The 54,804-nt window shown below is 49.7% G+C and carries 66 protein-coding genes and 1 pseudogene (1 of these 67 cut by a window edge); 20 read left to right on the top strand and 47 right to left on the bottom strand.

Going from position 1 to position 54,804, the window contains the following annotated elements; translation table 11 throughout:
• The 4 genes from htpX to msrC all read right to left on the bottom strand — a co-directional run.
• Positions 1-391: the 5' end (the start) of a protease HtpX gene (htpX, locus tag LVQ79_RS10875; protein ID WP_034457026.1), read on the bottom strand. 491 nt of this gene lie to the left of the window's left edge; the window shows 391 of its 882 coding nt (coding positions 1-391); the start codon lies at positions 389-391; the stop codon falls past the left edge of the window.
• A 194-nt stretch (positions 392-585) separates the two neighbouring features.
• Positions 586-2,634, bottom strand: coding sequence for a carboxy terminal-processing peptidase (gene prc / locus LVQ79_RS10870; protein WP_064511869.1), 2,049 nt, complete (start codon positions 2,632-2,634; stop codon positions 586-588).
• 20 nt (positions 2,635-2,654) lie between these two features.
• Positions 2,655-3,335 (bottom strand): RNA chaperone ProQ, encoded by a 681-nt coding sequence (gene proQ / locus LVQ79_RS10865; protein ID WP_232864949.1) that lies wholly within the window; start codon positions 3,333-3,335, stop codon positions 2,655-2,657.
• Between the two features lie 104 nt (positions 3,336-3,439).
• Positions 3,440-3,928 (bottom strand): free L-methionine (R)-S-oxide reductase MsrC, encoded by a 489-nt coding sequence (gene msrC, locus LVQ79_RS10860; RefSeq protein ID WP_151994565.1) that lies wholly within the window; start codon positions 3,926-3,928, stop codon positions 3,440-3,442.
• Positions 3,929-4,099: 171 nt separating this feature from the next.
• Between msrC and yebS the strand changes: the two genes are divergently transcribed.
• The 5 genes from yebS (at position 4,100) to LVQ79_RS10835 (ending at position 10,093) form a co-directional block, all read left to right on the top strand.
• Positions 4,100-5,344, top strand: coding sequence for a membrane integrity lipid transport subunit YebS (gene yebS, locus LVQ79_RS10855; RefSeq protein ID WP_232864948.1), 1,245 nt, complete (start codon positions 4,100-4,102; stop codon positions 5,342-5,344).
• Positions 5,313-7,946 carry a PqiB family protein gene (locus LVQ79_RS10850; RefSeq protein WP_232864947.1) on the top strand — a complete coding sequence of 878 codons (2,634 nt, stop codon included), beginning with the start codon at positions 5,313-5,315 and terminating at the stop codon, positions 7,944-7,946. Before yebS ends, LVQ79_RS10850 begins: the two co-directional genes overlap by 32 nt.
• A 258-nt stretch (positions 7,947-8,204) precedes the next feature.
• On the top strand, positions 8,205-8,444 hold the full coding sequence (locus LVQ79_RS10845) for a DinI-like family protein (protein WP_064511873.1): 240 nt from the start codon (positions 8,205-8,207) through the stop codon (positions 8,442-8,444).
• Positions 8,445-8,840: 396 nt separating this feature from the next.
• Positions 8,841-9,557, top strand: a complete 717-nt coding sequence (locus tag LVQ79_RS10840; protein ID WP_232864946.1) for a hypothetical protein — start codon at positions 8,841-8,843, stop codon at positions 9,555-9,557.
• A complete protein-coding gene (locus LVQ79_RS10835) occupies positions 9,548-10,093 on the top strand; it encodes a type II toxin-antitoxin system VapC family toxin (RefSeq protein WP_232864945.1) in 546 nt (181 codons plus the stop codon). The genes LVQ79_RS10840 and LVQ79_RS10835 overlap by 10 nt, the downstream gene beginning before the upstream one ends.
• Before the next feature lie 238 nt (positions 10,094-10,331).
• Here the strand turns inward: LVQ79_RS10835 and LVQ79_RS10830 are convergent, their stop codons facing one another.
• From LVQ79_RS10830 to LVQ79_RS10675, 32 genes and pseudogenes are all read right to left on the bottom strand, one after another.
• Positions 10,332-11,639, bottom strand: a complete 1,308-nt coding sequence (locus LVQ79_RS10830; protein WP_232864944.1) for a phage tail fiber protein — start codon at positions 11,637-11,639, stop codon at positions 10,332-10,334.
• Positions 11,640-11,737: 98 nt separating this feature from the next.
• The gene (locus LVQ79_RS10825) at positions 11,738-12,406 is read right to left on the bottom strand and encodes a hypothetical protein (RefSeq protein WP_232864943.1); all 669 of its coding nucleotides are present in this window, start codon (positions 12,404-12,406) and stop codon (positions 11,738-11,740) included.
• Entirely contained in the window at positions 12,406-12,708 is a 303-nt protein-coding gene (locus LVQ79_RS10820; protein ID WP_232864942.1) for a hypothetical protein, read from the bottom strand. Before LVQ79_RS10820 ends, LVQ79_RS10825 begins: the two co-directional genes overlap by 1 nt.
• Positions 12,708-16,448, bottom strand: coding sequence for a TipJ family phage tail tip protein (locus tag LVQ79_RS10815; protein ID WP_232864941.1), 3,741 nt, complete (start codon positions 16,446-16,448; stop codon positions 12,708-12,710). The genes LVQ79_RS10820 and LVQ79_RS10815 overlap by 1 nt, the downstream gene beginning before the upstream one ends.
• A gap of 53 nt (positions 16,449-16,501) precedes the next feature.
• Positions 16,502-17,098 carry a tail assembly protein gene (locus tag LVQ79_RS10810; protein ID WP_232864940.1) on the bottom strand — a complete coding sequence of 199 codons (597 nt, stop codon included), beginning with the start codon at positions 17,096-17,098 and terminating at the stop codon, positions 16,502-16,504.
• A complete protein-coding gene (locus tag LVQ79_RS10805) occupies positions 17,095-17,802 on the bottom strand; it encodes a C40 family peptidase (RefSeq protein ID WP_232864939.1) in 708 nt (235 codons plus the stop codon). Before LVQ79_RS10805 ends, LVQ79_RS10810 begins: the two co-directional genes overlap by 4 nt.
• A 2-nt stretch (positions 17,803-17,804) precedes the next feature.
• The gene (locus tag LVQ79_RS10800; RefSeq protein WP_232864938.1) at positions 17,805-18,554 is read right to left on the bottom strand and encodes a phage minor tail protein L; all 750 of its coding nucleotides are present in this window, start codon (positions 18,552-18,554) and stop codon (positions 17,805-17,807) included.
• Complete coding sequence (locus LVQ79_RS10795; RefSeq protein WP_232864937.1) at positions 18,551-18,898, bottom strand: phage tail protein; 348 nt, start codon at positions 18,896-18,898, stop codon at positions 18,551-18,553. Before LVQ79_RS10795 ends, LVQ79_RS10800 begins: the two co-directional genes overlap by 4 nt.
• Before the next feature lie 44 nt (positions 18,899-18,942).
• Positions 18,943-19,365, bottom strand: coding sequence for a hypothetical protein (locus LVQ79_RS10790; RefSeq protein WP_232864936.1), 423 nt, complete (start codon positions 19,363-19,365; stop codon positions 18,943-18,945).
• A 59-nt stretch (positions 19,366-19,424) separates the two neighbouring features.
• Positions 19,425-22,364 (bottom strand): phage tail tape measure protein, encoded by a 2,940-nt coding sequence (locus tag LVQ79_RS10785; protein ID WP_232864935.1) that lies wholly within the window; start codon positions 22,362-22,364, stop codon positions 19,425-19,427.
• Positions 22,345-22,653, bottom strand: a complete 309-nt coding sequence (locus tag LVQ79_RS10780) for a phage tail assembly protein T (RefSeq protein ID WP_232864934.1) — start codon at positions 22,651-22,653, stop codon at positions 22,345-22,347. The genes LVQ79_RS10785 and LVQ79_RS10780 overlap by 20 nt, the downstream gene beginning before the upstream one ends.
• 20 nt (positions 22,654-22,673) lie before the next feature.
• On the bottom strand, positions 22,674-23,078 hold the full coding sequence (gene gpG / locus LVQ79_RS10775) for a phage tail assembly chaperone G (protein ID WP_232864933.1): 405 nt from the start codon (positions 23,076-23,078) through the stop codon (positions 22,674-22,676).
• Positions 23,079-23,115: 37 nt separating this feature from the next.
• Entirely contained in the window at positions 23,116-23,856 is a 741-nt protein-coding gene (locus LVQ79_RS10770; RefSeq protein WP_232864932.1) for a phage tail protein, read from the bottom strand.
• A gap of 7 nt (positions 23,857-23,863) precedes the next feature.
• The gene (locus LVQ79_RS10765; RefSeq protein WP_232864931.1) at positions 23,864-24,262 is read right to left on the bottom strand and encodes a phage minor tail U family protein; all 399 of its coding nucleotides are present in this window, start codon (positions 24,260-24,262) and stop codon (positions 23,864-23,866) included.
• Positions 24,259-24,813 (bottom strand): phage tail protein, encoded by a 555-nt coding sequence (locus tag LVQ79_RS10760; protein ID WP_232864930.1) that lies wholly within the window; start codon positions 24,811-24,813, stop codon positions 24,259-24,261. The genes LVQ79_RS10765 and LVQ79_RS10760 overlap by 4 nt, the downstream gene beginning before the upstream one ends.
• A gap of 8 nt (positions 24,814-24,821) precedes the next feature.
• Complete coding sequence (locus LVQ79_RS10755; RefSeq protein ID WP_232864929.1) at positions 24,822-25,097, bottom strand: ATP-binding protein; 276 nt, start codon at positions 25,095-25,097, stop codon at positions 24,822-24,824.
• The gene (locus LVQ79_RS10750) at positions 25,090-25,413 is read right to left on the bottom strand and encodes a DUF2190 family protein (RefSeq protein ID WP_232864928.1); all 324 of its coding nucleotides are present in this window, start codon (positions 25,411-25,413) and stop codon (positions 25,090-25,092) included. Before LVQ79_RS10750 ends, LVQ79_RS10755 begins: the two co-directional genes overlap by 8 nt.
• A gap of 81 nt (positions 25,414-25,494) precedes the next feature.
• Positions 25,495-27,513, bottom strand: a complete 2,019-nt coding sequence (locus LVQ79_RS10745; protein WP_255668932.1) for a ClpP-like prohead protease/major capsid protein fusion protein — start codon at positions 27,511-27,513, stop codon at positions 25,495-25,497.
• Positions 27,482-28,984, bottom strand: coding sequence for a phage portal protein (locus LVQ79_RS10740; RefSeq protein WP_232864926.1), 1,503 nt, complete (start codon positions 28,982-28,984; stop codon positions 27,482-27,484). Before LVQ79_RS10740 ends, LVQ79_RS10745 begins: the two co-directional genes overlap by 32 nt.
• Positions 28,981-29,205, bottom strand: coding sequence for a DUF6148 family protein (locus LVQ79_RS10735; RefSeq protein WP_232864925.1), 225 nt, complete (start codon positions 29,203-29,205; stop codon positions 28,981-28,983). Before LVQ79_RS10735 ends, LVQ79_RS10740 begins: the two co-directional genes overlap by 4 nt.
• Positions 29,202-31,307 carry a phage terminase large subunit family protein gene (locus tag LVQ79_RS10730; protein ID WP_232864924.1) on the bottom strand — a complete coding sequence of 702 codons (2,106 nt, stop codon included), beginning with the start codon at positions 31,305-31,307 and terminating at the stop codon, positions 29,202-29,204. The genes LVQ79_RS10735 and LVQ79_RS10730 overlap by 4 nt, the downstream gene beginning before the upstream one ends.
• Positions 31,307-31,795, bottom strand: a complete 489-nt coding sequence (locus tag LVQ79_RS10725; protein ID WP_232864923.1) for a DUF1441 family protein — start codon at positions 31,793-31,795, stop codon at positions 31,307-31,309. Before LVQ79_RS10725 ends, LVQ79_RS10730 begins: the two co-directional genes overlap by 1 nt.
• Positions 31,796-32,004: 209 nt before the next feature.
• Complete coding sequence (locus LVQ79_RS10720; protein ID WP_232864922.1) at positions 32,005-32,346, bottom strand: DUF2190 family protein; 342 nt, start codon at positions 32,344-32,346, stop codon at positions 32,005-32,007.
• Positions 32,347-32,379: 33 nt separating this feature from the next.
• A complete protein-coding gene (locus LVQ79_RS10715) occupies positions 32,380-32,688 on the bottom strand; it encodes a hypothetical protein (RefSeq protein WP_232864921.1) in 309 nt (102 codons plus the stop codon).
• A gap of 21 nt (positions 32,689-32,709) precedes the next feature.
• Entirely contained in the window at positions 32,710-33,393 is a 684-nt protein-coding gene (locus tag LVQ79_RS10710) for a hypothetical protein (protein ID WP_232864920.1), read from the bottom strand.
• Positions 33,394-33,609 carry a hypothetical protein gene (locus tag LVQ79_RS10705; protein ID WP_232864919.1) on the bottom strand — a complete coding sequence of 72 codons (216 nt, stop codon included), beginning with the start codon at positions 33,607-33,609 and terminating at the stop codon, positions 33,394-33,396.
• 30 nt (positions 33,610-33,639) lie between these two features.
• A complete protein-coding gene (gene lysC / locus LVQ79_RS10700) occupies positions 33,640-33,963 on the bottom strand; it encodes an Rz1-like lysis system protein LysC (RefSeq protein WP_502258312.1) in 324 nt (107 codons plus the stop codon).
• A pseudogene (locus LVQ79_RS10695) lies at positions 33,902-34,183 on the bottom strand (hypothetical protein); the annotation flags it as partial. The pseudogene LVQ79_RS10695 and the gene lysC, both read right to left, overlap by 62 nt.
• Positions 34,180-34,389 carry a hypothetical protein gene (locus tag LVQ79_RS10690; RefSeq protein WP_232864916.1) on the bottom strand — a complete coding sequence of 70 codons (210 nt, stop codon included), beginning with the start codon at positions 34,387-34,389 and terminating at the stop codon, positions 34,180-34,182. The gene LVQ79_RS10690 and the pseudogene LVQ79_RS10695, both read right to left, overlap by 4 nt.
• 4 nt (positions 34,390-34,393) lie before the next feature.
• On the bottom strand, positions 34,394-34,873 hold the full coding sequence (locus tag LVQ79_RS10685) for a TIGR02594 family protein (protein WP_232864915.1): 480 nt from the start codon (positions 34,871-34,873) through the stop codon (positions 34,394-34,396).
• A 2-nt stretch (positions 34,874-34,875) separates the two neighbouring features.
• Positions 34,876-35,151, bottom strand: a complete 276-nt coding sequence (locus LVQ79_RS10680) for a phage holin family protein (protein ID WP_232864914.1) — start codon at positions 35,149-35,151, stop codon at positions 34,876-34,878.
• The gene (locus LVQ79_RS10675; protein ID WP_232864913.1) at positions 35,148-35,543 is read right to left on the bottom strand and encodes a putative holin; all 396 of its coding nucleotides are present in this window, start codon (positions 35,541-35,543) and stop codon (positions 35,148-35,150) included. Before LVQ79_RS10675 ends, LVQ79_RS10680 begins: the two co-directional genes overlap by 4 nt.
• A gap of 142 nt (positions 35,544-35,685) precedes the next feature.
• Between LVQ79_RS10675 and LVQ79_RS10670 the strand changes: the two genes are divergently transcribed.
• Both LVQ79_RS10670 and LVQ79_RS10665 read left to right on the top strand, forming a co-directional pair.
• Entirely contained in the window at positions 35,686-36,066 is a 381-nt protein-coding gene (locus LVQ79_RS10670; RefSeq protein WP_232864912.1) for a hypothetical protein, read from the top strand.
• Positions 36,067-36,588: 522 nt separating this feature from the next.
• Positions 36,589-37,503 (top strand): ion channel, encoded by a 915-nt coding sequence (locus LVQ79_RS10665; protein WP_232864911.1) that lies wholly within the window; start codon positions 36,589-36,591, stop codon positions 37,501-37,503.
• Positions 37,504-37,535: 32 nt separating this feature from the next.
• Here the strand turns inward: LVQ79_RS10665 and LVQ79_RS10660 are convergent, their stop codons facing one another.
• The 8 genes from LVQ79_RS10660 to LVQ79_RS10625 form a co-directional block, all read right to left on the bottom strand.
• Positions 37,536-37,880, bottom strand: a complete 345-nt coding sequence (locus LVQ79_RS10660; RefSeq protein ID WP_232864910.1) for an antiterminator Q family protein — start codon at positions 37,878-37,880, stop codon at positions 37,536-37,538.
• Between the two features lie 17 nt (positions 37,881-37,897).
• Entirely contained in the window at positions 37,898-38,947 is a 1,050-nt protein-coding gene (locus LVQ79_RS10655; protein WP_232864909.1) for a DUF968 domain-containing protein, read from the bottom strand.
• Positions 38,944-39,828, bottom strand: a complete 885-nt coding sequence (locus LVQ79_RS10650; protein ID WP_232864908.1) for a phage N-6-adenine-methyltransferase — start codon at positions 39,826-39,828, stop codon at positions 38,944-38,946. The genes LVQ79_RS10655 and LVQ79_RS10650 overlap by 4 nt, the downstream gene beginning before the upstream one ends.
• Entirely contained in the window at positions 39,825-40,313 is a 489-nt protein-coding gene (locus LVQ79_RS10645) for a helix-turn-helix domain-containing protein (RefSeq protein ID WP_232864907.1), read from the bottom strand. The genes LVQ79_RS10650 and LVQ79_RS10645 overlap by 4 nt, the downstream gene beginning before the upstream one ends.
• Entirely contained in the window at positions 40,310-41,329 is a 1,020-nt protein-coding gene (locus tag LVQ79_RS10640) for a conserved phage C-terminal domain-containing protein (protein ID WP_232864906.1), read from the bottom strand. Before LVQ79_RS10640 ends, LVQ79_RS10645 begins: the two co-directional genes overlap by 4 nt.
• Positions 41,330-41,331: 2 nt before the next feature.
• Positions 41,332-42,033 carry a phage antirepressor KilAC domain-containing protein gene (locus LVQ79_RS10635; RefSeq protein WP_232864905.1) on the bottom strand — a complete coding sequence of 234 codons (702 nt, stop codon included), beginning with the start codon at positions 42,031-42,033 and terminating at the stop codon, positions 41,332-41,334.
• A gap of 181 nt (positions 42,034-42,214) precedes the next feature.
• On the bottom strand, positions 42,215-42,793 hold the full coding sequence (locus tag LVQ79_RS10630) for a YmfL family putative regulatory protein (protein ID WP_232864904.1): 579 nt from the start codon (positions 42,791-42,793) through the stop codon (positions 42,215-42,217).
• A gap of 28 nt (positions 42,794-42,821) precedes the next feature.
• Positions 42,822-43,046 carry a helix-turn-helix transcriptional regulator gene (locus LVQ79_RS10625; protein WP_232864903.1) on the bottom strand — a complete coding sequence of 75 codons (225 nt, stop codon included), beginning with the start codon at positions 43,044-43,046 and terminating at the stop codon, positions 42,822-42,824.
• Between the two features lie 107 nt (positions 43,047-43,153).
• On the opposite strand from LVQ79_RS10625, the gene LVQ79_RS10620 reads away from it, so the two are divergent.
• The 10 genes from LVQ79_RS10620 to LVQ79_RS10575 all read left to right on the top strand — a co-directional run bounded on the left by LVQ79_RS10620 (position 43,154) and on the right by LVQ79_RS10575 (position 49,991).
• The gene (locus tag LVQ79_RS10620) at positions 43,154-43,813 is read left to right on the top strand and encodes a LexA family protein (protein ID WP_232864902.1); all 660 of its coding nucleotides are present in this window, start codon (positions 43,154-43,156) and stop codon (positions 43,811-43,813) included.
• Positions 43,814-43,965: 152 nt separating this feature from the next.
• Complete coding sequence (locus LVQ79_RS10615) at positions 43,966-44,145, top strand: hypothetical protein (RefSeq protein WP_232864901.1); 180 nt, start codon at positions 43,966-43,968, stop codon at positions 44,143-44,145.
• Complete coding sequence (locus tag LVQ79_RS10610) at positions 44,108-44,944, top strand: hypothetical protein (RefSeq protein ID WP_232864900.1); 837 nt, start codon at positions 44,108-44,110, stop codon at positions 44,942-44,944. The genes LVQ79_RS10615 and LVQ79_RS10610 overlap by 38 nt, the downstream gene beginning before the upstream one ends.
• Positions 44,945-45,800: 856 nt before the next feature.
• Positions 45,801-46,172, top strand: a complete 372-nt coding sequence (locus LVQ79_RS10605; RefSeq protein WP_064511909.1) for a YfdP family phage-associated protein — start codon at positions 45,801-45,803, stop codon at positions 46,170-46,172.
• Between the two features lie 59 nt (positions 46,173-46,231).
• On the top strand, positions 46,232-47,059 hold the full coding sequence (locus tag LVQ79_RS10600) for a YfdQ family protein (RefSeq protein WP_232864899.1): 828 nt from the start codon (positions 46,232-46,234) through the stop codon (positions 47,057-47,059).
• Between the two features lie 134 nt (positions 47,060-47,193).
• Entirely contained in the window at positions 47,194-47,736 is a 543-nt protein-coding gene (locus LVQ79_RS10595) for an HD family hydrolase (RefSeq protein ID WP_232864898.1), read from the top strand.
• Positions 47,721-48,257 (top strand): hypothetical protein, encoded by a 537-nt coding sequence (locus tag LVQ79_RS10590; RefSeq protein ID WP_232864978.1) that lies wholly within the window; start codon positions 47,721-47,723, stop codon positions 48,255-48,257. Before LVQ79_RS10595 ends, LVQ79_RS10590 begins: the two co-directional genes overlap by 16 nt.
• Before the next feature lies 1 nt (position 48,258).
• Positions 48,259-48,999 (top strand): hypothetical protein, encoded by a 741-nt coding sequence (locus LVQ79_RS10585; protein WP_232864897.1) that lies wholly within the window; start codon positions 48,259-48,261, stop codon positions 48,997-48,999.
• 118 nt (positions 49,000-49,117) lie between these two features.
• Positions 49,118-49,690 (top strand): 3'-5' exonuclease, encoded by a 573-nt coding sequence (locus LVQ79_RS10580; RefSeq protein WP_232864896.1) that lies wholly within the window; start codon positions 49,118-49,120, stop codon positions 49,688-49,690.
• Positions 49,691-49,733: 43 nt separating this feature from the next.
• The gene (locus tag LVQ79_RS10575) at positions 49,734-49,991 is read left to right on the top strand and encodes a pyocin activator PrtN family protein (RefSeq protein WP_232864895.1); all 258 of its coding nucleotides are present in this window, start codon (positions 49,734-49,736) and stop codon (positions 49,989-49,991) included.
• Here the strand turns inward: LVQ79_RS10575 and LVQ79_RS10570 are convergent.
• On the bottom strand, positions 49,988-51,097 hold the full coding sequence (locus LVQ79_RS10570; protein ID WP_232864894.1) for a tyrosine-type recombinase/integrase: 1,110 nt from the start codon (positions 51,095-51,097) through the stop codon (positions 49,988-49,990). The genes LVQ79_RS10575 and LVQ79_RS10570 overlap by 4 nt on opposite strands.
• 221 nt (positions 51,098-51,318) lie before the next feature.
• Between LVQ79_RS10570 and rsmF the strand changes: the two genes are divergently transcribed.
• The 3 genes from rsmF to LVQ79_RS10555 all read left to right on the top strand — a co-directional run bounded on the left by rsmF (position 51,319) and on the right by LVQ79_RS10555 (position 53,410).
• On the top strand, positions 51,319-52,761 hold the full coding sequence (gene rsmF, locus LVQ79_RS10565) for a 16S rRNA (cytosine(1407)-C(5))-methyltransferase RsmF (protein WP_232864893.1): 1,443 nt from the start codon (positions 51,319-51,321) through the stop codon (positions 52,759-52,761).
• Positions 52,762-52,873: 112 nt separating this feature from the next.
• Complete coding sequence (locus tag LVQ79_RS10560) at positions 52,874-53,113, top strand: YebV family protein (protein WP_034455162.1); 240 nt, start codon at positions 52,874-52,876, stop codon at positions 53,111-53,113.
• A gap of 105 nt (positions 53,114-53,218) precedes the next feature.
• Positions 53,219-53,410, top strand: a complete 192-nt coding sequence (locus LVQ79_RS10555; protein WP_064511919.1) for a YdfD/YebW family protein — start codon at positions 53,219-53,221, stop codon at positions 53,408-53,410.
• Positions 53,411-53,412: 2 nt separating this feature from the next.
• On the opposite strand, the gene LVQ79_RS10550 is transcribed toward LVQ79_RS10555, so the two are convergent.
• Together LVQ79_RS10550 and LVQ79_RS10545 are read right to left on the bottom strand one after the other, a co-directional pair.
• The gene (locus LVQ79_RS10550; RefSeq protein ID WP_232864892.1) at positions 53,413-54,057 is read right to left on the bottom strand and encodes a metallophosphoesterase; all 645 of its coding nucleotides are present in this window, start codon (positions 54,055-54,057) and stop codon (positions 53,413-53,415) included.
• A gap of 54 nt (positions 54,058-54,111) precedes the next feature.
• Entirely contained in the window at positions 54,112-54,639 is a 528-nt protein-coding gene (locus LVQ79_RS10545) for a GNAT family N-acetyltransferase (protein ID WP_232864891.1), read from the bottom strand.
• Positions 54,640-54,804 lie beyond the last annotated feature (165 nt).

The following is a 54,804-nucleotide window of genomic DNA, read 5'->3' as shown; positions in this document are numbered from 1 at the left end:
CACGACTCATGTTCTGCAGAAGGCCGGTGCTAACCGCAACAAGCGATGCATTACGACGAGCGCCTGTGGCAAACGCATTAATATCTGGCGCATGGTAAATAGCCACCTGCGGCATGGCGATACCCGCTTGCTGAGACTGTTGGCGCACTGTTTCCATCAGCCAGCGCTCTGTTTCATTGCGCGGTTGCTCAATCACTTCCCCGCCCACTGAACGCAATGCCATCCATTTGGACATCAGTAATGAGATGATTGAACCACCAAAGCCAAACAACACCGCCATGATCATCAGACCCTGTACGCTGCTCGACTGGATCCCCGTCAGGCTTAGCACTAGCCCGAAAACGACCATGACTGCAAGGTTGGTCAACAGGAAAAGCCCGATACGCATCATAATTTTCTTTTTACCTCGGTTAAAAATACGCATTCTGCGTTACCCCACATCGTAGGGGCAAGCTTGCTATTTTCAAGCATTCATCGTTGCCAAGTAGTTAATAATACATAACTTTACATTAAAGGAGAGGTTGATTTACGCGGCTTGATAGAGGTAAAAAAAACGGGCACAAAATTTTGTGCCCGTTGGAGGAATTACTTAGCAGGAGCTGGTTGCTCAGCTGGTTTATCTTGCTGCATTTTTGCAAAATCCAGCGCGATATGAACCGTTTCATCGAGATAAGGATCAGGTTCCTGATAATCCTTCGGCAGGTCGTCGAGTTTCTTCAACGGTGCTTTTCCTTCTCGTTTATAGCGGTCATTAATCCGCTCCAGACGCGTAGCATCATCTTCCTGATTCTCTTTCTCACGCTGAGCAAGATTCAGGGAAACAATATTACGTTTATCTTTCAGGGCATTGAAGCGAGCAATATCCTTCATGATGTACTGGAACTCAGGATCGGCTGCTATTCTATCCTGGTGCAGTTTAAGCAATTGCGGCTCAAACTGAGTCAGATCGCCTGACTTAACGTAAGTAGCGGCGTTAATGCTATCCCAAGGGAGCGCATTATCTTCAAACTTCTCGCCAGTCTCAGTCTCTTCAGTACCGGTAGGCATCATGATGTCAGGCGTTACACCTTTACGCTGAGTACTTCCGCCATTAATACGGTAGAACTTCTGGATAGTGTATTGCACAGAACCAAGCGCAGGCCATTCCGGACGCAGCATCTGATCATAGATTCGATTCAAAGAACGGTACTGTTGAACAGTGCCTTTACCGAAGGTAGGCTCACCCACAATCAGCGCACGACCATAGTCTTGCATTGCTGCTGCAAAGATTTCAGAAGCCGAAGCACTGAAACGGTCAACCATCACCACCAGTGGACCTTTGTAGTAGACAACGCCGTCAGTATCGCTATCTTCACGCACTTTACCGTTGTTATCACGTACCTGAACAACTGGGCCACTTGGGATAAACAGGCCAGAAAGTGAGACAGCCTCGGTCAATGCACCGCCACCGTTAGAGCGTAAATCGATGATCACGCCCTTCACGTTCTGTTTTTCCATCTTCTGAAGCTGGACTTTGACATCATCTGTCAGACCAACGTAGAAGCCTGGGATATCCAGGACACCCACTTTGTCTTTACCGACCGTTTTAATCGTCAATTTGACGGCGCGATCTTCAAGACGAATGCGTTCACGGGTTAACGTAACCACACGTGTTTTGGTACCCTTACCTGCCGGTAAGATTTCCAGGCGAACCTTGCTACCTTTTGGCCCTTTGATCAGCGCAACGACATCGTCAAGACGCCAGCCAATCACATCAACCATAGGTTTCCCTGTCTGGCCGACACCAACAATACGGTCACCAACGGTAATCGTTTTGCTTTTCGCAGCAGGACCACCCGCTACCATCGAGTTGATAACCGTGTAGTCATCGTCCATTTGCAGCACAGCACCAATACCTTCCAGAGATAAACTCATTTCGGTATTGAATTGTTCAGTGTTACGTGGCGATAAGTAATTGGTATGCGGGTCGATTTCGTGGGCAAAGGCGGTCATCGCAAGCGAGAAAACATCTTCGCTATTGGATTGAGCCAGACGGCGAATGGCAAACTGATAACGCTTGGTCAGCGTTTCACGAATTTCCTGATCGGTTTTGCCGGTCAGTTTCAGACTCAGTTCGTCAAACTTAACTTTGCTATCCCACAGGGAATTCAACTCTGTAACGTTTGCAGGCCACGGCGATTTGCTGCGGTCAACGTTAAAGGTATCGTTACCCGTGAAATTCATTGGTTTTTCCAGCACCTTCAACGCGTATTGATAACGTTCAAAACGACGTTGTTGGGCCAGATTGTAGAGATCGTAAAATACGTCCAGTTTACCGGTGCGCAATTCATCGCCAATCTGTTTTTTCCGCGACACAAACTGCTCTACGTCACTGGCTAGCAGCACGTTGTGGCTATAGTCGAGGAGGTTTAGATAGCGATCGAAAATTTTTGCGGAAAAATTTTCATCCAGGTCAAACTGACGATAATGCGAGCGAGTGAAGCGTGAAGTTACACGCTCACTCACCGTTGCATGCTGTGTCTCTTCCTTTAACTGCGGGATTTGAGAAGCTTGCGTGATGTTTTCGACGGCCAGTGCGCTACCTGCAAGAAACAACAGACTAGCGACAGCCGTACGCTTAAAGAATTTGTTCATGCCCGGGTCTGGCCTCCGTTTCAGAACTGCAAGTGTTCTGCGCGTACGATCATTGCCATACCAGAAGTCAGCTGTACACGGACGCCATCTTTGGTAATTTCCAGTACTGTGGCATCCATCGCGTTGTTACCCGCTTTGACTTTGATTGCCTGACCCACCTGCAAAGCAGAAATGTCTGTAACCGGAGTGCGTTTTTCTTCACGCGGAGCTTGCGGCGCCGGTTTTTCTACACGAGGTTTACGTTCTGTAGCTTCTGGACGACGCGGAGCAGGACGAGGCTTGCGTTCGCGACGAGGTTTATCGATAACGGTTTCGCCGTTAGCAATAGCCGCTTCACGCTTTTTCGCTGCCTGTTCTGCACGCTGTGCCTGAACACGAGCTTTTGCTTCTTCAAGCTGCTTGCGAGCATGCTCTACGTGCTGCTCATCGAGTTCACCACAAGGGTTACCGTCGAGATCAACACGGGTTGCGCCGACTTTAATACCGTATAGGTAACGCCAGCTTGAAGTGTAAAGACGTAACGCGGAACGAAGTTGAGTTTTACTGAGACTCATCTCCCCTTCAACGCGCGCGACCAAATCCTGGAAGATACCAATCTTCAGGGGGCGGGCTTCACCTTCAGCGCTAAAGCACTGTGGGAAACGCTCTGCCAAAAAGGCGATGACTTCTTTGCTACTATTCAACTTAGGTTGATTTTCCATGAAATTTCCTGATTACAACGGAGTTGCCAACAATCCGCAGGCATGAACAGGCGACATTATAATGACGCTATCAGCAAATGCCACGTTATCCGTTGTTTATCATGCTAACGAGTGAAGAATTTTTTAAAATCCGTGTCGGCAAGCATCAGCGAAAGCTGCGTCACCAGTTGAGATAAGCCGAGTTGGTCTTCAGGTGTGAAGCGCCCAAACTCCGTGCTATCAATGTCCAGAACACCTATTAGCTCGCCATTTACCGTAAGCGGCAGGACAATTTCGGAGTTGCTGGCAGCGTCACAAGCGATGTGACCATCAAAAGCATGCACATCTTCGACGCGCTGGATGCTTTTAGTGGAAGCCGCTGTACCACAAACACCTTTTCCTACCGGGATACGAACGCAAGCAATCTTGCCCTGGAAAGGTCCCAGAACCAGAGTCTCGCCTTCTAATAGGTAAAAGCCTGCCCAGTTAACGCCTTCGAGACGTTCAAACAACAACGCGCTGGTATTTGCCAACGTCGCCAAAAAGCTTGTTTCACCTGCCATTAACGCACTGAAATCGCGGTTCAAGTCCGCGTAAAATTGTTCTTTGTTCATTGATTAACCATAGTATGTTGTCTTACTCAACTGCATAGCATAGTAAAATAAGCATTAAATGCCTTATGCCACAAGGTGTATCATTCAATGAATTACTATACGCTTAACGAATATTTCATAACCCATTGAGATACCCCATGCGCCAGCGGTTTTCCCTGTTTACGATGACACATGAAAATACACGCCATTAGCCATGCTGTACCGCAGGCACGTTATCAGCGTTGCCCCCAATGCGATACACTTTTCTCGTTACCGTCGGTTAAATCCTCGCAGAGCGCGTATTGCCCGCGCTGCGATGCCAAAGTTTACCATGGGCGCGACTGGTCACTTACTCGTCTGGCGGCGATGGCAATTGCCATGCTACTGCTTATGCCTGTCGCTTTTTCCGAGCCTCTGGTGCGCATCTATTTATTGGGTACGCGAATAGATGCCAACTTGTTCCAGGGCATATGGCAGATGACTAGCCAGGGTGATCCCCTGACAGCCGCAATGGTGTTGTTCTGTGCTGTGGGTGCGCCAGCAACATTAGTTGCCGCAATTGCCTACCTCTACTTTGGTAATATTCTTGGGATGAATTTACGCCCGGTCTTACTCATGCTTGATAAGCTCAAAGAATGGGTAATGTTAGATATTTACCTGGTCGCTATCGGTGTGGCCTGCATCAAAGTCAGAGAGTTTGCATTTATCCAACCGGGCGTAGGTCTCGTGGCGTTTATTGCATTAGTGGTGCTGAGCTTGTTAACCCTAATTCACCTAAATGTAGAACAGCTATGGGCTCGTTTTTATCCCCAGCGACCTTCTCGAGCGTGGGGTCCCCAGTTACGCGTTTGCCTGGGCTGCCATTTCACAGGAGTGCCTGACAACCGTGGGCGTTGTCCTCGTTGCCATGTGCCATTAAGAGCTCGTCGTCGCCACAGCTTACAAAAATCCTGGGCAGCATTAATCGGTTCGTTAATTTTCCTCCTGCCGGCCAACCTGTTGCCAATTTCGATTCTTTACGTCAATGGTTCGCGTCAGGAAGATACTATTCTTTCCGGTATTCTTTCCCTCGCCAGCAGTAATGTTGCCGTCGCTGCTGTGGTTTTCATTGCCAGCATTCTGGTGCCTTTTATCAAAGTTATCGTTTTGATTTCATTGCTGGTCAGCATTCATTTTAAATGTGAGAAAGGGCTTAAGACGCGGATAACACTGCTACGCTTTATTACCTGGATTGGGCGCTGGTCCATTCTCGATCTCTTCGTAATCTCGCTTACGATGTCGCTGGTTAATCGTGACCAGCTATTGGCATTTACTATGGGACCGGCTGCGTTTTATTTTGGCGCGGCGGTTATTTTAACTATTCTTGCAGTCGAATGGCTTGATAGCCGACTACTTTGGGACGCACATGAGTCAGGAAATGCCCGCTTCACCGACTGAAGCGCGAATTAAAACTAAACGCCGTATTTCGCCCTTCTGGTTACTGCCAATTATCGCACTGATGATTGCCGGCTGGCTGATGTGGACGACCTGGGAAGAACGCGGCACGACTGCGACCATTGATTTTATTTCGGCTGACGGCATCGTTGCCGGGCGCACGCCTGTACGTTACCAGGGTGTTGAAGTCGGTACGGTACAAAGCGTCAGCCTCAGTAAAAACCTGAGCAAAATCGAAGTAAAAATCAGCGTAAAAAGCGATATGAAAGACGCGCTGCGTGAAGATACCCAGTTTTGGCTGGTCACACCCAAGGCGTCTCTTGCGGGTGTTTCCGGGCTGGATGCGCTGGTTGGCGGCAACTATATCGGCATGATGCCGGGCAAAGGCGAGCCGAAAGATCACTTCTCAGCGCTCGATACCCAGCCGAAATATCGCCTTAACAATGGCGAGCTGATGATTCACTTGCATGCGCCAGATTTAGGTTCGCTTAACAGTGGATCGCTAGTTTATTACCGCAAAATTCCGGTAGGCCGAGTGTATGACTACACCATCAATAAGAACCAGCAGGGCGTGACGATTGACGTGCTGGTTGACCGCCGCTTTACCAAACTGGTGAAAAAAGGCAGCCGCTTCTGGAACGTATCCGGCGTAAAAGCCAACGTCAGTCTTTCCGGTGCGCAAGTTCAGCTCGAAAGCCTGGCGGCATTGGTCAATGGCGCTATCGCCTTTGACTCGCCGGAAAACTCAGCCGAAGCCAAAGCTGATGATGAGTTTGGCCTGTATGAAGATCTGGCGCATAGCCAGCGTGGCGTAATCATCGATCTTGATTTGCCGAGCGGACAAGGTTTAAACGCCGGTTCAACTGCGCTGATGTATCAAGGGCTTGAAGTCGGAACACTGACCAAACTAAACCTCAATCCGGGCAGCACGGTAACCGGCCAAATGACGGTGGACCCAAGCGTGGTCAATCTGATGCGGAGCGGGACGCGCATTGAGTTGCGCAGCCCTAAGATTTCCCTCAGCAACCCGAATATCAGCAGCCTGTTAACGGGAAGTACTTTTGAATTGGTACCCGGTGAAGGTGAACCGCAAAACCATTTTGTGGTCTTCCCGAGCGATAAAACTCTCTTGCAGCAGCCTGATGTTCTGACCCTGAACCTGACGGCACCGGAAAGTTATGGCATTGATGCAGGCCAGCCGATTATTTTGCATGGTGTGCAGGTGGGGCAGATTCTTGAGCGCAAATTGTCGGCCAAAGGCGTCAGCTTCTCCGCAGCCATTGATCCTGAATATCGGCATTTGATTCAGGGCGACAGCAAATTCGTCGTCAACAGCCGTATTGATGTAAAGCTGGGTATTGATGGCGTTGAATTCCTGGGTGCCAGCGCCAGCGAATGGGTCAACGGCGGTGTCAGAGTCATTCCAGGTATCAAAGGTGCTATGAAAGATAGCTATCCACTCTATGCCAACCTTGAAAAGGCGGTGGAAAACAGCCTGAGCGACCTACCAACAACCACGTTGACGTTAACCGCGGCCAGCCTGCCAGATATTCAGACCGGCTCCGTGGTGCTTTATCGTAAATTCCAGGTCGGGGAAATCATCAGCGTACGTCCTCGTGCTAACAGTTTTGACATTGATGTAAATATCAAACCGGAATACCGTAACCTGCTGACCTCCAATAGCGTGTTCTGGGCCGAAGGTGGCGCTCGTGTGCAACTCAATGGCAGTGGCCTTACCGTTCAGGCTTCCCCTCTTTCGCGTGCCTTAAAAGGTGCTATCAGTTTCGACAACTTAAGCGGTGCCAGCGTCGGTCTGAAAAAAGGCGACAAGCGAATGCTCTACGCCTCTGAAACTGCCGCTCGTGCGGTAGGCAGTCAGATAACGCTGCACACTTTCGATGCTGGTAAACTTTCTGCCGGTATGCCAATCCGTTATCTGGGCATCGACATTGGGCAACTTGAGTCGCTGAATCTGACAGCCTCACGCAGTGAAGTAGAAGCCAAAGCAGTACTCTACCCTGAGTTTGTTGAGACATTTGCCCGCAGCGGCACGCGCTTCTCTGTCGTCACCCCGAAAATTTCGGCCTCCGGCGTGGATAATCTCGATACTATTCTCCAGCCTTATATCAACGTTGAACCTGGCCGCGGCGCAGCACGTCGTGACTTCGAATTGCAGGAAGCCTCTATTACTGACTCCCGCTACTCAGACGGTCTGAACATCGTAGTAGAAGTGACTGAAGCGGGCGCATTAAACATCGGTACGCCAGTGCTATTCCGCGGTATCGAAGTAGGTACGGTGACCGGATTAACCCTCGGCAACCTCTCTGACCGCGTGATGGTTGGACTGCGTATCAGCAAGCGCTTCCAGCACCTGGTGCGTGATAGCTCAGTATTCTGGCTGGCCTCTGGTTATAGTCTCGATTTCGGTCTGACGGGTGGTGTAGTGAAAACCGGCACCTTCAACCAGTTCATCCGCGGTGGTATCGCCTTCGCCACGCCGCCTGGTACACCACTGGCGCCGAAAGCAGAAACGGGTAAACATTTCCTGCTAGAGCAAAGTGAGCCTAAAGAGTGGCGTCAATGGGGCACCGCACTGCCTCGCTAATACCTTCGCCCCGGTGTCTCACCGGGGCGAAATTGTTATATATCAACAAGATAACAATACAAGGGGTGCTATTGGGGTGCTGTAATTTGCAATAAAATTCCCCAAAAAAGCCATAATATCTCTGCTTGGTAAGAGTCGCACCTGGGCTTTTTCCATGAAAAACTTGCCCATAAAAAATTTTCACTCCTACTACTTGCCCAATATCAAAAGAATCATTACTGTATATTTATACAGTTAAACAATGAGAAGGTATAAGTAATGTACGTTGAACTCGTTTATGACAAACGCAATGTGGAAGGTTTACCGGGTGCCAAAGACCTCATACTTGCCGAACTGACAAAACGTGTGCATGGGATTTTCCCTGCTGCTGATGTTCGCGTTAAACCGATGCAAGCCAATGCCGTTAACAGCGACTGCACGAAGACAGAGAAAGAAAAGATAAATCGTTTGGTCGAGGAAATGTTTGAAGAAGCCGAGTTCTGGCTCGTCAGCGAGTAGCATCTATGGACAACATGATCATTGGCGGGGTGAGGATTTACTTCCCCCTCCCAGGTGAAAAACTCCCGACACCTTCATCTGACATGCAAAGCTTCGCGATAAAAAGTACAACTGGCGGTCGCTGTTGTGTTCTTGGATTCTTTGATGGGGAGTGGCGAGTTTTGTCGCTACCGGAGTACGAAAGTTCGGGTAAAGCTATTATGGCAGTAGTGAGGCAAGGGAAAAGAAGCTGGCAATAACGCGAAGGATTAACACTGACTATAATTCCAGGTTAACTACATAATTTTTATGGGTTAACATCTGTCAAGTTTTTGCTAGCCATTCTGCAATCAGCTATTTGTTAAGTGATTGAAGCTATACTTAGGTCAGCAACCCCGAATAGTGGATTTTATTAAAATGCGCAAGCCAAATAGCCTCATTCTAAAATTAGATGGGACAAGCCCTGACAAGCTGCCAATGGCTCGACTGGTGAAGTATTTGTCTGCTCTGTCAGATTTGTACGGATCGGCCGATGCTGTGCATTTTGATAAAGTTAGCGAAGGATCAGCATGCCTGAATACATGGGTTGATAACGAAGCTACCTATAAAGACGTGATTTCCCGATCTCTGGCTACAGCTCAAAGCAATGGCAGACCATATCTTAAGCTTGTCGATCTGCTTTATGAAGACGGCTTCAATGGAAAAATCCTTAACGAAAATAATGATGTCGTCGTCCTCTTCCCTACAGTTAGCAAAGAAATCCCTTTATATCTCCGTAAGAAAACGACATTGCAAGGTCGCCTCTACAGCGTTGGAGGAAAGGACGATTCAATACCTGTAAAGATTGAAGGCGCTAATGGTGAAACCTACCCTTGTGAAGCAACGCCAGCATTGGCATCAGAGCTAGGTGCAATTCTATTCCAGAATATAAGGGTACACGGGGAAGGCGATTGGGAACGTAAGGATGACATCTGGAAGCTGAAAAAATTGAAAATCTCTTCATATGAAAAGATTAAGAAAGTCAGCTTAAAAGAAGCGGTTAAAACTATCCGTTCCGCTTCAGGAAACCAATGGGCTGAAGAGGAAGATCCTCACTCCATCCTGAAGGCATTGAGGAAACTAAATTGCGAGTAATTTTTGATACCAACGTTTTGGTTCAAGCTCTTACTGGAACCAAGGATGGAGTTTCGCTCACAGATCCGTGTACTGGCGAAATTATTTCTGATCCGCAGAAACGTGCAGAAGCGCTAATCGAACATGTTGATAGCCTAGGTGGTGCTGTGCTTATACCCACCCCTGTCTTGGCAGAGTTTCTGGTAGGAATAGATAAAAATCAGCACCAAGCGTATATCAATCTGATTAAATCGCAATCGTGCTTCGAAATAGTATCTTTTGATGAAATCGCGGCAATTGAATGCGCCCAGATGCCTAGCTTGAAAGAACTTAAACAAATGATGAACTCTGACACCACCACCAAGGTGAAGTTTGATAGGCAAATTATTTCAATCGCCAAATCAACAGGTGTCAAAGAAGTTTGGACTCATGATAAAGGTGTCTACAATCGTTGCCAGTCTTTGGGGATAACAGCAAAATCTTTAGCGGATATAACCCCAATACCAGAACAGTTTGGGATAGATTTCCCGCAAGAAAGTGCATCAGGCTTACATTGAAAATCACCCGGCCACCGTGCCGGGTTTCCTCTCGAGCATCTTCTCAATAGTCCCTAGTCTGATTGCCGAGCACGGCGCTAATCCTATAGAATATCCACAGTTACCTCTGGCATGAACACCGGGGTTATCCAGCCACATCCCGCTCTTGCATACGGCGGCGCTGTGGCGCATCTCTTTGCTATAAGCTAACGGGATTAAAGGGCTTTAAGGATGAAGGGATTACGCGCTGTGTAAATTTTCAGATATGGGGTTGCTCCGGGTCAGTTTGTGCTTCCTCTGCCGCTTTGCGGGCTGCTTCCTCCGCAGCAAGTCGCTGGGCTTCTTCCATAGCTTTCTCAGCAGCAAGTTGCTTCTGGTTATAAATGCTGTCATGTGGCATCTCGACACGGACAGAAACGAACTGGTCTGCGGGGATATCAATCGGATCGCCGCCAGCAAATCCCTCTCGTTCATTGCGCGCAAACTCAGGTGCATCGGGGTGAGTACGGTGGTAGGTTTTTACCAACACTGAGCCATCTTCATTCACTTCATAGTCCAGCCAGATGAGTGGCTGCTTGTTGCGGTCGGTAGGGATATCAAAACCACCATCGATGCCTCCCCATGCTGCGTCGGCATTCAGGCCCATGCAACCTTCAATCAGGTATACGCCAACACCCTGGCGCGTAACAGTCACACCCTCTGATTCACCATTGGTTTCTACATGTCCATCTGCAAAGATTTTAATGACAGGGGATGCTGCTTTTAGCGTACCGTCTGAGGCTTTTGTGGTGTTGTGATTACCAAAAAGGAAGTACACCCCGGGTACTGGTATCTTCACGCCTTCAAATAAAGAAAAACTTCTCTGATCAACATAATCCACCCCATTACGGAACATAAAGCTCAGGTTTCCGCCCGCCGCACTCTGTATAAGAATTTGCCTACCGACTTCGGATGTTGCTTTGCTACTGCTGACCAAAGTTAAGCTGGGATAAAGTGCTGTGGTGCTTCCATCTGTACCTAATTTCAGATTTGCGAACATGGGTCCAGATGCTACACCGAGTTGAAGATTATCCCGCGCCCCCTCCGGATTATTTGCACCCAGTCCACCTTGTTTCAGGCTTAGCGGTGTGGTTAGTCCACTCAAACTGGTGATGTCGCTATTCGCACCTTTTTTCGCTAACGACTTTTGCCCGGGCACTGTCACCTGTGCGCCGTTGATAGTAATGGTGACATTACCTGCACCATTCATCACATCTGCGAAACCAGACATGTACCGCTGATACATGCCAAACGTCTCGGCAATGTCCTGCGCCAGGCCGTCAACACTCAGGCTGTCGCTGAGCAGGATGGCGTATTTGGTACCGGCTGCAATTGCAGGGCTGATGGCTGGAGTGACGGATAACGCATTAGCACTGGTAACCGCAGTGAGCTGTAAAACCTGAACGGGGTTAGTGAAAGCAATCAGCGTGCAGCCAACACGTATGAGACTGCCTGCTGCAGTGAAGTTTGTGCCTGCGCCTGTAATTGTGCTGCCGTTGCCTGCGATAGTGCCTGTTGTGTAAATCATATTTTCTCCGGACGAAAAAAAACCGCCGAAGCGGTTACTTAAATTGATGATTATTATTTATAAATCGATGTTGTGAAGCAGCTACTCGGAGCGATCGATTAATCATATGCAGCGGTATTAATTGCCGTGATTGCCATTCCTGTATTCGTCCCGCCAACTGCGCTTCCCTGGCCGGTCTGACTACCCTGAGCGTTAATTCTGGTGGTAGTGCCGTTGAATAGCGCACCAGCATATGCGGTCACGTTAACAATGACCGGTTGCCCCTGAACCATCACCTGGAACAATGAAGATCCAAGAAGTGCCGGGACGATTGCATACGACCCTGATAATGTCTGGTCAATGTTAATGCCCCCGCCGTTCCCTGGCGTTCCGACAGTGACCAGATCGCTTAAAACACGGCTTTCATTCGTGAGCACAAGCTTTCCGTTTTCATCCCATATCGCCATACCCCATGCAGGCAGAGTCTGAGGGAATATAGCGAAAACGTAGGCTGTCAGGGTATGGCTGTCACCTCTGGGACTGCTCGACCCGACACTGATCATATTCCCCACGCGTGTGGCCCCCACCGTTGCTGCATTAGATGTTTTACAGAACACTATCGCCGGGTAGCTTGCGTCAATAGGTATATCCATGCTGGCGCCTTGATAGCTACCGCCCACATTGGCCGAGTTTACTGTTACCTTCCGGTACAGGCAGAACGGTGTGGACTGAGGAGTAATGAAGGGATTACCGTTCTCAAGCGCAATTAGCGCACCGTATCCCGCCATTATGCTTTCTCCAGGAAGACTATCAGCTCGCATTCGGATGCCGGATAGTTCCCCACTCCGGTACTGCTTGCGGCACTGAGGGTTATGGTATTACCGCTCGCAACGATGCGGCGACCGACAGAGACAGCCCCCTTATCCAGAGAAATGGCAAATCCAACCTTCATACCTTGAGGGATGCTGAACGACCAGCTACCGGAATTCTGCCCTGCTGAGAGCTGAATGCGGCCCACTACCGAGACAGGCTTTATTCCATAGTTGTTCGGCTTGCCATTCGCATCCCATGTCTGAAATCCCCATGCCATTAGAATACCCCCGTCAGTTTTCCCCATTGGCAGCGCAACACGCCATTCTCATCTCTTACGCTGTCGGTAACATTTGTCGATTTTCTTGCCCCTGCACCATCACTGCCAAAATTAAACCAGGCGCCATCCTTATCCAGCCGCCAGCCTGATGTGTTAGCCACATAGTTATTGGACTGAATAAAACTACCGATTTTGGCATTACTGATTGTGGCATCGCCGATGACCGTATCGCGGATGATGGCCTGCCCGTTTACGATGACAAAAGGCAGCGTTACCGCACCGCCAGCCTGAGCCATTACTGCGAAACGGTCCGCGAGGAACAGTATCTGCGACTGCATTCCTTCAGGGGTATTTTCAACACCAATGCCCATTCCTGCCGCGTATTTTCGACCATTTTTGTCAATGCCCACTTTAATCGAATACATCGCGTTCAGTGCGCCATCGATGTTGGCCAGCGCCGACGCATTTGTTGTAACAGCGGCGCTCACTCCATTGATTGAGGCGTTAATTGCAGTAACCTGGCTGGCTGTTGCCTGCTGATAATTGGCAACGGTCTGGCTGAGGTTAGTGATGCTCGCACCATTGCCATTGACCTTACTTTCCAGCTGCAACAGTGACCGCGCATTTGCCTCACGATCATTAGCCGTCGTTTCATCAATACGCTGAATTTGAGCAATGCTACTGCCGTACTGTGCTGTAATGGTTTGTCGTAGACTCACCTGGGCCAGTGTGTTCTGAATCAGTGCAATCGAGGTGTTCTGAATGCCGCCACTGGCGTTATCAGTTTTACCCGACAACTCTTCGAAGCGTGAAGTGGTAGACGAATCAAGCGTAGTGACCGCCTGTGTCAGAAGCGAAACCCCAGCAGCGTTATCCCCGGTTTTTGCTGTGAGCTCATCAACGGCTGTTGCACGCGCTTCCGTTTCTGTGGCCAGCGCCTGGCGAACTTCCGTGATACCCGCTTCATTACCAGTGACCTTCGCCTCAAGCCGGGTAACGTCAGTAACGCGGGCCTCAGTTTCCGTCGCGAGCACTTCACGCAGTTGCTCAAACTTCGCAGAGTTCGCGCCGTTCTGCGCGGACTGACTGACAACAACATTCGCAATCGCCAGCGCGTTGTGAATGATGGATTCAGCAGTCTGTTTGTTTGCTCCAGCAGCTGCAGCAAGCTTGTCTGCGTTATCTATAATGGCGCTGGCCATGTCAGCTATTTTCAAATTACTGTCGACTGCGTTCTCAACCAAGTCTTTGAAAATGTCGGTGTCTTTAATCTGATTCAGCACGGCTTCAGTGATGTCCGAGACATCGATACTCGCCTGACCGCCTACAAATTCAGTCCATTCACCTTGGTTGCCGATACGGTCGATAAGTCGCGCGCGGTACCAGAAGTTTTGACCTGCTTTCAGGCCCATCTGTTGGTAAAGCTTTTGAGGATATGGCACATCAGCAAGCAGCATTGGACTGGTTCCATCAGCCGTAGCGCTGTACTGGATTTCAGTATTCAGCGTATCGCCCGCATCTGCCGGGAACCCCCAGGAAATGTTGATGCCAAAGACCACATCATCGGTTGCTGATAATCCCAGAGGTTTTGGTGGAGAACCGATTTTCCCCGTCAGGTTGGCTTCCTGGCTGACGGTCCAGACAGAGCTAATGTCGCTCGAGTTAATTGCACGTACGCGCGCGGTGTACCGACCGGAATAGATGCCCGTGACCTCAAACCCTAACGAGCTGGTACGCGGTGCATTCACCCAGTCGCCATTATCTTTTCGCCACTCGCATTCGTACGCAATGGCGTTCGGTACCGCCTCCCAGTTCACACGCAGCGTTTCGACGCTGATGTTCTGCACTACCCGACTATAACTGCTGATGGTGACTGCCGCTGGCGGTGCCTGCACACCAGGAGGAATAGCCGAAATTGGGCGATCGTCTAAACGTGCCCCGGTATCGATGGCCGCATATTTATCAGGATTGTGGTTAATGGCCGCAATGGTAAATGTGCCATCGTCATTATCAGTGACGCCAGTAACCCGGTACTGCTGGATAAACAGATCATCAGCATCCACAACCCACACCGACTGCACTTCCGGCGTTTCACTGTAAGCCGTGGTGACCGTGACCTGCTTATCAGTGACCGACTGAATCGTACGAGCCTGAGAGACGCCAGATGGTAAGTTGATTATCAGGCGGTTACCTGCTTTTGCATCGCCGACTCGGTCAAGAGTAATAACCCGACCGTTAACCGCGCTGATACGTCCACCCATCACCTTGCCTGACAGGTTCTGGTCAGCCACGCCGATAATATACCCGGGCAGTGGGATCATCCCTTCCATCCCGGTGGAAAATGTCACAAGGCGGTCTTTGGCGTTCGTCAGTAGTGTCCAGCGACCACGACGATTTGCTTCGGTTCTACGGGTGCAGCCAATCGCGGTAATTTCAGTCTGACGCACCTTGTAACGACGAATCAGGTCCTGTTCAAACACGCCTTCCACTTCATCGGCATAATGATTGTCGGGATTGGACCAGGACACCATTGCTGTCGAATAGCGGTTACGCTCGCTGCCACCGGCATAAACAAACTTCCCGCCGATGACATTTGCCCGGGTGAAAACATAAGTCATATCCCGTGGCTGGTCAGCAAGTGCAAATAGCTGGTTATTGGCCCAGTAGGTCATACCGCGAAAGATACTCGCCAGGTCGCGTAGCACGTTGAAGGCTTCGTTCTGGCTCTGAATATACACATCACAGAGGAAACGCGGTTCGGTACCACTCCCGCCCAGTCCATCCGGTACCAGCTGATCGCAATACTGCGCAATGCGGTAGAGCTCCCACTTATCGACCTGACTTGCATCAAGACGGTCACCCAGGCCAAAGCGGGGATTGAGGACCATGTCGTAAAACACCCAGGCCGGATTGTTGGAATAGGCCCACTTGAATGAGCCATCCCATGTACCACTATAGGTTCGTGAATCAGCATCATATGCCGTCGGCACGCGGATGAGTCGGCCTGGTGCTTTAACACTGATTTGTGGAATATTGCTGAACTGCTTCGCATCAAAGGTGACAAACAGTAGCTCGGTATTCGGGTACCGAAGTTTGGCATCGATAACTTCAGCGTACGCTTCAATATTCGTGGCATCAGCAATTCGGTTGGAAACAGAATCAGCAGTAATGCGGGTAACGCGAACCTGCCAGCCAGTGGTGGCTTTTGGCAGGTCAATACGGTGCGAGCGCTCATAAAGCGAGGTTGTCTTGCCATCGAACGCGCCATTCACAACGGCCTGATATGCACCGCCATCAGTGGCCAGTTCAATTTTGTACTCAACCCGGGAGCCAACAACGTCACCGTTATCTTTCTGCTTTTGCAGCGCGGGAAGGCCAAGACGAATACGCAGCGCAGAAAGCTGCGTATTGCTGATGGCGCGGGTCCACGGTTGGGTTTGTTTTAACGGCGTATTGATCGAGATTTCATTCTCAACCGAGGGAATACCTTGAATGTACTCCTGCGCCTGAGTACCGGGGCGGTACTCCCATGTCACGCCAGGGAAGTTTAATGTCCCGTCCTGCGCCCGAACAGGCGTGCCGTCGAGATAGATATCTTTATCAGTCAGCCCACCAGCGCATTCCCCTTCGCCCAGCGCCAACAGGATTTTGGCGGTAGCAACAGAATGCAGTGAATCGGGTGATTCTTTTGGTGACTGCGCATTACCGCCACCACCTTTGCGCCCCTGAATATTTACCATATTGCGCCCACAAAAAAGGGCCGCCTGAGCGACCCTGTAGAGGATGAAGTTTGTTACTTGTAATCGTCGGTATAAATACCTGCAGAGATAATGGCCCCGCCACGCTCACGTAGACCGTAAGCCACACCAACCGGGTTACCCATGGCGACAGTGTTAACCGGGCCGCCGAACGCATATGACGGCATGTTGTCTGGGTCTTGCCGTGACGCCAGCCCCTTGGCTTGCGGGGAAAGCATCTGAACGACACCGCCAATCATCATTGCAGCGCCAAACTTCGCCATTCCGTAACCAAATGCAGACATTGTGCCAGCAGAGAAATATCCAATAAGTACGCCAGCAACTACCAGCACCGCCCCCAGAACGGTTTGCAAAACTCCAGCCCGCTTGCTCCCGGCTATCACCGGTACAATGCGGATCACTTCATCGCCGCTGTTATGCTTCAGCTCTTCTTTGGTGATGTTATGCCTACCTTTGAAGACGGCAAAGCGAAGCCCTTTTAGATGAGCGTTTTGCATAAACGCTTCAAATCCGGGAATCGTGATGGACAGAGCGCGGCACGCTTCCGCTGGCGTATCGATAACCAGCCGGTGCGCACGACCAAACAGTGCCGCCAGGCTTCCACTCAGCAAAACAGTTTTATACTGATTCATGGTAAATCCTTATGTCTGACAATGAGGGCCGTTCGTTCACGCCAGTAACCGCCATAGGGTGTTTTGCAGGAGAGTTGCCCGTAGAGGTGATGCAGAAGCTGGTTATCTTCAAGCAGAATGCCGGCATGATTCACCACCGGCGCGGATACCTGCATCAGCACCATATCGCCCGGGCGGGGTGTGTTCACTTCGCGGAAGCCTTCGGCATACCAGTTATCGAGATAGAGATTTTCAGCGCCAGACTCCCACCACGGACGATCCACGCTGTAGTTTTTAAGCTCGACGCCCTGTCGTTTGTGCCAGTCCATAATCAGTGACCAGCAATCAGCATGGCCAAGAACGAAGCCACGACCTTCCAGCTCGCGATCACCGCGAGGATAAATGGTGCGAATGTCTCCTTCTGGCCACGACGCAATGACCCACGGAAGGCCATGCGCATCACACTGTAGCATATCTAACTCACTCGGCTGCGTTGTCGCGCCATCGCCCGGATGGCTGTGCACAATGGCAGTGATAGTTCCCCGATCTTCTGCCGCGGCAAAGTCCTCCGGACAAAGCTCAAACTGTTCGGTGGGTACCGCAGTGATGTTCTTACACGGAACGTAGTGTTCAACCCGCCCTTTCTGAATAACCAGACCACAGCATTCATTCGGAAATTCGGCAGCAGCGTGCGCAAGAATAGCTTCTGTGATTTTTTCAAGCATGACTATCTCCTCAGGAGGCTTGCGCCGGGGAAGCCTCCAAAATCCAGTGGGTTGTCGGCGCCCTGGCGTTTCTTGCAATCCACCATCAGTCCAGAGCATTTATCCTGAGAGGGATCGGTAACCGGGTTACCCTTCAGATCAAACATGAGAGGACCGTTGTAAGAGCAACCATCACCCGAACGATACTGATTGCGGCAAGCCCAGGTGCAGATTGCCGTTATTTGTCGTGTGGGGATAAGTAGCCCCTGCAAATCCATCGGGCTGGATAGCTTAAACTCAACCCCCTCATCGTCTTCGCTGCTCCTGCTGTCGATATACCAGACCTGCTTTTTCACCTGCAGGGGATCAGCTGTCGGATTGCCATCAGGAAAATTACTGGCATCGAGATAGTGCGTGAAGGTATCGAGTACAGAGACTTTGGCCTGAGCCATATCATCAAAACGCAGACATAGCGCGGTCACCACACCATCGAGGTTGGCCACTTTCAGTGAGGGCTCAGCTGTCTGACCGTCACTGGAGGTATCCATACCGGTTATTTCGAACGGCCACGCGCTGTATTCCTGCCCGCCGAACCAGACAGGCTTGGCCGGTAGCTTGCTTTCATCACCACCAGCAGCGTCGATTTCTTCCGGCGTATGAGGAATGGTATTAGCGTGAAAATAAAGATGGCCCGCACCAAAGGCCGAGCCATCAATTTCAACCAGGCGTATTTTGTTGCCCGGTTCGAGTTTCTGAACGTCATTATTAATCATGGTGCAAATGCCTGCTCAAAGGTTGCGGTAACGATTAACAGTGTTTTGCCTTTTACCATTCGCTTTAAAGAATCTGCTGCCACCCTGTAAAGCCCCTTCTCTCCGTATGGAGGAGTGAAAATAAAAGCCTTCGTTTTATGGCGCGACAGAAAGTTGTAGATTTCCATCGATCGAGCTGCTTTCCCCGTAAAAGAATAAGGAAAGGAGAATTGCGATGGGTTCAGCCCGTCACCCACCACCTGCTCGTAACCATCACCAAACTGAGCTTTACGTATTCTGTCTTTTACATCGAGAGTCGGTTGATTGGAGGTCTGAATAGGCCAGGCGAATGTTTCTATTGCCATATTTTTCCCATAAAAAAACCACCCGAAGGTGGTTAGATAATTGTTTAATTGAGAGTTGTGGGTCGAATATCCATATCACCATCAGCACTGGTAAACACTCTGAGGTATTTGCGCTCTTCGGGTCTTAAGCTAATGTAGCGTTCCTGTCGTTCTCCGCTGGCACCACAGAGTCCTCGCCCCTCAAGACCCGCACCAACTACACTTTCGCCAGTTTTAACATAGAAGGTTGCCTTCTCACCTGGATCAAGTTTCGCGGCTACCTCGCCATCAATATAAACAGATGCGAAACAACCCGCCCCACCAAATCCGCGGTCACGAATGATTGTCAGGCTAGCCTTCTCTTTGGTGGGATCCTGAAATTTAAATAACCTTTCAGAAGGTGCTAATTTAGCTTGGCTGGGCGGAGTTACTGTAGAAGAACATCCAGCTAAACCAATCAAAGTAAGTGCCAGAATTAAAACTCTCATCGTTATCCCTTTGATTAATATGTTTTGTACATACTAACCAGGGACTGATAAAAAAGTAACTATCGCTTCTGTTGAGCACTCCAGATCATGCCGCCAGGACGTAACTCCCGACGAATACCCTCCTGAATACTGGAATCAACAGTCTGCTGATATGCCCTGCCAACAGCATCATTACTTCCTGATGTTTGAGAGGTCGATTTATCAGTCTGGACATACACATTACTCTCGATATGAATCCCACCACCAGCAGAACCCGCAACAACCCCAAGCTTGCCGTTTGCACCACGACGCAGAGGTAAGATCGCTTCAGGCCCCGCCTCGCCCATCACACCAGCACCTTTAGCAAAAGCAAACAAAGTGGGTCGATTTACTACCGTTCCGCTGAATGCGCTAAGACTGGCTGAACTATAAACACCACCATTCGCATTAGCTTCGGCACCAAAAACAGCACTGACACCACTCACCAGAGATTGCTTAATCAGGATTTGAGCCAGCATACCGAGTATTGATTTGGTGAAGTTGGCAAAGTTTGCCTTGCCGGTCATCAGCATATCGGTCAAGCCCTGACTCAGTCCGTCAAATGTCGCACTCGCCACACTCTGAACCTGCGCGTAAGTATCCGTTGCCGCATCAGCATAATTAGCCCACGAAGATTTCGCGGCATTTTCCCAGTCACCACGTTGCTTATCTTCATTCGTAAATTGCTGACTTTGCGCGGCGATTGCAGCCTGTCGATCATCGGGTGAAGCATCTTTAAACTGGCGCTCCAAATCTTTTCGTTCCAGTATGCGCTGAGCCTCACGCGATGATTTCCCACGACTGTCTAAATAGGCCTGCTGCTTTGCGCCCGCCTTCTCAATGTATTTCACTGAGTCATCATGCAACCGATTAAGACGCTCCTGCTTAACCACTTCATCGCCGATAATGGCATTTTTCTCTGCCATTGCTTTAATTTCAGCTTCGTGGGCCAGCATGGACTTATCAGCGGCAGTTAGCAGCCGGCTATTATGGGCATCTTCAAGCACGTTGAATTTAGCCTGAATGGTCCACAAATCTTTCCGCTGTTGACTAATGGTGTCGTTGATATCACGGTGTTTACGCAGGGTTTCAAGCTGTGACTGAAGCGCAATATTCTGCTCATTAAAGGTTTCCAGCGTCTTGTCGCCGGCAGATTCAGTAATAGCTTTTGGCTTTTTATCCGGCTTTTTGGCGTTATCAACGACATCAGCAACTGCATCTTTCTGGCCGGCACCCTGGGCAACCTGGCGACCTTTCCATATTGCATCCCGATACCCCTGCATGCCTGCAGCAAGACGCTTCAGGCGTTCAGCATTGTCTTTCTCAGCATCAGTCCAGATTTGTCGCTGTTCGTTTGCGGATTCACGTGCGCTTTTGGCCATCGGTTCAAAAACCGATCCCAGTCCAGGTAATTTCGCCGCGCGTTCAGCAATACCCGCGGTAACATTAGAAATGATCTCATCGCCGTGAGCCAGCAGGCCACGGATTTGATCAATCAGTGCACCAACAACATCAATAACCATGGAGGCCATGGCATTAAAATCAATACCGACAGCTATAGCTGTGTCTGATGCCCATTTTTTAACATCTTCCCAGGCTTTTTCCAGGGGAGACATATTGTCGATAATGTCCTGACTGCGCTTATCAATGGTGTCGGCAAGAAGATTGGTCAGCTCAGTTACTGCCTGAGTGTGCTGCCCAGCCTTATCAAGGGTGGCAATATGCTCAGCCTGCGCCTTGCTCAGAAAGTCGAACTGGTTGTTCAGCGCCTTCATGGACTGAACCGGATCGTCTGCTATCTGAGAAAAGAACCCCTCAACCTTATCTTTTGTCTCCCCGGTCGCACGCCCCCAGTCAAGGGTCGCCTTAGTGATGACCTCGATTTGCTCACCCGTATATTTTCCCTTCTGTACCAGCTCAGCCATCAGGCTGGATGTCGCTGCAAAACTGGTATTTGTGGCGTTTCCTATGCGTTCAGAAGCATTCGCCATATCTCCAGCTGACTCAAAAGCCGCAGCGCCAGTCATGATGAGCGATTTTTGAATATCACCGAGGGTGGATGAAGCAAATGCCATGCTTGACGGAATTGCCACAAGAGCGGCAACGGCAACCGCGATGGCCAGATTAACCGGATTTAAAACCGCGATCAGCCCCTTCAGGGAATCGCCCACTGCAACCATGGCAGGACGAATACCACCGAATGCATCTTTGACCTGCCCACCCTGCTGGATAAGGATAAGCAGCGGATTTTGTCCGCCCGCCAGCTGAGTCACCACATCCGTCATCTGCATCGGCAAAAAGCGCAATGCCTGGGTGTACTGACCGACTGAGATCCCCGCACGCTTTGCAGCAAGTTCGTGACGGGAAAGTGCTGCTGGCATTCCCCCCATCGCACTTTCTGTCTGCTCAGCTGCTTCACCGACTTCGTATAGCTTTGCTCGTTGTTGCTCGAGCATCGCCAGTGTGGATTTAAACTGCGCTTCCGGAATAAAGCCACTTTCAAACCGCTGATGCAGCTCTGCCACATTCTCATCAATACGGTTAAATGCCCGTAGGGTGGGATCAATGCCTTCAAGAAACCGTTTTGTCGCCGCGGATTCGGCTGCAGCTGCTCGCCTCGCTTGTTCCGCAACTTTTTCCTGAGCATCACCCACATCAACCAGCTTCGTCAGGCTCTCATCCAGGATGTGGTTATAGTATTCAAACTGTGATGCATCGATGCGACCCGCATTCAGATGCTGCTGAAGTGCGGTGTACTGATCATCCAGGTTACTGAACGCTTTAGTCGTCGGGTCGATGCTGTTCAGTAAACTTTTGAGTGCCGATGCCTGTCTGTCAGCCATTTGCTGAGCCTGGGCAGAAGCATCGTTTGCCGCCTTACCAAAACTCCCTGTATGCCTTATTACCCGCTCCATTTGTTCAGTGAAGCGGGTATTGTCGACATCCAGATTAACGATTAAATCACCCACCGACTGGGCCATAGCGCATCCCCCCTGACAGCCCCTCGGCCGCTAACATCATTTCTTCATCAGATTGTTCAACAGGATCGGATACCGAACTGAGCAGGCTAAAATCAGCCATGGTTAACTCGGTTTTTCCACAGAATGCGGAGGTGATTGTCAGACTGAGAGCGGAAAACTCCGCATCAATCAAAGCATCTGAGAAGAGATTTCCACGATAGAAAGCAGCCCATTCTGCAAGCTCACTACAGGACATCGAAGAGAGCATGCAGCGCCAGTCCGGTCGCCTGAATTCACGCGCCAGACGCATAACAAATTCCAGTTCGGTGGTCAGGACTTTTCCGCAGAATTATCGACCACTTCACTTGTCTCGCCATTTTCAATGACCGGATCTGCAGCATCCGGAAGTTCAGGAACCATTTTGCTTAAAATGAGAACCTGGTTGGCAGCCAGTGACAGCGCTTCCGAGGGCCAGGTGGACAAAATTGTTTGCTGAATATCTTTGACGGTTTTTTTATTGTCGCTATGCCATAAAGACAGGGCAACCAGCCGTGCATTGAGATTAAGATTCTGGCGGCTGAGGGCGGCAACTTTTGCAATGTCTGATTCAGGTTCGACCTGGGGCTTGCTCAGTTCAACGGAGTATTCCAGGTACTCAATACGCTGCAGTGCAGACATTTCAGTCAGCATCACTGTCTTCTGGTTATAAGCAAATTCATCGGTTTTCAGAAACATGGGTTACTCCTGGAGTGAGGGGCCAAAGCCCCTTTGGTTAAGCAGTGACAGTCGCGGCACAGATACCTACGAACAGGCCGTCATTGGTCATAACAACAATTTCAGCCGAGCCAGCCGCTTTACCAGTGATCGTTAACACATCACCATTAACCGCGACCGTCGCTTTGGTTGGGTCAGAACTTGAAGCGCGGAAGGTTTTATCCGATGCGCCGGCAGGATTAATCGTCACATTAACCGTGTCATTGGCGCCAGCCTTAATGCTCAGCGTGGCTTTATCCAGCGTCACGCCTGTAACCGCGGTGACCGGTGCGCGGTTATCTTCTGCCAGAGAAGGCTTGCCGGTGTTAGTCACTTTGACTGAACGGGTGATGATTTCTTTTGCCGGGATAGTTTTACCCAGGCTACTGATCCAGCCTTTATAAACATCAATTGTGCCGTTCGGATACTTAATTTTGTAGACACGTTTGTCACCAGATTCAAACCAGGCAACCAGATCCTGCTGACCGGATTCACCCGGTTTCCAGGCCAGTGTAATGGTTGCATCACCGGCTGACTTTGCGCCCTGGGCAGTATCGGCCCAGTCAGCATTTTCATCATCAAGGTACGTATCGTCGTACGATTCAGCCGTCAGCTCACCTGGCTGAAGGTCTTTAATTTTCGCCAGACGGGTCCAGTCAACGTCTGTTGTAGGATTGGCAAAGGCATCACCACTGCCGGTATAAATCCAGAGCGTGGTACCGGCGCCTTTTACAGGTGCAAGTGGGTTTGGTGCAGGCATAGATTCCTCACATTGTGTAAGAGAGTGAATATTTCATATCAGCAGATCCCCACGTCGCCATTTCATCATCGCGCTGGTAGTCGTAGCCCTGCGACGCCATGGTTTCAACCAGGTCACTCAGGCCAGGAATGCTGCTTAGACTCGGATAAATGCGGCTTTCCATCCACTCATCCAGAGCGGAATCAGTCTCAGCGGCTTTCAGGAATACTTCGATATGTAAGGTGGCGCTCCACATATCCTCATCAATGGAATCTTCCGTTGACTGCGCATCGGTCAGGTAAACGGCCACTGCAGGAAGGTCTTCGGGATCGAGAACTGCCGGGCGACCATCGAACCAGGTAACAGGCTCAGTAACTCCAGCCTTGAGTGCATTGAGGATCGCTATACGAATTTGCGGATGTTTCATTTGATAAGTACCAGTCGGAGTTGGTTGCGAAGCGTTGCGGCCAGCTCTTTGGGTAAGTCGGTTTCCGTGAGTTTTGTACTATGTGCTTTAAACGCCGTTGTCAGCGGTTCAGCCATAGGGATACTCACGACTTTCAGAGGGTAGCGAGACTTCGTTGTACGCTGCAGCACATGCCAACGCCCGTTATTTAACTGCTGAATGAAGGCGCCCGGGAAACGAAAGCGACACACCTGTAACACGCTACGGGTGCCGTTTTTATCCCGCTTACGCCGTGACAGTCGCACGCTTGCCGGACCTAGCTTGATAGCGGGCAGATTCCCCCGGTTCACCCTGATGGTGGCCTGTGGTTTTCGTGCCGTGGCTTTTTTCAGCCTGGCACGCTGGTTCACCAGCTTTCGCTGAACCCGGGTTTCCTGCGCGACCTCACGGGCACTTCGACTGATCGCCCGGGTGGCGATACGGTTGATAGCCTGTGACGATGCGCGGGGAACGGCGGTTTTGCTGATGCTGTTGAGATTGGCGATAGCCTGCTCCAGCCCTTTGATGGACACATTGCCTCCTACTCAATCCAGATTTGCGGTTTACCGTTAAAGGTTTTCTGGCGGGTCACCTTGTACGCTTTCCCCTGCCACACAACTTCATCCCCTTTCCGGGGTTTGAGTGTGGTGGAGAACACCACCAGCGACAGCCCCTCACCTGCCAACGGCCCCATTTCGGCATCAAACTGGCTTTCAATGGCGCGGGTGGGTTCGCCATTAATCAGTACCGGCTCTCCCATAACGGTCACCGTGGCGGCATCCATCCGGGCGGCAAACTGCGCGAACGGACTAGCCATTCAGACGAACAGCAACTGTGGTGGTATTTGCCGCAGCCGCCTCCCAGGCCTTTCCGGCTGGACTCCCGCCTGTTTCATCAATCTGGATTTTACCGTCCTTGATGTTGAGGGCTTTGCCCTGGGGAATGTTGTCAGTGGCAAGCTTAGGCAACACGACGACGCCGCTGGTTACCCCTTCGCCCGACTCACCCGCTGGAATATCTGCAATGGCCACAGCCAGCAGATCGCCAACCGGAACAGGTGTACCACTGAGAATGACAGCATTCCCGGCGTTTTTAATCGTGATGGTGTGACCATCCTGAAGGTAATTTTTCATGAGATTTCTCCACGGCTCCGCTCGGGAGCCGTTTTTCAGACATAAAAAAAGCCCTTTCGGGCCACTGGAGGGTAGTGCTGATTACTTACCGGAGGATTTCACCAGACCACGATAATCCAGTGGCGCCACACCGGCATCGATGCGCACTTTCGTGGCGATACCGTCAGTGGTGAAACCTTCCTGCTGGTCGATATACGGAGCATCAACACCGTTCAGATAAGCCACTTCAATGGTGTCCGTCCCCTGCGCAGCAGCCAGATACCATGCAGCCGGATCAGCATCATCCAGACGCGCTTCAGCAATAACTTCAGCAAAGTTCTGGATTGGGTTAATCACCCCGGCATTCACATCAGCCCCTTTTACGCTCGCAGACTTGATGGTCTGATTAGCGGTAGTTTCCAGCGCCACTGGTACCAGAATGTAAGCCGGGCGAATGTTCAGTGCTCGCTCACCCTCTTTCTGGGTGCGCATCAACTGACGACCTTTGTCGAGGTTGCTGATATCGATAGCGCCGGTGGCCATGTTTTTATGATCGGCATGGAACAATGCCTTGCCATCGGACAGCTTGCCATTCGCGGTCAGGGTGGCATAAACCAGATCGCCGATAGTCGCTTTAGCGGCGCGGCCCATTTTCATCGGCACATCGGTCAGCTGATTGAGATCATCGTTGATGATCGCCTGACGGGTCACAGAGAAAATCTCACCGTAGGTGGCCAGCGCGATGGTTTCGCCTTTATCACCGGTAGTGATGTACTTGTACTCAGCACCTTCACGGACCTGACGCAGCGACGGGAAGCCGCCCATACCCACACGGTGTGCCGTTTTGAAGTCAGACAGCTGGCCTTTTTTGGTCCATTGCTCGAAGGTTTCCGCTGACTCATCCCAGCCCTGCAACAGCGCTTTATTCGCCACATCCAGCAGGATATTGCCAAAATCAGAGGTGCTGTGAGTCAGTGCGAAACCAACCATTTGCATCGGGTTATAGGAGGCCACACCGAAACCGCGCTCAGTCAGCGACATACGCGCCAGCTCACGCAAAGTAGTGCCGTTGTAGACGTTATCACGCTGCATGTCTTCATAACCCGCGCGCGCCATCAGAGCCTGACGAATACCGTCACCGACAAAGTTACCGTTGCCCGCATAAATGTGGCTTCCCTGCTGTGAGTTCACGGCAAGCGCATAACGATTTGCATCACTTCCAGTTTTATTTGATGGCGTAGATTCCCCACCCATTTTATTGAGCAGTTTTTCCCGCGCACCTTCTAGCGAACACTCAAGATCTTCAACGCATTCGGCCTGAAGATCAGCGTATTTACCTCCAAACATTGCGAACAAATCCTTAATGGCATGAATGCGTTTCTTTTGACCTTCACGCTCCTGAGCCAGGATAGCGTTCGCATCCTGAACTGCTGACGGGTTATTTTCTGGTGGCTTGGGTAAATCTCTTGAAGCTGTATTGCGTGGAGGGGTGACCATGTTGCGAATTGTGCGTGGCATCTTCTCGAATTCCTCGATACGTTTTGACTGAATACAGGCCATTGCCTGAAGGGATGGAGTAACTTCGTCGGCAAAACCCAGCGCCAGGCATTCAGCACCGGACAACCACGTTTCGTCCTCCAGCATGGCGGCAATCTCTTCCTGAGGCTTACCGGTTTTTGCCATATAAGCCGGGATAAGTACGCCCTCCAGCTTATCCAGCAAGTCGGCGTAATCACGCATGTCGTTCGCGTCACCACCTGTGAATCCCCAGGGCTTGTGGATCATCATCATGGTGTTTTCCGGCATGATGACCGGATTGCCCACCATGGCGATGACCGACGCCATCGATGCCGCCAGACCGTCGATATAAGCGGTAATCGACGCACCATGGTGTTTCAGGGCATTAAAAATGGCGATGCCATCAAAGACATCGCCACCAGGTGAGTTAATGTGAAGGTTGATATGAGTGATATCACCCAGCGCTTTGAGGTTGGCCACGAACTGTTTTGCCGTCACACCCCAGTAGCCGATTTCATCGTAGATATAGATGTCGGCAGAGTTACCTTCCTGCGCCTGCATCCGGAACCAGCTATTTTTTGCGCTGGCTTTCGGGCGGTTCATTACCCGGTTTTTCTTCCTGGCCACTGGTGGCTCCTTTGTCATTAGCTGGGTCGGTATCGAACACCAGCCCCTGTTTACGGTTTTCATCGATTTCCGCTTTACGGCGTCGTTTCACATCATCCGGATTCGCACCGCGGGCGCGAACCCATTCACTTTCTGTTGCAGCCCCACCGCGTAGCAGTATTTTCCAGGCATTAGCCTCTTTAACCGGGTCAATCCATGGCATTACTGGACCTGAGAACACGGCGCTGTAGAGCGATTCTTTATCCACGCCAGCCGGAACGGTGATTTGGCCGGATGCGATAACCCACTTCAACCAGGCGCGGTACATAGGTCGGGTAATTGCTGCAATAAAGGCATCCTGAAGGATGAAATAGCCTTCCGTTGACTCCACCAACTCCTGTCGTTGGGCGCTGTAGGTGCCATCGTAATTACGGGCGATACTGGAAAAGCTGCCGCGAGAACCTGCTGCTACTGCACGCAACTGGCCGTTTCGGAAGGTTTCAAGGTTGGGGTTTGGGCGGTCAGATTTAATCATCCCGATATCTTCACCGGGGCGAAGATCATCAAACAGCATGCCCGGCTCAATGTTCAGTTCACGTGATCCGGCTTCATCGTCCGGGTAAGACTGCCCATCGCCCTTTTTGATAAACATACCCAGTGCGGCGGCAATACGTGCTGCTGTCAGCTCTGCGTCCTCGTATTCTTTCAGTGCAGAGAGACGTACCAGGACACCTGCAAGCATTGTATTTCCACGAACCTGATGCAGCCGGCGCATGAATTTGAGGTGTAACATTTTATCGGCACTAATATCTTTGGTTTCGCCCAGCCTCATTCCCTCAGTAGGCAGGTTTTTGTATACCAGGTATTTTGTTGCTCGCCCCCATTCATTGAGATAAATACCCTGATTTAATTTATTAGCTGGGTCGCTACGCTCTATGGGAACAAAATCAGGCTCCATCGCCTCCAGCCAGAATGAAATACCTGCAACCGGCTCCAGGCCATTTCCGGTGCCACTCACAAGCTGCGCAAAAACCTCCCCGTCACGTAACCAGGTTCGCGCCATCAGACGTTCGAGTACCGGACGTGTAAATTGTCCCGTTACTTCAGGCGAAACTGACCACTCTGCCCATTTGGCACGAATATCAGTAGCCAGCGCGCTGGCAAGCCCACCGCTTTTCAGTAATGGTTGGGGTTCAACGATGATCCCCTTTGCCCCCACAATGCGCTCTTCAAGTTTGTCGAGGATTCCAATAACCAAATCGTGATTGCAGTCCAGCCAGCGGGCCTGCTCGCGCAGAGACCGACCACCAGATTGAGTAAGCTGATTAGCCGAACGGTTTTCCCGTTTTGCCCGATGTGTGCGAGTGGGTAATACCGCCTCGTAAGCCTGGATCATCATGCGGGACTTGAGCCTTTCTGCCTTCCAGCCCGGAGAGAACAACCCAATCAGATTGTCGAGCGAACTCATCGCGAGAACCTCGCCAGTTTGAAACCACTACGACCGCCACTGGTTGAGTTAGCCGTAGCAAGTTTGCGCTCCCACTCCTGACGCCCCTCGCGGATTTTGCTCAAATCTTCACGGGTCATCTGCTGACCATTAAAGACAATTGATTTGCCCTGCAAAACCTCCATCTCAGCCTGGGTATAGAGACGGATCATTTCCTGAATACTTGTTGTGTTAGGTGTCATACCCAGCCTCCTGAATTAGATGGTGCCCATGCCGATTCGCGGGCAGGTTTCTTTGTCTTTGTTGCAGATACTGGCGGTAGCGGTTTCGCAACTGCTGCCACAGCCGGCGCATCTGTTGTGGGTTCATCCACAAGATAGGTTTCACGACGCGCCCATTCCGGTGCATCAGGCCATTTAATCTTTTCGTAGCCGTGGAGAATGACCAGAGCGTGCGCATACACCATGAGGTCAAACGCTTCGTTAGCGCCCTTACCGGGCTTCGTCCATTTGCCATCTACAGAACGCTCCTCATAAGTCAGTTCGTCGTAAAACCAGCTGCCCAGCCAGTCCGGAAAGTGGACATAGTTCGCCCCCGGCACATCACGCCACAGCGCGTTGTTGATCCGGTCTTTAAGAGCATTGGTCTGGAGAAGGTAAAGTGGGATATCGCCAGCCGCTTTCGCCCTGCGGGTTGAGCGACCGGTATTGTCCGGGAATGTTCGGGTGATCAGTTTGCTACGCGTCTGGCTGTCACCTTTAAATAACCAGACTTTGCGCTGCATACCGTCACGACGGCAGCGGCGCCAGAATTCATAGGCGTTGTCGGTAACACCATCCTCACCACCGGAATCCACCGCCATTGCCAGCAGGGTCATTCGCTTACCGGGTTCGCCATCGAGCGCCCAGGTTTTATCGAGGACATCAGTGCGCAATAAATCCCAGTCTTCTGGATAGCTACCCGGGTCAATGTGCAGGCTTTCGCCCTCAGCATTGCAGCGCATGGACTGGGTAATGTTGTAGCGATCCACAATCCAGCGCTCACCCTGGGCGCCATAGCCAATTACCTGAACAACGAAGCGGCGATTCTTACCACCCTGAACATCGACGGTCGCCACTATAAATTGCACACCAGCCGGGACCCTGCGTTTCTCGACCAGCTCCGCACGCAGCTGAAGTTCGTCACCTTTTCGCTGCTCGATGCTGGAGCGCGGCAGATAGGGTAATCCCCAGTCGGTATTGATGACCGTCTTGAGAGTTTCTTCGCTGCCGTTGACTTCATATTCCTGCTCGGCGGTCAGTAGTTTGTAAACCAGCTGCTGCCAGCTCTGGTATGCGGCTGCCGGGCCTTCCATCCAGAACGAAGCAATACGAGAACGACGGGCCTCACCCGTTACGCTGCCCTCACGGTCAATTTTCTGACCTTCACGCAACCAGATGCCCTTCATATTCAGGCTGCGTTTCATATCCGCAGTAATTACCCCGGAACACGACGGGCAAATAATATGAGCAGCTTCACTGGCTTTCACCGGATCGCTGATTTCGCGATACCCGGTCATGGCCTTCATCTCAGGCTGGAAATGCTCACCGCAGTGCGGGCAAGGCCAGTACCAGCGACGGCGATCACCACGGTTATAAAGAGACAAAATCCCGGTTGTGGGTGGCGCTTCATGCTCTGAGCTACGGCGCCATTTGGTATCGCGAATATCACGCCCTGGGGAGCTTTCCACCAGCGTCATACCGGAGGACATAAAGGTGGTCGTACGTTTTGATGCCAGTGAAAAAGCATCACCCTCCCCGTCAATATCTTCGGGGAAACGGTCATAATCAGTGAGCGCTACGCATTTGTAGTCTGATGAGGACATGATATTGACTGACGGCCAGCCTATTTTGAGGTAATTCCCTGCCCGGAATGTACGGTCGTAAACATTGTTATCGTTACGCCTTGGGCTGAGTCGCTTCGCGACCTGTGGACTGCAGCGAAAAGTTCGGTCCAGACGCTTTTTGGAGTGCTCACGCGCTTTCTCTTCCGTCATCTGAATAATCAGCATGTCCGACGGGTCACAGACGACGTTATAAACCACCCAGCCATCAATCAGGCCAATCGTCTTACCGGTTCGCGCTGGCCCGACAAACACCACCGCATCATATTCACGCGACGCCAGGCAGTTCATTGGCTCGATCACATACGGGGCTAAATTCGGGTCCCACGGAACAGAGTTACCTGCTCCCATCGGCACGCGCATGTATTCACTGACCGCATCGGCCACCAGCATGCGGCTTGGGGCACGAAGTATTCCAGGCACATCTCTGCGGATGCCCCGGGCAGATGCCCGCTTCGCCATCAGTCCTCCTCTGGCTCTTCCTCCTCCGGTTCAGCGTCCAGAACGCGCTGGGCGATCTGGTCACGTAAGTCATCAATAACGCTTTGCACCCGACTCACTGCGACAGGCGTCAGCGCACAGTCACGCTCCAGAATATCCGGCAGTGTTTCGAGAACCTGCACTACGGCTTTCGCCATAACAGAAAATTCACGCGCCACTTCGTCAGCCGGGATCAGCTGGCCTGTGTCCTGTTCAAACTTGAGTCGTTCGTTTTCGGCTTTCCAGTGCGAGAGCCTGTCGGATGGCGGCATGTCTTCAGTGGATACTGAAACGCTCGGGATCATCAGCTCAGTTAACACATCGGTAATGAGGTAGAGCTTCAGTTTGCTGTTGCTGCCGGGTGCCGGAGGGACGTTTTTAAGACGGGCGGCGACGGTCTGGCGATGAACGCCAGTGATTCCGGCGAGCTGATTGATGTTGAGTTTGTGGGTAGCTACTTCCTGGTCCATGATGGTGAACACTTTTTGAACGCTTCGACATCTTTGCAAATTGCCATTCTTAGAAAACAGCAACTTACGCACATGATGATGATGACCCTAAAACATGAAAACTAGCCGTTTTCCGCGTGCCCGCCGCCTCGTGGCAGGCCACCCTTCCGGGAGTACCTTTTATGATAATGATTATCATTTCTTGTGGTTTTGGCTGAAGCGGATCAGGGTCAGAAGCCGAGGCGCACACGTCCTTCGGGGTCGTTCGGGTTGGTGGTGATCCACGCGGTGCCGGCGAAGGCATTGGCATCACTGCCGTCCTTCTCATCTGATGTCAGCTTGCCGTCTTTGGTCAGCCACAGTTGTACACCTCGCTGCCACGTGCCCGCTGCAACCTTAGGCAGGACAAACACGCCAGTCATCATTAGCTCACCGTCTGCGCCTGCTGGGATGTCGTGTTGAGCGATACCGATTAAGGCGCCAACAATAACCGGCTGACCTGATACAACGTCTTTACCGGTACCGTTCTTCCAGTCCATGGTATTGCCGTCCTGATAGTAGTTCTTAGCCATTGGATTACCTGCCTGATTGAGAGATAGATTGACCTAGCGTCGACCCGAGCGACGCGAGCCGTAATAGCTGCGTCGTGGCGAGTATGAACGCTTGATTACCGTGCGCGTGGTGTAGTGGTGAACGACCGATGGTCGATGACTGTTACCGCTCATCAGATGCCCCATCATCAGGCCCGACATAAAGCCATGGTCCGATCCGTTCTGCACTACCACTGGTGGTTGTTGATATACCGGCTGTTGTTGTACTGATGGTGCCTGAACCATTACCGGCTCGCTTTCGTCGTGACATGCGACAAGGATTAGCGCTACCGCAGCAGCGCCAAATAGATAACGTTTTTTCATGGTGTACTCAGGGGGGAGGGATTAGCGTTTCAGAGTGGCGTTGTGAATGAGACCACCAGGACGCAGGCTGGCCTGAATAGCTTTCGCAATAGCGGTGCTTAACTCTTCATCATTGTGCTGGGTATTGATGTTCACAGTAATGACATTACCGCTTTGTGGCTGCTCCTTAGCACCGCTGGTAACTGTGAAATGTTCAGCCAGAAACTCCACTTTGCTTTGAGGCGCTAGCTCAGCGAACAATTTGCTCTCACGCACTGCATCAATAACAGCATCGCGCATATCGTCAGACAATCGGGTTTTGTGGGCGGCGGCATCAACGCCAATGGCCATACTTGCCATGTACGGCTTTCCGTAATCGTCAGTGGCCATTTTAATGCTATAGCCACTTTCTAGCTTGCCACCGGTTGCTGGCGATCCGTTAAGGCTGCTTCGCACATCAGTGTTCACATCCACACCAAAGCGGGTTTCAGCCAGATATTGAATTGCAAATGCCTGGCCCTTGACTGTCAGATACACAAAGTAATTGTCACCGCCAAATGGAGTGGCTGTATGGCTCGCTTCAACAAAGCCAGCAGCCCGCAATTCTCTGGCACCAGATTTAGATGGCAAGTCGCCCGGCTGTAAAGCTCCGCGGAAGAACAGCGCATAAAGTACGTCGCCCGCGCCACCCGATAATTTCATTGGTTTTGGATGGAGTATTTCCACTTATTTCCACCCGTTCGAAACGTCAGGAACATCTACATTATCAATTGCCTTAATATCCGTTTCATCAAACCATGATGTCACTGCGCGGCCATCACCTGCCTTGTAATGCACATAGTAAGCATTGATGTGATCGGAGTACTCCGCACGACCTTTGATGTGGCCCGCCTCACCGCTTACAGCAATTTTTACTACTTGATTAAGTTCGAACTTAAACATGGATATTTCCTCTTAATGTAAAAAGCCCCGCTATTGCGAGGCTCGTGATTGTTCTAGGGTTCGGATATCAAACTTATCCCGGTTGCACTGCCCCAGCGCAGCCAGCAGACTGACGTTTAAATCCAGACTGTCCCCGTAAGTCAGCGGATCGGGAATAAACGGTTGTGGCGTTTCAGCGGTCAGGCTGGCTGGGGTTTGTTGCTGAGGCACTGGCACGTAGACTGTCCGCGTATTGGCGCAGCCGGTTAGCTGCAACAGCGGGAACAACCCGAGCGGCACAATCATCACCCACAATCGCAGTTTTGATATCACTCGAAGCTTTCTGTGACTCCAGAGCAATCTGGTTCTTAGCATGCTGATTAGCTCCCAGAACAATATTGGTGATGGTAATAGTGCGAAGCATGTTATCCATGACAGCGCGATTGCTGTTGTTCTCACCCTGTAGCGTGGTAAGACTGGCATCGATGCGGGTGTTTTCATTCCAGAGCCACGCAATCACCACCAGCGCGGCGATAGTTAACCACCAGCGCCAGTGCGCCTTGAACAATTCAACCGCTGTGATGAGCGCCGTCATGCTTTACGCCTGTCGAAATAGACCCCAACAAAACCAGCACCCCAGCGCGTATAAAACCACACCCTGCGCCCGATTGATGGCGGGCTAATGCCCAGGCGAACAACGCTCACTGAAAATAAGCGCCACCATGGCCATGTTTGCGGGCCATGAGATGGATGCATGTCTTTGGCAAAGTGAGCTGTAGAACCCTCAAATTTTATTTTCATACCTTCATGCCTCGCTCTCCGAACGGCTCCCGTTCATCACCGGAAGTTGTCGAGTATCTTTCACCTCATTCACCGGCCAGCGATAACCAGATACACGCGAACGCTGGAACGCGCGGATATTGATGGCATCGGACTGGTTACCACCCAGCACCATCAGGTCACCGTTTTCACGCTGCCCAACGACAAATCCCACATGGCCGCCACCGTCACGACTGAATACAACAACACAACCGAAGGCTGGTTCGCGTAACTCGGCGCCCCAGTTGAGGTAGGATTTCGCAGATTCAAAGCGGGTTGATTTGATTCCGACCCGCTCGAGCATGGAACCAACGAAGGCTGCACACCATGGCGTTTCATCATCTTTAATTCCACTGCGTTTGATGTCTTTCCAGAACTGGATAATTAGGGGGTTATGACGAGGACCTTTGATTTCTAACTGACCTAAATACTTTCGAGCTTCCACCAGCCAGCGTGGTTCTTCCATTTCTAACTCCTTTTTCCAGTAATGTTCCCCCGCGAGTTCAACATCACCAGCAGGAGTATGAAGTTCACAATGACTTCAGAGCGGTCCACGATTGTGTAGTTACCTACCCACACGCGGATTGGTATTGAGATGAGCGCGACCATAGCCAGCCAGGCAATAATCGAATAGTGGAGTTTGTGACGAGAGTCAGTGCGCTGGTATGTCGCAATAATCATTGCTGTCGCCAGACTGATGACCGCATTTGCCTGAAGCCAGATGAAAGATGCATCAACTATCATTTCCCCTCCCCGGCAGTCGCTTGCTTCTCCAGCCGTGATTTGTACATGAGGACAAAAGTGATAATGACCGCAGCAGCTACCATCGCGCCGATGGACTCAGGAACAGGGATAACCTCGGTGCCAGGGGCAATCTTTCCCAGCGTGGTATTCAGTGTGGCGTTGAGTATGGCAGTCATGTACTTCGCGCCAATCAGGCCAGCCAAGAATGAAGCCAGACCGTAAAGCAGCTTTTCCCACCAGCGCAGGTTGCGGGAAGTTAGTACATAAAGCGTGGCGCCAGCGAAAGCACCCAGTATTACCCCGGCATCAGTGTTAGCCCACAATCCGGCAAACGTGACAGTAGTCACCACCGCATGAGCTGTAGCAGTGCCGGAGACAGGTTCTGCTGACATTAATCGCCCCTATTTCAATGTAAATCCTCTCTGAATGAGGGGAGTAAAAAAGCCTAAATATGCGGCTTGGGGATGCTTTGATAAAAGCTTTATGATAAAAAAACATAAAACAATGAGTGAAATTCTTAAAACATGGAGTGCTATGAACACTAAATTGCTGGTAGCAGCATTAATACTTCCTTTTTCTCTTTCTGCTCAAGCGCTTGAAGCACCTGAAATTCAGGGTTGGACTTACCTCGCAGGGTCTAAAAATTTCCTGGAGTATGCTAAAGAGGGGTCTGGTAAATTAGTTAAAGGTACAAGAACAATGCTTGTACAATTAGTACCGGTCGATGAGGCCATTAATCAAAAAGTTCAATACCAAAAATTCACCATTTCTGACAGGGATTGCAAAGCTGGATATGGCGTTATAAAACTTTACGCTCTTTCTGGTGAGCTTTTAGCCAATGTTGATTATGTGCAAGGAGGAAGTAGCGTCAGTACTGTTGTTGCAGACATATTATGTTCGATTGAATTAAAATAAATATTAACCATCGGGATTGACGGGTTTGTTCTCGCTTTACCATAGACCCCAGAGGTCTATTCATTTCGCGTACTCAAGCCTCGTCTTTTACTCTAAGCCCTCTCAATATGATGAATTTAAAGCCCCAGCACAGGTCAGAGCTAAAAAGTTGTTGCCACATTTCGCCGTGACCGCGCCGGTTTCCCGGTCGTATGTTTTAGGCTGTTTACTGCGTTAATCGGTTCGCCAGTCCAAACTCAGTGATGCTTTACGCCGCCTTTCCCTCACTACGTCGCCGTGGGAACCCGACCGAATTAACGCCGTCGTCGCGCGGCCTGACATTAATCAAGCATCTGTATTTGCGGTCTCACAGCTTTGCTACTTCATTTTCAACCCCCAGAAACTTCAAAACCCCGCCGAGGCAAGGTTTCTAGTTTGATAAGTGCTGTGTCTTTGTGACCATTCTTATCATAGTAGCGATTAATTTGCGTACGCGTTAGCAGTTCCTGTAAAATGTTTTTTTGCCATCTCACTTAAAGCGTAATGAAAAAACTTACCCCCCATATTTTCAAAGGAAAGAAATTTAAATCACCTGTATTTTTCCTTTATCCCTTAACAATATTTTTATTTGCTGGAGTGTATTATGTAACTTGGCTTGCCCGCCCTGATTCATTTATAAAAAATAATGAATTAAATACAACACCTTTGCAGAATGTTATTCATTTAGCAAGCAGCAGGGATGAGTACATTACCCCACTCATGGGTGGCATTAAAAAATCAGACCTAGATGAAAGGACCAATAAATTAATCAATGACTTTAATACTACAAATGAAGAAAGCAAAAAACTGCATGAATTAATTGCAGAAAATAAAGTTAAAGAAGAGCCACTTAGAAGTCAGTTGGAAAAACTTTGGGGTCAAAACTCGACCAACTATGTGAACAAATCGACAAAAAAACTCGAATCAGAATTAGATAACAAAATCCTTGAACAAAAAGAAATTGAATCAAAATCGACTGTAAGCAATCGTAGTGAAATGGCTTCAGCATCTGCACTAAAAGCAATTGAGATACAACAGGCACACTTAGATATTGCCATTGCCAAATATTCAGCGAGTTCTTATGTACTTGCTCATGGCATGGAGTTTCACGATCCTGATACGCTTTCAAAAATTAAAGCAATTACTAAGTCAACTCGAGATGCGCGAAAGAAGATAGAAAGCAATGATCTCAAAATTACATCTATAAAAGCCACAGCATATCAGTTAGCCATAAGTATTAGGCAAGATAACCTCAATTACATAGACTTTCTTTACTATAGTGTAGGGATTGCAACAACTACTACATTTGGGGACATCTTAGCAAATGATAGAATTATTAGGTTGTTTGTTTGCATACAATTACTAATCTCAATATTAATACTATCAAAGTTAACTCAAAACTTCCTTTCAAAAAATTAAGTAAAGCCCTCATTGCGAGGGCTGTAAATATTTTAATTAAGAATTGATAAAACACCGTCTACAAACCCCATTGCTGTTTGTATTTCTTTTCGGATAGTCCCGTCTGAACACTTACGTTTCCTTGCAATGGCTCGCAATGAGATACCCATCACAAAGTGAGCGATGACGAGATCGTACTCTTCGGGCCTGTATTTACGCAGCCGGGCAACACATCCATCAATCATGATCCCTTCATCGTCGTCACATTTAGGACGTGACTTCTTACCGTGGGGAATCAAACCCTTAAAACCTGCTGCAATATGTTGCCAATCTACACCACTGTTATATGACGCAGCCCAGGCACCCCAGCGGTCTAAAACTTCGTACATATCACGCATTGCTCATCTCCATACACTTACGCTTTAACTATTACGCCAATGGCCATCACGCGATCCAGAAAACGAAACACCAGCTCAAGCTGGGTTCCATACTTCAGTTCGAATGCTGCTAAGTCGGCGTGCAATTCGTCGTGACACTCTCTGCACAGAGGGATCACGAAGAGGTCGTGGGCTTTTGTCGCTGTACCACCCATACCATGCCCGATGATATGGTGAGGATCGTCAGCGGGTCGTCGGCAGCATTCGCAGGGTTGGGTTTTCACCCATCGGGTATAAACCGGATTTATCCAGCGACGCCGCTTCGGTCGCAGCATGAATGATTCAGGGCTTTCCGGATCAGCGATAAGTTTCAGGACGGGTTTAACCGGCTCTTCGAGCGTATCTGCGTGAGCTCTAACTACTGCACTGACCGCTTTCACTTTCTCCTTAACAAGGCTGGTGGCCGGAAGTGAGGGCACAATGTCACTCTCTTTATATACGGACAGGAACGGCTCTTCCGGCTTCCGCAATGCTTTACGAGCCATCCCTTCAGGAAGGCAATCAACCAGGTCATAACGTATCGCCCACCAGCAGAGTTCTGGCAGCGTCAGTTGATGAGTGCCATCAAAACCAAGGTTACGCAGTGCTGAAGCAATGACGAATTCCACCACGTTCCGGCGCGCCAGATCCGCAAGTAGCTCTGTCGCCTGCTCTCGCACCTTGTTATCGCAATGCCAGCAAACGCGAATTGAACCCGGTGGGTAAGACATGATGACCATTTCGGGGTGGTGGTAATCACCGTGCGGATACTGACAACCATTCTCCCTGATGAGGGATGCGTTAAGTGTCGAAAGGCCACCAGCAGCCTGAATCACACGTTCATTCGTAAAGAAGGCCAGCAGCGCCATATCATCAGAAAGCGGTTGTGTTGCCGCCGGTACAATACCGGACGGCAATTGCTGCAAATGCTCAGGAACACATTCAATCAGCACGCGACCCTGATGGAATAGAGCCATCACATCTGAGCCTGGACGGAATAGCGCCAGGCCGAGACGCGGGGCAATTTCAGGGGTAAGGATTGCCCTCATGCTGCTATTCCAACGATAAGCGCCCTTACCTCACCTATGATTTCCTCGCGGCTGGCACGTTCGAGCCACCGACTATAGATATGGTCTTTGACTTGCTGCTGTTTAGCACTCTGGAGGTTATCCAGCTCAGGCAAATCACCGATCAGCAGATTTACTTCCAGTGGATAGATTCGTTCTTCCTCACGCAGCTGCTCTGTAGTTAATGTGACGGGCACCGACTCTGGAGCAGTCTCCATCGCTACAGGCTGAATACGTCCGACAGCAAACTGTGCCAGCGCCATAGCTGCACGCCCTTTCGCCTCCAGATCTGTACGCTGGATATAGCTGAAACGCTCACCGCGCCATGACTTGTCAAAGATGGCGATAACTGCGCCAAAACCTGCAGATGATTCGGTTGGTTGCCCTACATCTGGTCGGTACCAATAAGGAAGGTCGAAGCTAATACGCCCGCGAATAAATGCCACATGGTCCGCATCTTCCGGCCACCATGCCTCCCCCGTAGCAGCTTTAATCAGAAATACATAACGCCCGCCCTTTTCTCTCATCGCCAGGGCATGGTTGATGATGTGAGTCATTCCAGTTACCGCCTGTTTTTCGTGGTACTGCGAGCGGCTATATGGCGGGTTTGCATATGCACCACCGCCAAGCTCGGCGAGGCGTTCTGACCAATCCTGAGTCAGTGCGTTGTTTTCTGCTGTATACCAGGTCGGACACTTTGCGTTGCTATCGTCTGCAAACAGATCCAGAACCAACGGGCCAAACATGGCGTTAATACCCCAAAACAGGTGATCTGGTGTACGCCACTGATCGCCCACTTCTTTAAGCTCATGAGCCGCCTTTGAACGAAGGGCCTCAAGGTTTTTGCAATAATTACTCGTCATACCAACCCCACTCCCACAAAGTGACCTGCCACAGTTGAGCTATCGCCAGAAGGTCGGCTTCCACAGCGGCTCCGGCAGCTAACAATTTTCTCGCGTAACGTTGTTTCTGATGTCACGTCGAGTAATTCCAGAAACGCCTGGTTTGCGCGGCGTGATAATCCTTTGAGCTGCAGCTCTTCTGCTTTGCTAAAGCGGCGTTCCCACTCTTCAGGGCTGATGATTTGCTGTTTTGGTACCGCAGCTGGAACATGAACAGGTGCAGAGATGGCAACTACAGGAACAGGTTCGCCTGCAGCGATGGTGTAGGAGAATCGGTTATTACTGCCCGTCCTGCGGTTTATTTTTCCCTGCATAGTCAGGCGGGTAAGCGCAGAAGACACCGAGGAACGATCAACATCAGGCATGCTTTTAACGACCGCAGAGATCTGGGTGCCTGGGTTTTCACTGATGAAATTAAGGATCAGGTTTTGAATTTGCACTTTCATGCTGCTTCCCCCTGGTTTCCGCGCTGTGCCTGTTCTTTCCAGATAGCGTTCCAGCGGCTAATGGCAAATTCTGGGCGCTGTTTGCGGAGGTTCGCCGTGCTAGCTGCTTTACAAACACGCTGTTCAAGTTCACTTGGTTTGGTCTGAGAAATGGTTCCACTCATGTACCGGCGATATGCAGCATCACGTTCGGTTGTGTCGCCTGCTGGCACTTCCCCCGGTTTAACCCACTGGCCGTTCACATTTTCAGGTCGCCCAGCAGCATGCCACTTCGTTGCCGACTGGAGGTAGCCAGGGAATTTTTCGTTCTGGAACAGCGTCGTAGGACGCAAGTATTGGGCCATCTTGAGGTCTTGCCCCCACTTCTCCTGGCTGTAATCCACAACCAGTTTCAGATCGTCAACGGTGAAATCTTCCCCCAGCCGTGCACGGATATTCCCTACCGAGGATTTACTGACCTGATACCGTGAACCTGTCACAAGGTTCAGGTGGGAAAGAACCTGTTTAGCCTGATCAGTAATTTCAACTTCACGGTCGGTCTGCGCAGCAGGCTGACGAGAGTCTTTTACTTCTGATGGATCTTGTTTTGATTTTACTGACGGATCCCCGCCAGATTCTGCCGGGTCAAAACCACTCTTCTCGGTCAATTTTGACCCATCAAATTTTGACGCGACAGATTTTGACCCGGCAGTTTTTGATGGGTCAGATTCTGACAGGTGAGCAAATGCCGCCGCTTGCAATTTCGCCACGTTAAGACGGTATACATTGGAGGCATTGCGATTACCCTTACGGCGGGCTGTGCGGGATAACCAGCCTTCAGCTTCAAGCTTTGCGACAGCAGTTCTCACCGTACTTGCACCAGCACCAATCTGACGCGCAATGGTTTCAATGGATGGCCAGCAAACGCCCTCATCGCTGCTGAAATCAGCCAGGCGAGCCATAATGGCAACGCTAGATAACTTCATGCCAGACGACGCGCAACCATCCCAAACATAGGAAGATAATTTAACACTCACTATCAACCTCCCATCAGTTCAGAGGCGTAGCGTTCTGCTATCCACTGAACCCCTTTCGGCGTCACTCGAGTCTGCGTGAATGCGTGACCAAAATCGGAGGTGCCAGTTTTCACCGTAAACAAACCATCGCGTTGGCGTAGTGCATGTGGCAGCAGGTTGCCCGACTGACGGAACAGCACTTTGTCTCGGACTAGGGTGTCGATCATCGCCTTCTCTGGCATGTTCAGGATCTTCGCTGTTTCGCGCAGACTTTTATTGCCGCCGGCTTCGACGTACTGATTGACGAAAGCAACCTTCGGTGCGTCCTGCTGGACCTTGTTAGCCAGTTGGGCGTTCTGTTCAGCCATATCGGCAGCAAGACGAAGTGCCTCAGGCAGGGTCTGTGGAATTGGCGCAGTTGCACCTTCCAACTCACGCAAACGGCGAATTATCTTCATTCGCAGTGGTGCGCTGTAGCCAGCTACCAGGCACTCGGTATGCTCGCGATCAAGGCGAAATTCCCGGTATTTCTGCCCATTCTGGGGGTGAGTCCAAAAGTGGGCATACCCCTCCAACCGCTCGCCAAGCTGTTCCAGCATGGACTCGATGTCACGGACAACATGCTTATGCTGTTTCTGGGTAAGCGAAGCAATCTCGCGGCTACTCATCGTTACCAGACCCGAAGAAAAGGCCGGCACCAATGCGGCAGCTGTAAAGTTATTCATTTGCTGAACCATTGCGAAGCCCTCCGGTTGAATACCCCCACAATCATGTAAGCGCTACTGTGGTTACATGAAACCCACTTGCCACGTACCATGCATACATACCGAAACGACGGAGCGCCCGGTACCGGATGCATCCTTAGTTGCGGTAAATGACAATTTTCGGTTAAATTGCTCATGCGGATTATTTCTCCATACACAACGTAGAGTTTTTCGCCAAGGCGCCCGGAGCTGCATACTCGCGGGCGTCACTCTTTTCTGGCGCACAAAAAACTCGAAATAAAAGCGTTAAATGTTCCTGCCACTTAGCCATTACCTGATAGCTGTTCTCTTCAATCTGAGCGCGTTCCTCAGCATCAATCACACCATCAGCCGTTGCTTTACGGATGTATTGAGAGTGCTTGCCAATCCATTCGACGGACTCCATTAAACGCTGGTTGATATCGCCGTTATCCACATCGTCAACGTCAGCTAACGGAACAAATACGCCGTTTGAATGGCGGGCCACTGCATTCGAAATATGATGAGTACCACCAGCACGCTGTAAAACCATTGCCCAACCAAGCGGGAATATTTGGTCGCTATCAGTACGCAAACGGTTATGCAGTGCATCAACGGATGGGGTGACATCATCGGACTTATAGATCCCCAGAATTTCAGCTGCCTCTTCGTAGCCGCTAGGGAGATCAGCAATAGTTCTCCTGATTGCAGCCACCAGCCAAAGCGGCTGTTTCTCAAATTTCCATTTAGGTTCATTACCCACGGTTCACTCCTTATTTCTGTGGTTACTGTTATGCCGCTGAATCGTTAGGCTTGCGTGGAGGGAATACGTCATCAATGCTGACATTGGCACCAAAGTTATTGAGCGCTAGAACAATGATTCTGCATTGGTCGATATTCATGCTTCTTTTGCCATTTTCGTAATGACAAATGGCACCCTTAGTGACCCCTAGAGCATTTGCTAAGTGGCCTTGTGTAATGCCCAGCTTGGTTCTTATGATTCGAAGGTTATTCATAATGTTCTCCTGTAAACACCAAGAATATACAATTTGTATTTTTTATTCGCAAGTACGTTATACATTTTGTGTCTCGCTTGTAGGTATACAACTTGTATCATTTAGGTATGACTATGAAATGGTACGATTTAGCTAAGTCCTTGATGAAAAGTCAGGGCATTAATCAGGAACAATTAGCTGAACACCTCGGTATAACGAAAGGGGCAGTTAGTCATTGGCTGAACGCCAGGAGAGAGCCCAGCCTTGGTGAGATAGCAAAAATTCTTCAGTTCCTTGGGAAACGAAATTTCTCTGTCGGTGCTGGCGGGTTGATCATTGACGAAAATATCAAAGGTGATGTCGAGTACGTCGGTGCATATTCTCCAGGCAAGAAATATCCGGTAATCAGCAGCGTACAAGCTGGCTCATGGTGCGAGGCATGCGAACCGTACACCCTGAAAGATATCGATCTGTGGCTTGAGTCTGATGCTCATATTCAGGGTGAGGCGTTCTGGCTGGAAGTCGAAGGTGATTCAATGACTGCACCTGTTGGACTGAGTGTGCCAGAGGGTACATTCGTTCTGTTCGATACTGGCAGAGAGCCAGTCAATGGCAGCCTGGTGATTGCGAAACTGTCTGACTCTAATGAAGCGACATTCAAGAAGCTGATCATCGACGGTGGTCAGAAGTATTTGAAAGGCTTGAACCCTGCGTGGCCGCTGATTCCGGTTAACGGGAACTGCAAGACTATTGGCGTAGCCGTTGAGACTAAGTTGCGACTGATTTAATAACTTAGGTTTTGCTTCGGTAAGAAAGGGTTTTACTTAAATCTGATTGGCAAGGTCTTCCGGTCGGTGCATATGGTGCCTAATTCATCTAAATTGCATTATCTATCCGAAGACAACATAATCATACAGACATCCTCTTTGGAGATTTTGCCATGATTCGCAGATTGCTAAAACAAATCAACGAACACCCACTCAAAGTGGGCGTTGATGACTTGCAACAAATTCATGACGAAGTTGAATCTCAGCAAAAAAAAATTGCTGAAGAAAAAGAAAAAATTAAAGAGGAACGTATAGATGGCTCAAGGCTCACAAAGCACAGATTCACTATTTGATTACTTTTACGTTGACAAGGAACGTGTTAGTGCTTTAACGGCGCAACTTTTCCCTTCTGGTGTTTTAAATACCGTTAAGCAGACCTCTTTAGAATCAGAGAACGATCTCAAAGAGATGAAAGCTGGCTTGCCTCTTGTAGGCGCACGAATGAATGCTTCTGAAGCATGGTCTCGTGGTCAAGAACGGGTTTTTGATTCAACTTGGAGCGTCCCTCTTAATCTTTTAGACAAACTTTCTGAGACTGGAAGAATAAAAACCAGTCTGAACGACGCGAAGCTTGGTGATCTCGTTTTGATTAAAGGCATGATGAAAATTTTTGATGCTCAAATGGTGCATCTTTGCATGCCAATAGTAAAAAAAATAAAAATTAACGAATTAAAAAATGAGAAAACCCCACAAGTAAAAATTGCCCTGAAAAAAGAAATTGCAGATTTAGAAAATGCTGAGGAGATGGTAAAAATTTTACCCCCTACCACACACATTGATTTTGCTGACTCATGCGGGAATTTGAGCTGGATGTCCGTGGAACCAACAAACCTGACGACAACACTTAGTGACGTTTCTTTGAAATATGGCCCGTTCATCCCAGGTGAATGGTGCATTCTCAGCATTGTAGATGCATATGCTGATGACAATAAGCTTGATAATCCAGATGCTCCATACCCAACAGTTTCAAATGACTTAAAACGCGGAATGGAACCAATGCTATTAATGATGAAAGGCTTGATGGGAAGACCATCTGGCTCATTTGGCATTACTCCGTTGATAATTTTTCGTGGTTTGGATTACGCACAGTAAGACTTCGACCCGGCCACTGAGCCGGGTTTTTATTTCCCACTTTTCACCCGGGCTGCAACACCCACAAAACCTCATCTTCAAGACTCTTTCTATCCGCCTCTGAACTTCCCAGTAGCAAAAAAAATCAGCGAACACACAAAATGTTTTCATAACAAATTTATATATACAAATTGTATTGCAATGATGAAATACATTTTGTATATTTTTATCATCAACAGCGAACAAGCAGGACGCCCACGAATTAGCGCCGGTGCCATATGAAAAACCGGATGATTCGCACAGAACATGGCGAAAGCCGAAAGACTTGAAGGCGTTTTTCTCAGGTTACGCGCTAAAGCATAGCGGGGAGAACCTGGGGCGGAGAGCAAACCCCGCGATTCAGGACATGATTGCCTGAGCATACCAACAAGACGTCTTGCAGCGTAACTGCACTTTACATCTACCCCGGCGAGGTGGCGCCGCTAAACCGGGGTGGATGAATCGTAAAAACAGGTCGCCTGATCCCCGTTAACGGATTTCACAACGATGAGAGCACTCCGCGTCTGTTTGCGAGATCAGCACGGTATCAGGCTTAGAAAGGCAACTTAAATCCGAGGATATTTGTGAGATTGGTGATCCGTATCTCCTCTATCCGTTCCAGTTATCGGAACCTGTTGCACATTGAGTGCTCTCTTCGTTGTGGTGAATGCGGCTCAGCGCTCGCGATGAAAGGCAAAACATCAAGTCATTATCGGTATAGGTCATCGCTGGATGGTTTGCCGCCAGACAGCACCGGGAGGCACCCGGCACCACAACCTAATCGTGTGTATGGAGATTTCTAACTGGCAGTTGCAGCTGCCATTACGAGGGTAAAACGATGAGCAATGACCGCATGACTGTAGTGCCTGATTTCCTGGGCGAACTGGATGCTGGCGTATTCATGAATAAGATCGCCGCCTCACTCAATACCACTGCACTCGGCACGCTGAATAACGGCGGAAAAGGCAAGGTGGTTCTGACTTTTGATATTGAACGCATGGGTAATTCTGTCGAAGAGAAGCGCGTCAAGATCAAGCACAAATTGCAGTACACCACCCCTACTCCACGCGGCAAGGCGACGGAAGAAGACACCACCGAAACCCCTATGTGGGTTAACCGTGGCGGCAAGCTCACCATCTTGCAGGAAGACCAAGGGCAACTCTTCGGGATCAACGGCGCTACTGACGGAAAGCTTAAAGCGGCTCAGTGAACCGCGACTGACTAATTCACTGCCATCACTTCTACCAATTTATTTATAAGGAATTTTGTATGTCTCAATTAGACGGCGGCGCTATCCAGCAAGTAAAAGACCTGGTCCTTTCTGGTTATCACCTTGGTGATATTGGTGGCCTTGCCTGCCCTACCGCCATGCTGCCAAAAGACGTAAGCGTAGAAAGCCTGGAGCGCTTTGGCCTGGCACGCTTCCGCTTCCGTGGCGCCATGGATACGACCAGCATTGATGACTTTGTTCGTTACTCTGTTGGTTATGCCAGTGCTGAAGAACCGGCACGCTGCTTTATTGATGCGCAAAACATGAGTGCCCGCTCTGTCTTCAATATCGGCACACTCGAGAATCCAGGCCACGCTGATAACGTTTCAACCATCAAGCTGAAACAAACAGCTCCGTTCCGTGCACTGCTGGCGATCAATGGCGACCGTCTGAATCAGAAGCAAATCGCTGAATGGCTGGAAGACTGGAGTGATTACCTCTCTGCCTTTGATGCTGAAGGGAATGTCATGTCAATCTCCCAGGCAGCTCAAGCTGTTCGCCGCATCACTATCCAGCAGGCAACACAGGCTGACCATGAAGACGGTGATTTCAGCGGTAAAAAATCCCTGATGCAAAGCATCGAAGCCAGCAGCAAAGACGTTATGCCAGTGGCCTTTGAATTCAAATGTGTTCCGTACGAAGGCCTGGGTGAACGTGCCTTCAGCATGCGTAACAGCCTCCTGAAAAGCAGCGAGCCATGTTTCGTGCTGCGTATCGTCCAGCTGGAAGCCCAGGAAGAAGCTATCGCTAATGAATTCCGTGACCTGCTGATCGGCAAGTTCAACGAGAAACCAGTCGATACCTTTATCGGTAACTTCAAAGCGTAATTGCTCTGCCTTAATTGCCCTGCAGTTTGGGGCAATTAGTGAAGCGTAATTCCTTTTTTAATCGCCACCCGGCGAGGGATTCGTGCAACCAAAATCAACCGCAGATGCAGCTGCGAATATGGAGAAATATACCGATGAGTTTTATACAGACGTTATCCGGCAAGCATTTTCATTATACAAACGCCACCGTTGACGATATCGAGATTGAAGATATCGCCACCGCGTTATCGCATATTTGCCGCTTCGCTGGTCATTTACCAGAGTTCTATTCCGTGGCTCAACACTCCGTATTGTGCAGCCAGTTGGTACCGCCTGAGTTCGCATTTGAAGCGCTGATGCATGATGCGGCTGAGGCATATTGCCAGGATATTCCCGCGCCACTTAAAGCCCTGCTTCCAGACTACCAACGGATAGAAACGTTCGTAGACGGGCTTATTCGATTTAAGTACGAATTGCCACTGACACAGTCCGCTATCGTGAAATATGCCGACCTGACAATGCTGGCTACCGAACGCCGGGATCTGGACATCGACGACGGTACCAAATGGCCTGTCCTTGAAGGTATCCCTACCAGCGACATGATCCAGATTGTGCCGCTGCGTCCTGGACAGGCTTTTGGGTTGTTCATGACCCGCTTCAACGAACTGATGGAGCTTCGCGCATGCACCAGCATCTGAAAGTTAAAGACCTGGTCGCCGCTGCTTATGCTGCGGTACCAACTCTGCCACCAGCAGAAGCAAAATTAATGCGTGAAGTGGCCACAAGGCTGAGTGTGACCTTTACTACGCTTACCGAGTCTTTAGAGCTGCGCAAAACCCTTAAAGATGAACGTGACGACTTAAACCAACAGGTGGTTAACCTTGCAGTGGAAAATGCAGGATTAAAACAAGTACCAGCGAATAATAGCGAACGGATGCTGCTGGCTCTTGACGCCTTTCAAACCCACGGCAAAACACGGCCTGATGTTGGTATGCAACAAGCCTTTACCACTCTGTTGAACGTCGAAACCCCAGCCACAAATACGTTTCTGGCAAACATCCAGGCACAGGGCGTGGAGAAGTTTGCAGCAAACGAGCGCGAATGGGCCGCACTTTGGGAAAAGCATGGCGTCATTGATGGCAGTGTTTCTCGTTGTTTGATAGTGGCTCAGGACGCGGACAAATTCGCCGCGGGGCTGCGCAAGGCAGCGGGGAAATAACGTGGCAATTATTTGTGATAAACACCTGACGGATGAAGTGATAGCCAAGTCCTTTGATGGAAGCAACTTTGGTCGCACCGATTTCCGAACTATCCTGGCGGAAACAGTGATGAAACGCGCGGCAGGTTATCACTCTGGTGGGACTGCTACCTATATCGCCACTGAGCTTGGGCTGTTGAGCCCAAAAAACCAGAGCGCCACTAAGCTCGGGCTCACATTTGCATTCCATCATTACTACAAACAGAACGTACGTGATGCTATTAGCAAGGAACCCACCCATGACAACCCAACGTGTGACGCAATGCACGAAGCCGTTCGTCGTGCTCCACTCACCAAACCACAAGGCTTGTCGCCAGAATGGCAGGCTTACTTCGACGCCGTTTCACCGTTGCATGTTGCTGGCCTGATAACAGCGCTGGAACAGGCACAAAGCGAGCGAGATAAATTCAACTTTGCCCATAAGGAATGGAACGATAAAACTGAGTGGGTTCAGAAAGAAAGTACTTCCGGTCGCTTTCGTTTCCAGGTTCTTGGGATGCATCGTGCAGACGTAATGACGCGGCACATAGATGAACTGGAAGCCCGTACACTTTCATTTGCATTACCAGACCCAAGCAGTAAAGCCTTCTGGGGCGGTACAGGGAAAAATGAAACCTTCTACCCTTCTACTTATAAGCTCTGGTTAAAAGAAGCAATTGAGCGTGCTGGCATTATCGCCGGAGTAAAAATAGAAGTGAGATAGCTCTTTTATGAGCTATTAATGAGAAATAAAATACAAAAAAGACCATTAATGACCCATAAAGCGCGTAGCAGGTTATTAATGAGCTTATTTATTAATAATTATGAAAAAAAGGTCATATATGAACCATTTGATGATTGATTTAGAAACCATGGGTAATAAACCCACCGCACCGGTCATCTCCATTGGGGCGGTCTTCTTCGAACCATCCACAGGTGAAATGGGTCCTGAATTTTACACGGTGGTAAAACTTAAAAGTTCTATTGAATCTGGTGCCATTCCGGATCCAGATACAATCATTTGGTGGATGAAACAAAGCGCCGAAGCACGCGCAGCGATTTGCGACGAGGCAAACTCTGTGACGATTGGCAATGCATTATTAGAGTTGAATAATTTCATCATAGGTACTACTGACCCTAAATATCTTCAGGTCTGGGGTAATGGGGCTACGTTCGATAACGTCATTCTTCGGGCAAGCTACGAGCGAGAAAACATAGATTGCTTATGGCCTTTCTGGGGGGATCGTGATGTACGAACCATTGTCGGGCTGGGTCGGGCAATCGGGTTTAATCCGCGCTATGAAATCCCATTTGAAGGCGATATGCATAACGCGCTGGCCGACGCTAAACATCAGGCTAAATACGTGTCTGCTATCTGGCAGAAGTTAGTTCCAGCAACAAACCCCAACATTTAAACCAACTGGCCCGGGTGCAGCCGGGATATATGGAGAAAAATCTATGAATACCGTATTTCTTTTACTTGCTGAGTTCGGAACGCCCACTATTCCAATTGCAGATGTCTCTGAAAAATATTTTGGCATGAAACCAGCGACAGCCGAAAAGAAAGCCGCGCTCGGAGAACTTCCTATTGCTACTTTTCGTGCCTCAGAAAGCCAAAAAGCCCCCAGGATGCTTCATGTTCAAGATCTTGCCGATCATATTGACCAGCAAAGGAAAAAAGCCAAGGACTTGCTTGATCAAATGAGACCATGCTAACTAGCGTTAGCAACATGGTTTAGGCTTTCTTTCTTAAGACGATCAAATTTCTCGTGAAGGGTATTCGGAAACATTTCTCTGTACACTTTCCATAATGTATTGAGAGAACGATGCCCTGTCACTTGTGCAACATCCTCTATACTAAATCCTGCTTCAAAGAGCCTGCTAGCCCCCTCACGTCGTAAATCATGGTACCTCAGATCTCGGATTGATAAATCGTCGCGAACCTGCCGATATGTTTGTGTGATACTTCGCTCACGAAATGGGAAAATTCGTTCATCAACTCGAGGCTGCCTCTGAACAATGTCCCAAGCCTCACCTAGCAGTGGAACTGTCATATGGTTACCCACTTTCTTCTTTGGATCCTTTCTGTCACGGACTAATATACTGCGCTGCTGCTCATCAATATCATCCCATCGAATTCTACAAAGCTCACCTATACGGGTACATGTCAGGGTAGATAAAAGAAAAATATCACCGAACGGTGCCTTACTATGTGCAGACTTTTCTTTCTGTTTAAGTCCATTTAAAAGAAGCTCAAACTCATCGTTCGATGGCCGTCGATTACGTTGGTTTGACGTTCCAACCATCTTCATGTGCTTTAGAAAAATCCGTGCATCTGACATTTGAGAGTGGTCAATTTCTAAATTAAAAAGGGGCTTTGCCGCCTGTAGCACAGAATCAATATAGGAAATATCGTCAGATATCGTCTTCGGGGAGCATCCCTGAGCCTTTCTGAGGTGGCAAAATTCGATGTAGTGCTGAGATGTGAGAACATTCAGTTCATTGGTAGCTAGCTCGCTCTTTGCTAGTCGATTAAGAACTTCTTTTTTAGATCGCCCTAATTCAACATCTTTATGATTTATATAATTTGCTATCAATTCTGAAAGAGATATGGCCTTCCCAGAATAAGTCTCAGGGTTAGGAAGACCAAACTCCTCTATATAAGCAATACGTTTAGTCCCCCAGCCTTTAGCCAAGGCTAGCTTTGGGAAGGTTCGGTTTTCACGATAAACATATTTGCCACCACTCTTAACACCAACGGTGCAGCGATATCGCGTTGTACCATCAGCTCTCAAGCGTTTTTCAACCGTATAAAATGCCATTACTCGGGGTCCTCATGGGGTGCTGGGTGGGGGACTGAGAACAATAAAATACAATTAAATCCGTTTAAATGCACCATAATAATACTGTTTATCGATACAGTATAAGCTGTCAATGCATTGAAATGTAATGTATTTATTATATCAGGGTATTTTCAATCCTCGGTGTCTCACCGGGGCGTTTGTGTTACCATCCCTCCTTCATTTTTTTCTGGACTTCCTTAGTGGCTCATTCTCACACCGCCTTTCTCCCGCAAGCTTTTCTTGATGTTATTCGCGATGCACTCCCGGCAGATCAATCTATCGAGAGCTTTATCGAGTATTGCCAGCGCCCACTGCGTCGCAGCTTGCGTGTTAATACCCTCAAGATTTCGGTCAATGATTTTCTTGCGCTTGTTGCCTCTTATGACTGGCATCTGACGCCGATTCCGTGGTGCGCAGAAGGGTTCTGGATTGAACGAGATGATGAAGAAAGCCTGCCGCTGGGTAGCACTGCCGAACATTTGAGTGGTCTGTTCTACATTCAGGAAGCCAGTTCCATGCTGCCTGTTGCGGCGTTGTTTGCTGATGGCAATCAACCGGACCGGATTATGGATGTCGCGGCGGCTCCAGGCTCCAAAACCACTCAAATTGCAGCGCGTATGGGCAATCACGGTGCAATTCTTGCAAATGAGTATTCAGCCAGTCGCGTTAAAGTGCTACACGCTAACATCAGCCGCTGTGGTATCAGCAACGTCGCGTTGACACATTTCGATGGCCGAGTATTTGGTGCTGCGCTACCGGAGTGTTTCGATGCAATTTTGCTGGATGCCCCATGCTCAGGTGAAGGTGTGGTGCGTAAAGACCCTGACGCCCTGCGCAACTGGACGCCAGAAAGCACCGCCAGCATTGCCGATACGCAGCGTGAGCTGATTGCCAGCGCTTTTCATGCGTTGCGCCCCGGCGGTACGTTGATCTATTCCACCTGCACTTTAAACCGTGAAGAGAATCAGCAGATTTGCCAGTGGTTACTGGATGAGTGGCCTGATGCAGTTGAAATCGCCCCGCTTAACGATTTATTCCCGGAGGCGAATAAAGCTATTACTGCCGAAGGCTACTTGCATGTTTTCCCGCAAATTTACGATTGCGAAGGATTCTTCGTTGCACGCCTGCGCAAAACTGCATCCGTAGAAGCGCTCCCGGCCCCAGGTTACAAAGTGGGGAAATTCCCGTTTGTACCAATGCATGGAAAACAAGCTGCGGAAGTGACCGCAGCTGCAAAACAGTCTGGGATCGCCTGGCAAGATGACCAACAACTTTGGTTGAGAGATAAAGAAATCTGGCTATTCCCCAAAGAGATTATTCCGCTATTTGGCCAAGTTCGATTTTCACGTATTGGTTTACGCCTTGCTGAGCAATACAACAAAGGCTATCGCTGGCAGCATGAAGCCGTCATAGCCCTGGTGCCTGGCGATTCACCGCTAGGATTTGCGCTTACTGAATTTGAAGCGGACGAGTGGTATCACGGTCGCGATATTTACCCAGATGTATCCCCCGAGCTAAATGAGGTTGTCGTGACATACCAGGGACAACCTCTTGGTCTGGCAAGAAAAGTTGGATCTCGCCTGAAAAATAGCTATCCGCGTGAATTGGTTCGCGACGGAAAACTGTTTGCGGCCAGGGGCTGATGGGTAAAAAAATAGTCGCCATGTAGTTTGCAGTTTTTGTACGTTTGTCTACGCTCTACTGTGAGAGACCTTACTGGTCATACCACATGTACCCAGACCCAAGGAGAGCGTGATGACGAAAACTAGCGTACGAATAGGCATCTTCGAAATTGATGATGCTGAATTACATGGCGAGCAGCAAGGGGACCGCACGTTGAGCATCCCTTGTAAATCCGACCCGGACCTGTGCATGCAACTTGATGCCTGGGATGATGAAACAAGTATTCCCGCCGTCCTCGATGGCGAACATTCAGTCCTCTACCGTCAACATTACGACCAAAAATCTGATGCCTGGGTCATGCGTCTTGCATAACTCAAAGTGACCCGTCGCCCAGACGGGTTAATTAATTGGCACTGATTACCCTCTTCTCGTGACTTCCCCTACAATTAAGCCAAACGGTGCAACTCAAAGGCAATCATGTTTGCGTTGGTTTTATTTGTTTGCTACCTGGACGGCGGCTGCGAAGATATCGTGGTAGATGTCTTTAATACTGAACAGCAGTGCCTGTTCGCTATGGATGAGCAGCGGATACGCTACGGTGGCTGTTTCCCGGTTGAAGATTTTATTGATAGCTTCTGGCGCCCGGCGCAAGAATACAGCTCGTTGTAGAGTTACTGAACCTGCACCATAGTCAGCTTATTACCAAACACCGCGCCGGTATCAATATAATATTGATTATGAAAATGACTCACTTCTTTGAGCGGCGTATGGCCGAAGTAGAACTCATCAGCTCCGCCGATATCCTCGCCTCGCCCCTGTAAATTCTTATTAAGCCGATCCCGGCTCCAGACCAGTAAATGTTCATCGACGGGCTGATTCCAACTGTAATGCCCTGAAGGGTAGTCTGCATGAGCAATAACCAGCGTCTTGTCATGCGTATGAAGTTCAATTACCAACGGCAAATCGCGGCACTTCAGTAAGGCTAGCTGCACATTATTTTGACGCTGTTCTGGCAATTCCCGATACCACTCACCACCGTTCATCTGCCAGAGCATTCCCTCACCTTCGTCGAGCGCCTCTAAAGCCATCGCTTCATGGTTGCCCTTCACTGCTTTAAACCACTTACTACCGAGCAGTGCCAGGCATCCAGGGCTGTTTGCACCGCGATCAATAAGATCCCCCACCGAGATAAGTAAATCCTGATGATAATCAAAATGATGAAGTTTAAGCTGGCTACTTAATTCAGAGAGACAGCCGTGTAAATCACCAACAATAAACACATGCCGCCACTCTTCGCCGTCTATTCGCTGATACATATCGCCCCCACTTTGTTTATTAATTGCTTAATTATAAACCAGTGGGGGCAATGATTAGCGGGCAGGACGAATGAACATTTTGATTTGCTTACCGTGGTATTCAACAAAATGCTGGAACTGGAAGCCAAATCGCTCAGCCAGATAGATAGAACGCAGGTTGTCATCATCAATAATGCAACAAACTGGTGTCGCTAACTCACGGTCCGCCCATTGCAGAACTGCGTTGAGCGCTTCGCTGGCATAGCCTTTACCGTGCACAGCGGGAATCAGTGACCATCCCGCTTCCGGAAGTTCAAGCACCGGAGTTAACTCACGTTGTGCGTCCTGAAAACCAAACGAACCAATATAACGCTCAGTCTCTTTTTCAAAGACAGCCCAATAGCCGTAACCAATCGCCTGCCAATGACCGATGTAACGCAGCAATCTTCCCCAGGTCATTTCTGGGCCTTGCGGTTGTCCACCACCGATAAACCTCACCATTTCTGGGTCCGCCCAACAGGCAGCTAATGCCGGAAAATCATCCAGCGTAAAATGGCGGAGAATTAGACGTTCAGTTTCCAGACGAGGTGCTGCATTAACCATGCTCATATCCTTCAAACGTATTATTGGCGTACGATTTTTTACTTATTTTGCCGCCATACGGTTTGAGACACAATCAGCACACTGCATTCGAAAGTAGGGAAATTGAAGGAAAAGCGAGTCAGAGCCACAAATAGAAAAGGCTGCATAAATGCAGCCTTTAGAGAG

The organism is Buttiauxella cochleicola, assembly GCF_021282405.1.
GTDB lineage: Bacteria > Pseudomonadota > Gammaproteobacteria > Enterobacterales > Enterobacteriaceae > Buttiauxella > Buttiauxella massiliensis.
The sequence above is the reverse complement of the archived record's forward strand: the minus strand, read 5'-3'. Positions and strand labels throughout refer to the sequence as shown.

Bases quoted from the DNA above. Each gene is read 5' to 3' on its own strand.
- prc (WP_064511869.1), bottom strand. From the start codon at position 2,634: ATGAACAAATTCTTTAAGCGTACGGCTGTCGCTAGTCTGTTGTTTCTT.
- proQ (WP_232864949.1), bottom strand. From the start codon at position 3,335: ATGGAAAATCAACCTAAGTTGAATAGTAGCAAAGAAGTCATCGCCTTT.
- msrC (WP_151994565.1), bottom strand. From the start codon at position 3,928: ATGAACAAAGAACAATTTTACGCGGACTTGAACCGCGATTTCAGTGCG.
- yebS (WP_232864948.1), top strand. From the start codon at position 4,100: ATGAAAATACACGCCATTAGCCATGCTGTACCGCAGGCACGTTATCAG.
- LVQ79_RS10850 (WP_232864947.1), top strand. From the start codon at position 5,313: ATGAGTCAGGAAATGCCCGCTTCACCGACTGAAGCGCGAATTAAAACT.
- LVQ79_RS10845 (WP_064511873.1), top strand. From the start codon at position 8,205: ATGTACGTTGAACTCGTTTATGACAAACGCAATGTGGAAGGTTTACCG.
- LVQ79_RS10840 (WP_232864946.1), top strand. From the start codon at position 8,841: ATGCGCAAGCCAAATAGCCTCATTCTAAAATTAGATGGGACAAGCCCT.
- LVQ79_RS10830 (WP_232864944.1), bottom strand. From the start codon at position 11,639: ATGATTTACACAACAGGCACTATCGCAGGCAACGGCAGCACAATTACA.
- LVQ79_RS10825 (WP_232864943.1), bottom strand. From the start codon at position 12,406: ATGGCGGGATACGGTGCGCTAATTGCGCTTGAGAACGGTAATCCCTTC.
- LVQ79_RS10820 (WP_232864942.1), bottom strand. From the start codon at position 12,708: ATGGCATGGGGATTTCAGACATGGGATGCGAATGGCAAGCCGAACAAC.
- LVQ79_RS10815 (WP_232864941.1), bottom strand. From the start codon at position 16,448: ATGGTAAATATTCAGGGGCGCAAAGGTGGTGGCGGTAATGCGCAGTCA.
- LVQ79_RS10810 (WP_232864940.1), bottom strand. From the start codon at position 17,098: ATGAATCAGTATAAAACTGTTTTGCTGAGTGGAAGCCTGGCGGCACTG.
- LVQ79_RS10805 (WP_232864939.1), bottom strand. From the start codon at position 17,802: ATGCTTGAAAAAATCACAGAAGCTATTCTTGCGCACGCTGCTGCCGAA.
- LVQ79_RS10800 (WP_232864938.1), bottom strand. From the start codon at position 18,554: ATGATTAATAATGACGTTCAGAAACTCGAACCGGGCAACAAAATACGC.
- LVQ79_RS10795 (WP_232864937.1), bottom strand. From the start codon at position 18,898: ATGGCAATAGAAACATTCGCCTGGCCTATTCAGACCTCCAATCAACCG.
- LVQ79_RS10790 (WP_232864936.1), bottom strand. From the start codon at position 19,365: ATGAGAGTTTTAATTCTGGCACTTACTTTGATTGGTTTAGCTGGATGT.
- LVQ79_RS10785 (WP_232864935.1), bottom strand. From the start codon at position 22,364: ATGGCCCAGTCGGTGGGTGATTTAATCGTTAATCTGGATGTCGACAAT.
- LVQ79_RS10780 (WP_232864934.1), bottom strand. From the start codon at position 22,653: ATGCGTCTGGCGCGTGAATTCAGGCGACCGGACTGGCGCTGCATGCTC.
- gpG (WP_232864933.1), bottom strand. From the start codon at position 23,078: ATGTTTCTGAAAACCGATGAATTTGCTTATAACCAGAAGACAGTGATG.
- LVQ79_RS10770 (WP_232864932.1), bottom strand. From the start codon at position 23,856: ATGCCTGCACCAAACCCACTTGCACCTGTAAAAGGCGCCGGTACCACG.
- LVQ79_RS10765 (WP_232864931.1), bottom strand. From the start codon at position 24,262: ATGAAACATCCGCAAATTCGTATAGCGATCCTCAATGCACTCAAGGCT.
- LVQ79_RS10755 (WP_232864929.1), bottom strand. From the start codon at position 25,097: ATGGCTAGTCCGTTCGCGCAGTTTGCCGCCCGGATGGATGCCGCCACG.
- LVQ79_RS10750 (WP_232864928.1), bottom strand. From the start codon at position 25,413: ATGAAAAATTACCTTCAGGATGGTCACACCATCACGATTAAAAACGCC.
- LVQ79_RS10745 (WP_255668932.1), bottom strand. From the start codon at position 27,513: ATGAACCGCCCGAAAGCCAGCGCAAAAAATAGCTGGTTCCGGATGCAG.
- LVQ79_RS10740 (WP_232864926.1), bottom strand. From the start codon at position 28,984: ATGAGTTCGCTCGACAATCTGATTGGGTTGTTCTCTCCGGGCTGGAAG.
- LVQ79_RS10735 (WP_232864925.1), bottom strand. From the start codon at position 29,205: ATGACACCTAACACAACAAGTATTCAGGAAATGATCCGTCTCTATACC.
- LVQ79_RS10730 (WP_232864924.1), bottom strand. From the start codon at position 31,307: ATGGCGAAGCGGGCATCTGCCCGGGGCATCCGCAGAGATGTGCCTGGA.
- LVQ79_RS10725 (WP_232864923.1), bottom strand. From the start codon at position 31,795: ATGGACCAGGAAGTAGCTACCCACAAACTCAACATCAATCAGCTCGCC.
- LVQ79_RS10720 (WP_232864922.1), bottom strand. From the start codon at position 32,346: ATGGCTAAGAACTACTATCAGGACGGCAATACCATGGACTGGAAGAAC.
- LVQ79_RS10715 (WP_232864921.1), bottom strand. From the start codon at position 32,688: ATGAAAAAACGTTATCTATTTGGCGCTGCTGCGGTAGCGCTAATCCTT.
- LVQ79_RS10705 (WP_232864919.1), bottom strand. From the start codon at position 33,609: ATGTTTAAGTTCGAACTTAATCAAGTAGTAAAAATTGCTGTAAGCGGT.
- lysC (WP_502258312.1), bottom strand. From the start codon at position 33,963: ATGCTAAGAACCAGATTGCTCTGGAGTCACAGAAAGCTTCGAGTGATA.
- LVQ79_RS10690 (WP_232864916.1), bottom strand. From the start codon at position 34,389: ATGAAAATAAAATTTGAGGGTTCTACAGCTCACTTTGCCAAAGACATG.
- LVQ79_RS10685 (WP_232864915.1), bottom strand. From the start codon at position 34,873: ATGGAAGAACCACGCTGGCTGGTGGAAGCTCGAAAGTATTTAGGTCAG.
- LVQ79_RS10680 (WP_232864914.1), bottom strand. From the start codon at position 35,151: ATGATAGTTGATGCATCTTTCATCTGGCTTCAGGCAAATGCGGTCATC.
- LVQ79_RS10675 (WP_232864913.1), bottom strand. From the start codon at position 35,543: ATGTCAGCAGAACCTGTCTCCGGCACTGCTACAGCTCATGCGGTGGTG.
- LVQ79_RS10670 (WP_232864912.1), top strand. From the start codon at position 35,686: ATGAACACTAAATTGCTGGTAGCAGCATTAATACTTCCTTTTTCTCTT.
- LVQ79_RS10665 (WP_232864911.1), top strand. From the start codon at position 36,589: ATGAAAAAACTTACCCCCCATATTTTCAAAGGAAAGAAATTTAAATCA.
- LVQ79_RS10660 (WP_232864910.1), bottom strand. From the start codon at position 37,880: ATGCGTGATATGTACGAAGTTTTAGACCGCTGGGGTGCCTGGGCTGCG.
- LVQ79_RS10655 (WP_232864909.1), bottom strand. From the start codon at position 38,947: ATGAGGGCAATCCTTACCCCTGAAATTGCCCCGCGTCTCGGCCTGGCG.
- LVQ79_RS10650 (WP_232864908.1), bottom strand. From the start codon at position 39,828: ATGACGAGTAATTATTGCAAAAACCTTGAGGCCCTTCGTTCAAAGGCG.
- LVQ79_RS10645 (WP_232864907.1), bottom strand. From the start codon at position 40,313: ATGAAAGTGCAAATTCAAAACCTGATCCTTAATTTCATCAGTGAAAAC.
- LVQ79_RS10635 (WP_232864905.1), bottom strand. From the start codon at position 42,033: ATGAATAACTTTACAGCTGCCGCATTGGTGCCGGCCTTTTCTTCGGGT.
- LVQ79_RS10625 (WP_232864903.1), bottom strand. From the start codon at position 43,046: ATGAATAACCTTCGAATCATAAGAACCAAGCTGGGCATTACACAAGGC.
- LVQ79_RS10620 (WP_232864902.1), top strand. From the start codon at position 43,154: ATGACTATGAAATGGTACGATTTAGCTAAGTCCTTGATGAAAAGTCAG.
- LVQ79_RS10615 (WP_232864901.1), top strand. From the start codon at position 43,966: ATGATTCGCAGATTGCTAAAACAAATCAACGAACACCCACTCAAAGTG.
- LVQ79_RS10610 (WP_232864900.1), top strand. From the start codon at position 44,108: ATGGCTCAAGGCTCACAAAGCACAGATTCACTATTTGATTACTTTTAC.
- LVQ79_RS10605 (WP_064511909.1), top strand. From the start codon at position 45,801: ATGAGCAATGACCGCATGACTGTAGTGCCTGATTTCCTGGGCGAACTG.
- LVQ79_RS10600 (WP_232864899.1), top strand. From the start codon at position 46,232: ATGTCTCAATTAGACGGCGGCGCTATCCAGCAAGTAAAAGACCTGGTC.
- LVQ79_RS10595 (WP_232864898.1), top strand. From the start codon at position 47,194: ATGAGTTTTATACAGACGTTATCCGGCAAGCATTTTCATTATACAAAC.
- LVQ79_RS10590 (WP_232864978.1), top strand. From the start codon at position 47,721: ATGCACCAGCATCTGAAAGTTAAAGACCTGGTCGCCGCTGCTTATGCT.
- LVQ79_RS10580 (WP_232864896.1), top strand. From the start codon at position 49,118: ATGAACCATTTGATGATTGATTTAGAAACCATGGGTAATAAACCCACC.
- LVQ79_RS10575 (WP_232864895.1), top strand. From the start codon at position 49,734: ATGAATACCGTATTTCTTTTACTTGCTGAGTTCGGAACGCCCACTATT.
- LVQ79_RS10570 (WP_232864894.1), bottom strand. From the start codon at position 51,097: ATGGCATTTTATACGGTTGAAAAACGCTTGAGAGCTGATGGTACAACG.
- LVQ79_RS10560 (WP_034455162.1), top strand. From the start codon at position 52,874: ATGACGAAAACTAGCGTACGAATAGGCATCTTCGAAATTGATGATGCT.
- LVQ79_RS10555 (WP_064511919.1), top strand. From the start codon at position 53,219: ATGTTTGCGTTGGTTTTATTTGTTTGCTACCTGGACGGCGGCTGCGAA.
- LVQ79_RS10550 (WP_232864892.1), bottom strand. From the start codon at position 54,057: ATGTATCAGCGAATAGACGGCGAAGAGTGGCGGCATGTGTTTATTGTT.
- LVQ79_RS10545 (WP_232864891.1), bottom strand. From the start codon at position 54,639: ATGGTTAATGCAGCACCTCGTCTGGAAACTGAACGTCTAATTCTCCGC.